43 protein-coding genes and 6 pseudogenes (1 of these 49 only partly in view) are annotated in these 57671 nt (G+C 67.8%); 25 read left to right on the forward strand and 24 right to left on the reverse strand.

Annotated elements, in window-relative coordinates; translation table 11 throughout:
- The 4 genes and pseudogenes from OHV05_RS35560 to OHV05_RS35575 form a co-directional block, all read right to left on the reverse strand.
- A protein-coding gene (locus OHV05_RS35560; protein ID WP_405021623.1) for a hypothetical protein crosses the window boundary here: on the reverse strand, positions 1-453 show its 5' end (the start). 1455 nt of this gene lie to the left of the window's left edge; the window shows 453 of its 1908 coding nt (coding positions 1-453); the start codon lies at positions 451-453; the stop codon falls past the left edge of the window.
- Positions 454-560: 107 nt separating this feature from the next.
- Entirely contained in the window at positions 561-1520 is a 960-nt protein-coding gene (locus tag OHV05_RS35565; protein ID WP_331730068.1) for a hypothetical protein, read from the reverse strand.
- A 568-nt stretch (positions 1521-2088) separates the two neighbouring features.
- Positions 2089-2277 (reverse strand): annotated as a pseudogene (locus OHV05_RS35570) (group II intron reverse transcriptase/maturase); the annotation flags it as partial.
- A 116-nt stretch (positions 2278-2393) separates the two neighbouring features.
- Complete coding sequence (locus OHV05_RS35575; protein ID WP_331730070.1) at positions 2394-3221, reverse strand: transposase family protein; 828 nt, start codon at positions 3219-3221, stop codon at positions 2394-2396.
- 1163 nt (positions 3222-4384) lie between these two features.
- Here OHV05_RS35575 and OHV05_RS35580 point away from each other — a divergent pair.
- Both OHV05_RS35580 and OHV05_RS35585 read left to right on the forward strand, forming a co-directional pair.
- Complete coding sequence (locus OHV05_RS35580; protein WP_331730073.1) at positions 4385-6241, forward strand: hypothetical protein; 1857 nt, start codon at positions 4385-4387, stop codon at positions 6239-6241.
- 113 nt (positions 6242-6354) lie between these two features.
- Entirely contained in the window at positions 6355-7545 is a 1191-nt protein-coding gene (locus OHV05_RS35585) for an ISAs1 family transposase (protein ID WP_331730075.1), read from the forward strand.
- Positions 7546-7601: 56 nt separating this feature from the next.
- Here the strand turns inward: OHV05_RS35585 and OHV05_RS35590 are convergent, their stop codons facing one another.
- Positions 7602-9227 (reverse strand): ISAzo13 family transposase, encoded by a 1626-nt coding sequence (locus OHV05_RS35590; protein ID WP_405021744.1) that lies wholly within the window; start codon positions 9225-9227, stop codon positions 7602-7604.
- Positions 9228-9393: 166 nt separating this feature from the next.
- Between OHV05_RS35590 and OHV05_RS35595 the strand changes: the two genes are divergently transcribed.
- Positions 9394-10074: a hypothetical protein gene (locus tag OHV05_RS35595; protein WP_331730078.1), complete on the forward strand. Its 681-nt coding sequence runs from the start codon at positions 9394-9396 to the stop codon at positions 10072-10074.
- A gap of 716 nt (positions 10075-10790) precedes the next feature.
- Here OHV05_RS35595 and OHV05_RS35600 read toward each other — a convergent pair.
- Together OHV05_RS35600 and OHV05_RS35605 are read right to left on the reverse strand one after the other, a co-directional pair.
- Positions 10791-11708, reverse strand: coding sequence for an IS3 family transposase (locus tag OHV05_RS35600; RefSeq protein WP_331730083.1), 918 nt, complete (start codon positions 11706-11708; stop codon positions 10791-10793).
- On the reverse strand, positions 11705-12013 hold the full coding sequence (locus tag OHV05_RS35605) for a transposase (RefSeq protein WP_331730085.1): 309 nt from the start codon (positions 12011-12013) through the stop codon (positions 11705-11707). The genes OHV05_RS35600 and OHV05_RS35605 overlap by 4 nt, the downstream gene beginning before the upstream one ends.
- 386 nt (positions 12014-12399) lie before the next feature.
- Here OHV05_RS35605 and OHV05_RS35610 point away from each other — a divergent pair, with 386 nt between their 5' ends.
- The 3 genes from OHV05_RS35610 to OHV05_RS35620 all read left to right on the forward strand — a co-directional run bounded on the left by OHV05_RS35610 (position 12400) and on the right by OHV05_RS35620 (position 14415).
- The gene (locus tag OHV05_RS35610; RefSeq protein ID WP_331730088.1) at positions 12400-12993 is read left to right on the forward strand and encodes a hypothetical protein; all 594 of its coding nucleotides are present in this window, start codon (positions 12400-12402) and stop codon (positions 12991-12993) included.
- A gap of 204 nt (positions 12994-13197) precedes the next feature.
- Entirely contained in the window at positions 13198-13455 is a 258-nt protein-coding gene (locus OHV05_RS35615; RefSeq protein ID WP_405021624.1) for an integrase, read from the forward strand.
- A 273-nt stretch (positions 13456-13728) separates the two neighbouring features.
- Positions 13729-14415 carry a GAF domain-containing protein gene (locus tag OHV05_RS35620; protein WP_331730093.1) on the forward strand — a complete coding sequence of 229 codons (687 nt, stop codon included), beginning with the start codon at positions 13729-13731 and terminating at the stop codon, positions 14413-14415.
- 168 nt (positions 14416-14583) lie between these two features.
- On the opposite strand, the gene OHV05_RS35625 is transcribed toward OHV05_RS35620, so the two are convergent.
- Positions 14584-15846, reverse strand: a complete 1263-nt coding sequence (locus OHV05_RS35625; RefSeq protein WP_331730095.1) for an IS256 family transposase — start codon at positions 15844-15846, stop codon at positions 14584-14586.
- Positions 15847-16219: 373 nt separating this feature from the next.
- Between OHV05_RS35625 and OHV05_RS35630 the strand changes: the two genes are divergently transcribed.
- Entirely contained in the window at positions 16220-17029 is an 810-nt protein-coding gene (locus OHV05_RS35630) for a phosphotransferase (RefSeq protein ID WP_331730098.1), read from the forward strand.
- Between the two features lie 47 nt (positions 17030-17076).
- Here OHV05_RS35630 and OHV05_RS35635 read toward each other — a convergent pair.
- Both OHV05_RS35635 and OHV05_RS35640 read right to left on the reverse strand, forming a co-directional pair.
- Positions 17077-17343: pseudogene (locus OHV05_RS35635) on the reverse strand (antibiotic acetyltransferase); the annotation flags it as partial.
- Positions 17285-18085: a Mu transposase domain-containing protein gene (locus OHV05_RS35640; protein ID WP_405021745.1), complete on the reverse strand. Its 801-nt coding sequence runs from the start codon at positions 18083-18085 to the stop codon at positions 17285-17287. The gene OHV05_RS35640 and the pseudogene OHV05_RS35635, both read right to left, overlap by 59 nt.
- A 715-nt stretch (positions 18086-18800) precedes the next feature.
- Between OHV05_RS35640 and OHV05_RS35645 the strand changes: the two genes are divergently transcribed.
- Together OHV05_RS35645 and OHV05_RS35650 are read left to right on the forward strand one after the other, a co-directional pair.
- On the forward strand, positions 18801-19736 hold the full coding sequence (locus OHV05_RS35645) for a nitrilase-related carbon-nitrogen hydrolase (RefSeq protein WP_331730106.1): 936 nt from the start codon (positions 18801-18803) through the stop codon (positions 19734-19736).
- Between the two features lie 422 nt (positions 19737-20158).
- Entirely contained in the window at positions 20159-20482 is a 324-nt protein-coding gene (locus OHV05_RS35650) for a hypothetical protein (protein WP_331730108.1), read from the forward strand.
- Positions 20483-20560: 78 nt separating this feature from the next.
- On the opposite strand, the gene OHV05_RS35655 is transcribed toward OHV05_RS35650, so the two are convergent.
- The 4 genes from OHV05_RS35655 to OHV05_RS35670 form a co-directional block, all read right to left on the reverse strand.
- A complete protein-coding gene (locus tag OHV05_RS35655; protein ID WP_405021625.1) occupies positions 20561-21046 on the reverse strand; it encodes a hypothetical protein in 486 nt (161 codons plus the stop codon).
- Between the two features lie 579 nt (positions 21047-21625).
- Positions 21626-22357: a GAF and ANTAR domain-containing protein gene (locus OHV05_RS35660; RefSeq protein WP_331730114.1), complete on the reverse strand. Its 732-nt coding sequence runs from the start codon at positions 22355-22357 to the stop codon at positions 21626-21628.
- Positions 22358-22362: 5 nt separating this feature from the next.
- A complete protein-coding gene (locus OHV05_RS35665; RefSeq protein ID WP_405021626.1) occupies positions 22363-23067 on the reverse strand; it encodes an ANTAR domain-containing protein in 705 nt (234 codons plus the stop codon).
- A 187-nt stretch (positions 23068-23254) separates the two neighbouring features.
- Positions 23255-24067, reverse strand: a complete 813-nt coding sequence (locus tag OHV05_RS35670; RefSeq protein ID WP_331730118.1) for a hypothetical protein — start codon at positions 24065-24067, stop codon at positions 23255-23257.
- 359 nt (positions 24068-24426) lie between these two features.
- Between OHV05_RS35670 and OHV05_RS35675 the strand changes: the two genes are divergently transcribed.
- From OHV05_RS35675 to OHV05_RS35685, 3 genes are all read left to right on the forward strand, one after another.
- A complete protein-coding gene (locus tag OHV05_RS35675) occupies positions 24427-27120 on the forward strand; it encodes a Helicase associated domain protein (RefSeq protein WP_331730120.1) in 2694 nt (897 codons plus the stop codon).
- Positions 27121-27953: 833 nt separating this feature from the next.
- Entirely contained in the window at positions 27954-28793 is an 840-nt protein-coding gene (locus tag OHV05_RS35680) for a hypothetical protein (RefSeq protein WP_331730125.1), read from the forward strand.
- A gap of 344 nt (positions 28794-29137) precedes the next feature.
- Positions 29138-29632, forward strand: coding sequence for a hypothetical protein (locus tag OHV05_RS35685; protein ID WP_331730127.1), 495 nt, complete (start codon positions 29138-29140; stop codon positions 29630-29632).
- Between the two features lie 538 nt (positions 29633-30170).
- On the opposite strand, the gene OHV05_RS35690 is transcribed toward OHV05_RS35685, so the two are convergent.
- Positions 30171-30356: a hypothetical protein gene (locus tag OHV05_RS35690; protein ID WP_331730129.1), complete on the reverse strand. Its 186-nt coding sequence runs from the start codon at positions 30354-30356 to the stop codon at positions 30171-30173.
- A gap of 125 nt (positions 30357-30481) precedes the next feature.
- Here OHV05_RS35690 and OHV05_RS35695 point away from each other — a divergent pair, with 125 nt between their 5' ends.
- On the forward strand, positions 30482-31858 hold the full coding sequence (locus OHV05_RS35695) for an IS1380 family transposase (RefSeq protein ID WP_331730131.1): 1377 nt from the start codon (positions 30482-30484) through the stop codon (positions 31856-31858).
- A 443-nt stretch (positions 31859-32301) separates the two neighbouring features.
- Positions 32302-33084 carry an IS5 family transposase gene (locus tag OHV05_RS35700; RefSeq protein ID WP_331730133.1) on the forward strand — a complete coding sequence of 261 codons (783 nt, stop codon included), beginning with the start codon at positions 32302-32304 and terminating at the stop codon, positions 33082-33084.
- Here the strand turns inward: OHV05_RS35700 and OHV05_RS35705 are convergent.
- The 3 genes from OHV05_RS35705 to OHV05_RS35715 form a co-directional block, all read right to left on the reverse strand.
- The gene (locus OHV05_RS35705; protein ID WP_331730135.1) at positions 33050-33535 is read right to left on the reverse strand and encodes a hypothetical protein; all 486 of its coding nucleotides are present in this window, start codon (positions 33533-33535) and stop codon (positions 33050-33052) included. The genes OHV05_RS35700 and OHV05_RS35705 overlap by 35 nt on opposite strands.
- 59 nt (positions 33536-33594) lie before the next feature.
- A complete protein-coding gene (locus tag OHV05_RS35710; RefSeq protein WP_331730138.1) occupies positions 33595-34017 on the reverse strand; it encodes a hypothetical protein in 423 nt (140 codons plus the stop codon).
- A 178-nt stretch (positions 34018-34195) separates the two neighbouring features.
- A complete protein-coding gene (locus tag OHV05_RS35715; RefSeq protein ID WP_331730141.1) occupies positions 34196-34669 on the reverse strand; it encodes a hypothetical protein in 474 nt (157 codons plus the stop codon).
- 1306 nt (positions 34670-35975) lie between these two features.
- On the opposite strand from OHV05_RS35715, the gene OHV05_RS35720 reads away from it, so the two are divergent.
- From OHV05_RS35720 to OHV05_RS35730, 3 genes are all read left to right on the forward strand, one after another.
- Positions 35976-37019 carry a hypothetical protein gene (locus tag OHV05_RS35720; RefSeq protein ID WP_331730143.1) on the forward strand — a complete coding sequence of 348 codons (1044 nt, stop codon included), beginning with the start codon at positions 35976-35978 and terminating at the stop codon, positions 37017-37019.
- Between the two features lie 425 nt (positions 37020-37444).
- Positions 37445-38194 carry a hypothetical protein gene (locus tag OHV05_RS35725; protein WP_331730146.1) on the forward strand — a complete coding sequence of 250 codons (750 nt, stop codon included), beginning with the start codon at positions 37445-37447 and terminating at the stop codon, positions 38192-38194.
- Between the two features lie 195 nt (positions 38195-38389).
- The gene (locus OHV05_RS35730; RefSeq protein ID WP_331730148.1) at positions 38390-38605 is read left to right on the forward strand and encodes a hypothetical protein; all 216 of its coding nucleotides are present in this window, start codon (positions 38390-38392) and stop codon (positions 38603-38605) included.
- Between the two features lie 87 nt (positions 38606-38692).
- Here OHV05_RS35730 and OHV05_RS35735 read toward each other — a convergent pair whose 3' ends face one another.
- On the reverse strand, positions 38693-39142 hold the full coding sequence (locus OHV05_RS35735) for a hypothetical protein (RefSeq protein WP_331730150.1): 450 nt from the start codon (positions 39140-39142) through the stop codon (positions 38693-38695).
- A gap of 618 nt (positions 39143-39760) precedes the next feature.
- Between OHV05_RS35735 and OHV05_RS35740 the strand changes: the two genes are divergently transcribed.
- The 4 genes from OHV05_RS35740 (at position 39761) to OHV05_RS35755 (ending at position 47874) form a co-directional block, all read left to right on the forward strand.
- Entirely contained in the window at positions 39761-41311 is a 1551-nt protein-coding gene (locus OHV05_RS35740; protein WP_331730152.1) for a hypothetical protein, read from the forward strand.
- A gap of 897 nt (positions 41312-42208) precedes the next feature.
- Entirely contained in the window at positions 42209-43603 is a 1395-nt protein-coding gene (locus tag OHV05_RS35745) for an IS1380 family transposase (RefSeq protein ID WP_331730154.1), read from the forward strand.
- Between the two features lie 599 nt (positions 43604-44202).
- Positions 44203-45579: an IS1380 family transposase gene (locus OHV05_RS35750; protein ID WP_331730156.1), complete on the forward strand. Its 1377-nt coding sequence runs from the start codon at positions 44203-44205 to the stop codon at positions 45577-45579.
- Positions 45580-45807: 228 nt separating this feature from the next.
- Entirely contained in the window at positions 45808-47874 is a 2067-nt protein-coding gene (locus OHV05_RS35755; protein WP_331730158.1) for a hypothetical protein, read from the forward strand.
- A 254-nt stretch (positions 47875-48128) separates the two neighbouring features.
- Here the strand turns inward: OHV05_RS35755 and OHV05_RS35760 are convergent, their stop codons facing one another.
- The 4 genes and pseudogenes from OHV05_RS35760 to OHV05_RS35775 form a co-directional block, all read right to left on the reverse strand.
- Positions 48129-49523 carry an IS1380 family transposase gene (locus tag OHV05_RS35760; RefSeq protein ID WP_331730161.1) on the reverse strand — a complete coding sequence of 465 codons (1395 nt, stop codon included), beginning with the start codon at positions 49521-49523 and terminating at the stop codon, positions 48129-48131.
- 207 nt (positions 49524-49730) lie between these two features.
- Positions 49731-50771 (reverse strand): hypothetical protein, encoded by a 1041-nt coding sequence (locus tag OHV05_RS35765; RefSeq protein WP_331730162.1) that lies wholly within the window; start codon positions 50769-50771, stop codon positions 49731-49733.
- A 2044-nt stretch (positions 50772-52815) separates the two neighbouring features.
- Positions 52816-53015: pseudogene (locus OHV05_RS35770) on the reverse strand (integrase core domain-containing protein); the annotation flags it as partial.
- 190 nt (positions 53016-53205) lie between these two features.
- Positions 53206-53478: pseudogene (locus tag OHV05_RS35775) on the reverse strand (hypothetical protein); the annotation flags it as partial.
- A gap of 1082 nt (positions 53479-54560) precedes the next feature.
- Between OHV05_RS35775 and OHV05_RS35780 the strand changes: the two are divergent.
- From OHV05_RS35780 to OHV05_RS35790, 3 genes are all read left to right on the forward strand, one after another.
- Positions 54561-55145 carry a DedA family protein gene (locus OHV05_RS35780; RefSeq protein WP_405021627.1) on the forward strand — a complete coding sequence of 195 codons (585 nt, stop codon included), beginning with the start codon at positions 54561-54563 and terminating at the stop codon, positions 55143-55145.
- A 300-nt stretch (positions 55146-55445) separates the two neighbouring features.
- A complete protein-coding gene (locus OHV05_RS35785) occupies positions 55446-55916 on the forward strand; it encodes a hypothetical protein (protein ID WP_405021628.1) in 471 nt (156 codons plus the stop codon).
- A gap of 157 nt (positions 55917-56073) precedes the next feature.
- Positions 56074-56823, forward strand: a complete 750-nt coding sequence (locus OHV05_RS35790; RefSeq protein WP_405021629.1) for a transposase family protein — start codon at positions 56074-56076, stop codon at positions 56821-56823.
- A gap of 144 nt (positions 56824-56967) precedes the next feature.
- On the opposite strand, the pseudogene OHV05_RS35795 reads toward OHV05_RS35790, so the two are convergent.
- Positions 56968-57189: pseudogene (locus tag OHV05_RS35795) on the reverse strand (IS110 family transposase); the annotation flags it as partial.
- A 347-nt stretch (positions 57190-57536) separates the two neighbouring features.
- On the opposite strand from OHV05_RS35795, the pseudogene OHV05_RS35800 reads away from it, so the two are divergent.
- A pseudogene (locus OHV05_RS35800) lies at positions 57537-57655 on the forward strand (IS5/IS1182 family transposase); the annotation flags it as partial.
- Between the last annotated feature and the right edge of the window lie 16 nt (positions 57656-57671).

A 57671-nucleotide genomic window follows, 5' to 3' on the forward strand; every position in this document is an offset into this window, starting at 1 on the left:
GATGACACCGGTGGCCTCGTCGATGTGGACGTCTTCTTCCTGGAGCGGATTGTGGTGTCCTTTGAGGTTGAACTGCTGGCCGCCGCGGGTCACGTGGAGTGCACCGTCCGTGCCGCGAGTGACCTCCTCGTCGATTTCCGGCGCGGTCTTGAAACGGAAGCGGGTCGGCCGCAGGGCTGACGCGGCCTCGCGTAGCGGCCCCATCTGGCTCTCACGGTAGGTGGCGGCACGGCCGGCTACGGCCATATAGGCCTTGACCAAAGCCTGGAGACCGGCCTCCAGACTGCGTGGTCCGGCGGAGTCACCGCAGGACGGGCACGGCCGGCCCGCGGGCGCGCAGGCGCCGTGGAAGCTGGTGTCGCAGGCGTAGCAGCGGGTGTAGGTGAGGTCGCTGGCCACCGTCGAGAAGGGCTTCTGGCAGCCGGGGGCGGGACAGGGCACGGTCGCCTCCAAGGTGTGACGGTAGAAGCGGGCCCGGGGTGGGGCCGTTCAGGTGGCGGCCGTGCGGCCGCCGGAGCGCCCAGCTTCGGAGCGACGGGCTGGTGTGGCCGGTTGGGTGGTTATCGCTGGAGTCGGCGGATTTCCCTCTCCAGTTCTTTCGTGATGTTCTCCGGGGTGAGCTCGGCCGCGGTGATGCCGGGGTTTCCCTCAGCCATCTGGGTGATGGCCCTGATGCCCTTGTTGAGGACTTCCTGGTGGGCCTTGGCCCGCCGCTCGGCTGCTTCCTGGCTGGTCCAGGCAGGGGAGTTGGGCTCGGGCCGGTCCAGGGCGAAGGCGTAGTGGGTGCGCTCCTGCGAGCCGGTGGAGGTCCGGATCCAGAGAGTGCGGGTTCCGGAGTCCCGTCGGATCACGGGCGCGCCCGGAACAGCGGATCCGCCACCACCCGCCGGACCAACCGCGACCCTGGGGAGCGGGGCCGCTGGCGGTGTTCCCCCTCTGGGGCCGGCCGTGAGCAGCGCCTCGAGACGGGGTCCGGCCTGGGAAGCGGCAATCCATCCCTCGCCCCACCGGGCGGTGGCTCCCTTCCCGTCATCCTGGTGGACGAGTGCGGGCAGGTGGAGGTGGTAGCACCATTCACCGGCCGCGGCGTCCCAGCCCTGGTACACCCCATGACTCTTGTAGGGTTCCTCGTCGAGAAGGCTGACGCTGGTGACCAGGCGAGCGAGGTCCCGTTCCGTTTCAGGCCGGCCCGCCCGGCGCAGCCAGTCGATGACATTGAACCGCTGCGCCACCGTGCCGGCGGCGGCGGTGGTGACGAGGTCGGTGAGCGTGGTCGGGGACAGGCCGAGGCTCTGCGCCGCGGCCTCCCACTCCTGAGCAAGGTCGAATACCCGCTCGAGTACGCTGCCGTCCCCGCGCAGCTCACTGCCGTCCTCGGCCGCGTCGGTCCAGTCCGCGTCACTGACCGCCGCTCCCATCACGACCCGCGCCTCGTCACGCAGCGTCCGCACCGCGTCCTCCGTCGCGTCATGGCTGGGTGCCAGGACCCGCGCCAACAACCGCACCGTGTCCTCGTCCACTGGTCGTCCTCCACACCTCAACCGCCAACCAGGGCACCCGACAACGGATAGCCCCAGCGCCCTTCGCCTGACCTCCATGGCACCAGACACCCCACCCCAAAATCTAGAAAATCCCCCCGCACTACCCACACAAACTCCCGAAAAGGCACCCCGGCCAGCACCCGAACCCACTGCCACACAGGCGCTCCAGGTGAGTGGCAATGATCGGGACACGGTCGCTGCAGTGGTCGTCCCGTGGCCTCGCATCCAGGGCGGCTCCCACCAAAGGCGGCTGAATTCCTCGACTGCGGCCGTCCGGTTGTCTGCGGTGGCAGGGCCCGGAGTTCGCCGAGGACCAGGGCGACGGGCGGTTGAGGCCCGTGCTCGTCGCTCATGCCCAGTACCACGCCGCGGCCGTGGCCCCGACCGCGTGCAAGCCGGTCCCAGCGGCTGCCGCCCGCAACGATGCCCTGGCGGCGCTGACGGTTGAGTCGGCCTGGAGCGCGGTTCCAGTGTTGCCACCGGTCCGTTTCTCCAGGCCGCTCTCCGAACCCGGCGTGCCCATTACTGAGCACCGGGCTCTCCACGGTTACTGCCGTTGGAGTGTTGCTCGGGCGGTTGGCCAGGGGCTGGGGATCGTGTTGCCCCGATAGCGATAGCGGGTGATCGCCGGTGTCCGCGCGGGGTTGACCAACTCGATGCCGTCCGCAGTAATCGGCAGCCAGATCCCGTGAGGGCCCAGTAGCCATCTGCGGACGTCCTTCCACGTCCAGTGATGCAGTGTCATGAACCACCTGATCACGCGGTGCCACAGGAAGATCCCGAGCGTGCGGAACGTGTGCTTCGCCACTGAGGTCTTCTCAGTAACGTCTCGTGACGGTTCGTGATCTTCGTTCAGGTGGTGCGTCCGTGTTCGAGCTGGAGCAGGACGAGGGCGGCGCGAGTGATCCGGGTAATGGCACCAGGGTCGAGGCTGACCCTTCGTAGTGCCTTGAAGGTGACCTTAAGCAGGGCGTTGGCGCGTTCGGCGACGCCGTGGACGCCGCGGATGACGGAGTTGAACGCCCTGGCAGCGTCGGTGAGTTCGGCTCCCTTGGGCTTCTTGACGGGGTGGCGGAAGCCGGATCCGGCGTTCTCGTAGCCGAGGTCGGTCAGGGTGGGGATGCCCAGCGTGGCCGCGAGCCGGTTCAGGGACTCGGTGAGGCCGTGGGCACGGGCGCAGGTGGTGTCGTGTTCGCGGCCCGGCCGTACGGGCGAGACCCAGATCGGCCAGCCGTCCGGGGCTGCGATGACCTGCACGTTCCCGCCATGGTGCTTGTGTTTCCCGGACCACCAGAGATCGGCCTTGTTCGGGCCGGCGGCGGCGATGCGGTCGGTGCGGATGACGGTGCCGTCCAGGTTGAGGTGGGTGTACCCGGCCGCCGCTGCACGTCCCAGCGCGGTGGACAGGTCCGGTGCGTGGTCGGCCAGGACCGTCAGGCTCTCGTGCAGGTAGCGGTACGCGGTCGGCACCGAAATGCCGTTGTCGCGGGCGAGCTGGGCCAGTCGCGTGCCGTCGACGAACCAGCGCAGTACCAGTACGGCCTGCTTGAAGGGACCCAGTGCCCGGGTGGCCTTGCGGGTGCCGAGCCGTTCGCGGTGTCCGGCGAGCAGTCGCGCGAGGGTCTCGGCGGTAGCCCTGCGAACGTCGAGGACGGCGGTGTAGGTGATACTGGAGGACACGTGGAGCCCCTGGTTGTACGGAACTGATCTTCGCAGACCTGTTCCTACCAGGGGCTTCACTTCTATCTGACGCCGGATCACCCCGCAAGGGCTCAGCTGCCCGGTGCGGCACCGTCACGCACCGCATCCGTCACGTTGCCGGGAAGACCTCAATTGATGGCCCCTGAACCACCAATCAGCCGCCAACAGTCCTGACAACCTCTAGCCCAACCCGCAAAACACACCCAGAAATCAAGATCAAAAATCAGAACCAGCGGCAGCCCATAACCGGCCCGCGGGGCCCCATGCCGAATTCCCGTCAGGCTCACCATGCGAATGTCCCGGAAACCCGCCCAGTAAACTGTCTCACTTTCCATCGTCAGAAAACACGCGGAGCCCCAGAAATTCTCACTCCCTCGACCTGGAGAGCCGATCTGTATTTCCTCCAGGCCATCGTCGGAACTAACCGGGGGTGACATAGATACTCACCGAGAACAGCTTCATCCAATGGGGAGGCCCTCCGGATGCCCTGCCGGATGCCCCCATGAATGAATTCTCGGTATTTCCATCTGAGTGCCCGATCGTCATACCCAAGATGCCCGGCAGGGCAGTCATCGATGCACTTACATGCACCGTCAAGCACCCTTGCTCACTAAATTCTGAACCCCTTGGGCATACTAATAGATACAGTCAAAGACTATTCGCCATATGCGGGCATTCGTCAATCTTTGCGCCATCTGTGCTTTCCCCAGAGGGGAAAGCAGGAGTGGCTATGCCTCGGCGGCCGAGGAACATCTACGGCAAGGCAACTCAGGAGGCCAGCACGGAGCATGAAGAGATTGGCGATCAGAGTGGGCAAGACGTCCAGAGGAGGCGATTTCCGAAACGTCTGCTGGCGGGGATCGCCGTCGGAGGAGTCATCGCAGCAGGAGCCAGTATCGCAGCTCCTCTGGCGGCACACGCAACAACTCTGCCTCCCCCCAAAGGAACCAAGAGCCATTCCGTCTACGTCGCCACCGTCCCAAGACTGGACGGGAGCTATTCTCCTACGATCCAGGCTCTCTATGAGGACGGGACCCCGATAGGGAGCCCGATCGCCAGTGGCATGAATCCACAAGCCACTACCACCAACGGGCCCGGGGGGAGACAAATTTGCGGTTGATCCAGCCGGGAATATATACGGCGTGACGACCGGTGACCTCGGAACTGCGGACCACAATGGAACCCTGTTCAAGGTTGCCCCCGACGGAACCAAGACGGTAATTCGTAGCGGTATCCAGTCCCCGATTGATGTGACATACGGCTGGGATGGGAACATCTACGTCTACACCTACTACGACGATGTTCTCAAGCTGATGCCCAACGGCACCCTGAACACGGTGACAAAGGGGCACAACGGGAACGAAGGCTATACAAGCATGGATGCCGCCCTGCTCATACCGAGCGACATAGATGTAGATGAAGCTGGCAACATCTACCTCTACAGACCGACGATAGCTTCCTACTCCGGGGTGGACCGGCCGGCACTTATCGTCAAGCGGGCCAAAACCGGGAACGGATACGCGGACGCTCAGCGCGCAGTGGCACACAATCGAAATATCGATACCGGAATGACCGTCAGCCGCACCGGAGATGTCTATTTCAGTTCCGGCGAAAAAATTATGAAGGTGACCAGCTGGGGCCAGCCGTATGATCCGCCGGGGGACACCGAGAGCGTCAGGTGGTCATATTCGAATGACGGAGTAGTTGCCGAATACAGCAACCTCCCCGCCGTCCGCGACTTGACCACAGATTACGATGGAAACGTCTACACCGCCCACACGTTCCTTGAAGGAACATCTGTCGATGTAATCCCAGTGGGAGACCCTCAACACCCGAAAAATGTATACCACCGCGCGACCGACACCACCATCGATATGCCATGGGTACTGGGCCTCGCAGTCCCCCGGGCCAAGCTCTTGGAGAAGCCAACTCTGCAGGTTTTTGACAAATGGGGAAGCGGAAACACTTCAAAAGTAGTTATCGGGGCAGCCTCGGCCGGGGATGCTCCAACCGCCTATCATGTACAAGTAATTAACTCCAACGGAGCGGTCACGGCAGAGCAGGAATCTGAATCCGGGGCCATCATCCTTAATAATGTCCCCAACGGCCAATACACGGTCAGGGCAACAGTTCTTAACGCCGTCGGCAGCAGCGAAGCAACCGTGATCACCCGGACCTTCGACCATTCTATCGGGACGCTCTGGCCCGACGGATATACGATGCCCAGCGGCCAGGCCTTTGCCAGTGGCACCTCGATCAGCGTCGGCACGGTGAACAGCCATCACACCATGGTCATGCAGACTGACGGCAACCTCGCCATCTACGACAACGACACTGACCCCGTCTGGAGCTCCAACACCTGGGGCAACCCCGGAGCCACCGCCACCTTCGGCGCCGACGGCAACCTGGTCGTCAAGAAGGCCGACGGCACTCCGATCAAGCGCACCTACGGTGGCCAAGCCGGCAGCGCCCTGACCTTCACCGCCAACGGTGAGCTGAAGATCACCAACACCAAGTGGTCCACGAACACCAGTGCTCCGATGTACCTCGACCCCGCCTCCCTCCCGAACTACCAGGCAGGCGGCATCGCCCCCGGGACCACCCTCGCCACCAACACCCTCTACTACATGGGCAGCAACGGACCTGGCAACAACATGGCCGCCCTGAAGATGCAGGGCGACGGCAACCTCCTCGCCTACGCCGTCAACACCGACGGCACTCTCGGAAACCTTTTCTGGAGCTCCAATACCTGGGGCAACAACGGCGCCACCACGACTTTCGACAACAGCGGCAACCTCGTCATCAAGAAGGCCGACAACACCGTCCTCAAGCGCACCTACCTCGGCAACAACAGCGGCGCCAGTATGACGCTCACCACCGCCGGCCTTCAGATCACCAAGGACGGCGTCACCAGATGGTCCACCGGCACCGGCTCCGCCCTCGCCGACAACATCCCCAACTACCAGGCGACCGGCACCCCCGCCAAGGCTTCGGCGTAGTCGCATGACGTCCGGCTTGTGACGATCTGTCGGGTGGGCAGTCCCGGGAAAAAGACAGGCACGGCTTCCAAGATCATGGAGTTCTCGACGCCCCGTGATCCAAGTGGAAGACCGTGCCTGCCGACGCATCATTGCCGATCCCACCTGCCCTTGACCAGCTCCGCGAGCGCCCCGAGGTCGTACCCGAGGAGATCCCGGGGCTGCTGGAACGGCTGGCCGAGGTGCCGGACCCCCGTGACCCACGCGGAGTGCGCCACGCCCTGGCCGTCGTACTGACGCTGACCGCATGCGCCGTGCTGACCGGGGCCACTTCGCTCTTGGCCGTCGGCGAGTGGATCGCCGACGCCCCTGCTCAGGTTCTGGAGTGCCTCGGCATCCGTATCGATCCGCTGCTGCCCACGCGGCTGGTGCCCGTCGAGTCGACGGTCCGCCGGCTCCTGGCCCGCATCGACGGCGACGCGCTGGACCAGGCGGTCGGCCGCTGGCTCGCCGACCGCCGCCCCCAACCGAGCGGTGCCGCCGACCTGCGCGGAGTGTCGGTGGACGGCAAGAGCCTGCGCGGAGCCGCCAAGGCGAAGGGCCGCAGGGTCCACCTCCTGGCAGCCATGGAGCACACCACCGGCCTGGTGCTGGCCCAGCTGGACGTCGGCGAGAAGACCAACGAGATCACCTGCTTCCAACCCCTGCTCGACACCGTCGCAGGCCTCGCCGGGACGGTCGTCACCAGCGACGCGATGCACACCCAGCGCGAGCACGCCGGCTACCTCCTCGGCCGGAAGGCGCACTACATCGTGATCGTCAAGGGCAACCAGAAGAACCTCCGCGAGCAGCTCAAGTCCCTTCCCTGGAAGGACATCCCACTACAGGTCCGCACCAAGGACACCGGTCACGGACGCTTCGAGATCCGCCGCATCAAGGTCGCCACCGTGAACAACCTGCTCTTCCCCGGCGCCCGCCAGGCCATCCAGATCAAGCGCCGCCGCACCGACCGCAAGACCAGCAAGACCACCATCAAGACCGTCTACGCCGTCACCAGCCTGACCGCCGACCAGGCCACCCCGGCCCAGCTCGCGAAGCTGATCCGCGACCACTGGCACATCGAGGCCCTGCACCACGTCAGGGACACCACATTCGCCGAGGACGCCTCCCAGCTCCGCACCGGCAACGCACCGCGCGCGATGGCGACCTGGCGAAACCTCGCCATCGGCGCCCTGAAGCTTGCCGGAGTCACCAACATCGCCGCCGCCCTCCGCCGCAACGCCCGAGACGTCACCCGGCCGCTCGCCCTCCTCGGCCTCACGTGATCACAAACCGGACATCACGCGACTACGCCGAAGCCTTGAAGGGAGCCGCCGATTAATTACTTGGCGTTCTTCGTGTGGGTTCGCCCGACGAGGTTGGCGAGGTCTGCCGTGGTGGGTGCGGTGATCGGTGCCGGGCGGACGCGGCGGTCGATGGCCTCCAGGACGGGGGTCATCTCGTGCAGGGCGTCGCCAACGGCGGCCGCGGGCGAGCCGAGCAGAGAGGTGAGGACCCGGATCTGGGTCTTCCAGCGGTGGCGGATGACGGTGACCAGCAGCCGGTCGGACAGCGACAGGGGACCGCGCCGCAGGGTGCGGTGCCGGGCACGCTTGTGGTGCAGGCTGATCGGCGGGTGGTCGAGGAGGTACTGCTCGACCTCGGCCAGCAGGTCGGCGAACGCGGCGGTGTCCATGCCGGTGAGGGTGGGATGGTGCAGCCAGTCGGGGGCCCGGTCGTCGGGCTGAGTGCGATCTTCGCTGGTCGGGACCGGTGTCGGAGTGGGTGGTTCGGGCCGCAGGGTGTAGTTCCATGTCCCGTGCCAGTCGTGCGCGGTCAGCGGCAGTGCCGCCATGACCTCGTCCGGAACCGTGACGCCGGTCGGGTAGGCGCCGGGGTCGAGTTCGGCGTGCACCGTGAGCCCGGTGCGGGTGGTGGTCGCGCCGATGGTGTTGACGACGACCTCGTGGCTGGTCAGTGGGCGTCCGCGCCAGTTGCTGCTGATCCTGGAGAAGAGGCGGTGTTCTATTTTGTTCCATTTCGAAGTTCCAGGCGGAAAATGACAGACCGCCACCTCCAGGCCGGCCGCGTGGGCGAAGTCGGCCAGTCCCTTCTTCCAGGCCCGCACGCGGTAGCCGTTGGAACCGCCGGCATCGGCGGTGATCAGCAGCCGGGTCGCGCCGGGGTAGCGGTGCCGTCCCTCGCCGTCCCACCACCTTCGCAAGGTGGCGACCGCGAACGCGGCGGTGTCCCCGTCGCAGCCCACCGACACCCAGCCGGCATCGGCGGCAAGGTCGTAGATCCCGTACGGGACCGCCTTCTGGGCGTCCTTCTCGGGAAAGTCGTGCGCACGCACCTGCACCGGCTGCCCGCTGCGGTGCCACTCCTGCCCGGCGACCGCGTAGCTGCCGAGGACCTCCTTCTTCTTGGTGTCCACGCTGATGACCGGCTGCCCGGCCGCGGTGAACTCCTTGACCCGGTCGTTGATGTAGTGGAACTGCGCGTCCCGGTCCGGGTGCCGGGCGCCTTCGGTGGTCCGCGAGGTGCCCTGCAAGGAGAACCCCTCGGCCTTCAGCAGCGCGGCGACTGTGTCCGGGCCGACCTGGTGACCCTGGCGAGTCAGCTCGGCCGCCAGGTTCCGGGTGGACTTCACCGTCCAGCGCAATGGCGACTCCGGATCCCCACGCTGATCCGGCTCGACCAGCGCCAGCAGCGCCATCACCAGGCCCGGGTCGCTCTCACGCAGCGGCTTGCGCCCGCCGCCCGCCGTTCGGACCCGGTCGGCGGGCTCCTGGTCCGCGTCCAGCTCCCGAGCGCCGCGCGCCACGGTGGACTCCGCCACCCCTGCCAGGCGTGCGACCCGGCGCACACCCCCGTAGCCGAGCACCCGAGCCGCCGCCCCCAATGTCAGGCGCCGCTGCCGCTCGTCCAACTGCGGCAGCAGCCGGGCGAGCACCTCCCCAAGCACCGCCGCACTCTCATCCGTCACACCGCGATCCTAGGCCCCAACCATCCCATCAGAACAAGGAGTTATTAATCGTCAGCTCCTTGGCACCCCCGCCGGCACCAGCCTCACCCCCGGCACCCTCTACTACACCGGCAGCATCGACAACGGCGGGAACACCCTGACCGCCGTGAAGCTGCAAGGTGACGGCAACCTCCTCACCTACGCCGCCAACACCGACGGAACCCTCGGCACCCTCCTCTGGGCCTCCAACACCTGGGGTAACTACGGTGCCACCGCCGTCTTCGGCACCGACGGCATCCTCAAGATCAACAAGAGCGCAGGCAACGGCGGAGCCGAACTGTGGCGCAGCGACAACAAGGCCGTCACCGGTGCCAGCCTCTATGCCGACCGCACCGGGCTGAGCATCGTACGTGCCAACGGCGTCCCTGCCTGGACCACCTCCGGTGTGGTCAACACCGGGGACACCGCCGCCCTTCAGCCCGGCGAGCAGATCTCCACCGGTGTCAAACTGGCCGGTTCCACCGCCCCCTCCACGAGCACCCGGCTGACGATGCAGGCCGATGGCAATCTCCTCCTGGAGAAGGGCACCAGCACCCTGTGGTCCAGCCGCGAGCCCGGCGTCAACGGCTGGTACTCCGGCGGCTACGGCGAAGGCACCTACGTGGCCGGCAGCACCCTCAGCCTCGCCAACGGCAAGCTCAACATGAAACTCCCCACCGGCTTCACCTTCTGGCAGAGCAGCAACAACGCCAGCCCCGGCGCCACCCTCAAGATCCAGGGCGACGGCAACATGGTCATCTACAACACCAACAACCAGGCCATCTGGGCCACCAACACCTTCGGATAACCCCCCACTCCCCCACCCCGGCACCACACCCCACCCACACGGCCCAGCGTTCCCGCCACCGTGACAACCCCCGGCCAGCAGCCCGGCCCTGGGACTGCCCCGTCAGGGAGCCCCGCCCCCGCCCGCCGCGCCTACCCTTGACAGGGCAGAACCGTTCTCCATGGGACCGCCTCTGCCACACCCCCGCGGTGTGCTCCTACCCGGCCCCGCCCCGTCTCCCCGGCGGCGGGACCGGCACCGCACAGCCAGCTGACGTGCCACCCAGCCGACCGCTACGTCCCCGGCGTGGGTGCTTGCCCCCGCCCCCGGCAGCCGTGAAGATCACCATCCGGTGACAAGGAGCTGGACAGCACCCCCACCGCAGTGTCCGGGCGGTGGCCTCACACACACCACGCCACCACCCGGACACCGGGGCCCCCGCACCACAACCACCCGCACCAGGAACCCGCACAGGACAACAGCCAGACACCCACCACAGCACCACAGCACCACTCCAGGCGCTCCCACCACAGGTCCCGCACGGCCTTCCCCGAGCAGCCCAGTCCGCCGGCCACCGGACCCGGGGTGCCCGTGCCGGGAGGTGTACGGCTGCCAGGAGCAGCCGTACCGTCAGGTACCGCTGAACCGTTGGCCAGAAAATGACAATGCCCCAACTGACCACGGTTTCCCTCCCGGTACCGCGAACTGAGGTTCCCCCGTTGTGCGGGTGTCGCTGATCAGCTGGTCAGGATGGGGTGACGGGTGTTCAGGTTCGCTTGTTCGGCCGTCGCCTGGTCGGCGTAGTGCTTCTCTTCGAACTCGATGGGGCTGAGGTAGCCGAGTCGTTTCTGGATGCGCCGGCTGTTGTAGAAGCCGTCGAGGTACTCGAAGAGCGCGAGGTTCGCCTCGGCACGTGTGGCGAAGACGCGCCCGCGCACGCACTCGGTCTTGATCAGCATCCACAGATTTTCCGCGAGGGCGTTATCGTAGGAGTCCCCGATGGAGCCCATGGAAGCATCAACTCCTGCCCGTAGTAGACGGGTTGTCAGCTTGATGGATGTGTATTGGCAGCCGTGATCGGCATGATGAATGAGCTTGCCCGGCTCGATCTCGCGACTGGCGAGTGCGTACTCCAGCGTCGTCAGGACCAGGTCGGCATCCGCGCGGGCTGAGGTCTCCCAGGCGACGACGCGGCGGGAGAAGGCGTCGCGGATCGCTGAGAGCCACAGCGGGCCCTCGCTGGTCGAGATCATCGTCAGGTCGGTGACCCACAACCGGTTCGGCGCCTGGGCTGTGAAGTCCCGGTTCACCAGGTCCGGGGCCAGGGTGGCCTTCGGATCGCGGCGCGTGAAGCCCTTGCGGCGTGGGCTCATGCCGGCGATGTCGGCTTCGCGCATCAGGCGCTCGACCCGCTTGCGGCCCACCTGGGTGCCCTCGCGTCTGAGGGTGGCGTGCACGCGTGGCGAGCCGTAGTTGCCGCCGGACTCCGCGTGAATCTCCTTGATCCTCCCGGTCAGCTCGACATCGCGGCGCCGCCGTTCGCACGGCTCCTTCTCGGCGCGGCGCCACCGGTAGTAGGTGGTGGAGGGGATGTGCAGTTCCCGAAGTACGCACTCGACTCCCAGGCGGGGGTGCTCGTCAACGAGCGCCGTCACCTGGGCCGGGTCGGGTCGAGTTGCGCCGCGAAAAACGCCGAGGCCGTCCGCAGGACGTCGTTGGCCCGCTTGAGCTGCACGTTCTCCTTGCGCAGGGCGGCGAGTTCGGCACGCTCGTCGGTGGTCAGCCGGTCGTCGCGTTCGCCGGCGTCCGCTTCAGCCTGACGGATCCAGCCGCGCAGAGCCTCGGGATGCACGCCGAGGTCGACAGCCAGCTTCTTGATCTGGGGCTTCGGCTCGGCGGTGCGATACATCCGCACCGCACGCTCACGCAACTCCAACGAGTATTTCCGGGGTGCAGCCATGGTCAGCGGTCCTCTCATGAGTCCCATCTGACCCGCTGTCAGCGCCTTCCGCATCTCGGGGGAACCTCAAACCGAAACAGTTCCGCGCCCCCGCCCCCACCCCGGCTTCGCCGGACACCCCGATCTACACCCACCTCGCCCGGACACGGAACGCCCCCGGTGGCGGCGGTGGCGCAGCCAGCACTGTTGATGGAGCAGGCGGCGCCGCAGACACCACCAGTGGGGACACCGGCCTGGGCGGCAACGCGGACTGGGCGAGCAGTGCCGGCGGCGGCTGGACCGGCGGCACCGCCGGCACCCCGAAGACATACAACTGGTCGACCCCGCCGGGAGTCGGCGCCGGCGGCACCAACCACGCCGGGATCGTCTCGGGCTCGGGCATCGGCGTGACCCAGACCAACAGCACCCGGGGCGGCGCCTCCGAGGTCACCACCGCGACCGGCGGCAACGGGCGGGTCGTCATCAAGTACACGATCGCGAACGCCACGTCCTTCGGCTGGAGCAACAGCCAGCGGATCAACAGCGGCGACAGCTACACCGTCGTAGACGGCAGCGGCAACGCCAAGTTCCGCCTGGGCATGCAGGGCGACGGCCACCTGGTCCTCCACAACGGCGCCTGGCAGCTCCTGTGGGCGTCCAACACCGGCGGCAGCACGGGTGCCTACGCCACCATCGACAACGGCGTCATCAAGATCATGAACGCCGCCGGCACCCAGACCCTGTGGAACTCTCTCTCCCAGAGCAGCGCCAGCACCGACACCCTCAACCTGACCAGCACCGACGCCCTCACCGTCAACAGCTCCGGCGGCTCCATCGACTGGCTCACCGCCAACAACGGCGTCTACACCGACTACACCCTCCCCGCCGGCACCGTCCTCTCCTACGGCGCGGGCGGCTACAGCGTCAACCGCCAGCTCGTCATGCAGTACGACGGCAGCGCGAATATTGGGTCTGCTGCCTGGAAACCCGGCGTGTCATGAGCGTGATGGCGGCCCAGCTCAGATGCGCATCCCGTTGACTGAACTAACTTTGCCGTTTTCCCAGTTCAGGACCTATTTAGTGCCGTCTGCTGCTGGCTTCCGGACATGCCTGACGATGTAGGAATCGAGCGCGACTTATCCGCTCTGGAGCTCCCGCAGTGGGGGTCTCTGCGGGAGACCGGCGATCGCTGGGACCCGTGCCAGTTGATCAACAGGGACAATCAGGTCTGTGCCGAGGCTGCGGCGTTCTTCAAGAACCTCCAGGCGGCCGACCGCGAAGAGGCGACCCTGCGCCCGTACGCGATGGACCTGCTGCGCTGGCTGCGATGCCTGTGGGTGCTCGGCATCAGGTGGGACCAGGCCACGTCGGTTGAGGCACGAGACTTCATGCGCTGGATGCTGCTGGCAGACAAGCCCGTGCGGCTCCACTGGCGCCGTCAACGGCAGCAGCTGGCTTCGTAGGTGCCACCCGGACTCCATCTGTAGGGCTGTTCTGACTCCAATTGGCGGGGTTGGAACGTCAGTTTGGTGGGTGAGAACTGACTCCACCCGGCCGGTTCTGCCGGAGCATGGCCTAGGGTGCCGAGTGACGTCCCAGACCCTGACGTGGCCATCGCTGATGCGGCGCGAATCCACGGGGGTGCGGACGATGTATCCAAGGCCAAAACCAGCCGGACCGAGGAGAACCACCCACCTGGTCCCCGCGCCGATGGCGCAGCCACAAGGGCGTGCCCGATGACAGGCGACCGCCTCGGCGAAGCTCTGCGACTGCTCCAACTCCACGACCTCTTCCAGGAGGTCCCCGAAGTCACCGTAGCCTGCACCGACGCCCTGGAGATGGACGGCCTGGCCCTCTCCCTGGTCACCGGCGGCACCGACACCGAACTCCTGTGGTGCTCCGAGGCGGCCCGTGACTTCGAGGACCTGCAGTTCACCATCGGGCACGGACCGGAACCCGATACCGTGCGCACCAAGACGGTGCAGTGGGTGCCCGACTGGGATCGGGTCCGTCCCGGCCGCTGGCCCGCGCTGACCTCCCAGGCCGTCGAGCTGCAGGCCCGAGCGGTCTTCTGCTTCCCGCTCGCGGCCGGCACCCACCTCATCGGCGTCCTGACCACCGTGCGCCGCACCCCGGGCCCCCTGACCGCGCGTCAGGCCGACAACGCTTGGATGCTCGCCGCCGCGTTGACCGCCCGGTACCTGAACATCGGTGAAGCGCCGCTGGAACGCCCGGGCCGGGTGCTGTTGCACCGTCGCCTCGTCCACCAGGCAAGCGGTATGGCCGCCGCCCAACTCGACATCCCACCACGCAGAGCCCTGCTGCAATTGCGCGTCCTCGCCTTCAGCAGCGGACGCCCCCTCATCGACATCTGCCAAGAAGTGCTGGACCGGCGCCTGCGCCTGGACCACAGCGACAACTGACCGGCCAGGCGCTGTGTCCGCTGTTCGACACGGGCCCAGGTCTGCCGCATCCGCCCGCCGCAAGACCCTCAGCGGAGCCAAATCTCACCGAGGGACTATCACGATCTAGGTGTACGACACCCGGTTGGACTAGGTGTTGATCTTGCTGTCGGGCGTGGGCCAGGTGGCCTACGCCCGTCCGGCTGACAGGCGTCCGTCGAAGGTGATGTCGAAGGCGTTGAGGGCGGCCATCCAGCGGTTGCTCCAACGTTGGCGGCCGCGGCCAGTGGGGTCGAGCGCGAGGGTGGCCAGGTAGAGCCGTTTGAGGGCGGCCTGCTCGTTGGGGAAGTGGCCGCAGGCGCCGGCGGCCCTGCGGTAGCGGGAGTTGAGGCTCTCGATGGCGTTGGTCGTGCAGATGATCTTTCGGATCTCGGCGTCGAACGCCAGGAAGGGCACCATCTCGGACCAGGCCCGCTCCCACAGTCGCACGACGGCCGGGTAGGACGCTTCCCAGGCGGCGGCGAACTCGGCGAACCGCTCCAGGGCCGCGGCCTCGTTCGGCGCGGTGTAGACGGGCTTGAGGTCGCGGGCGACCGCCGCCCAGTCCCGCTTGGAGGTGTAGCGGAAAGAGTTCCGCAGCAGGTGGACGATGCACGTCTGCACCACGGTCTGCGGCCAGACCTGGGCGACCGCATCGGGCAGCCCGGCCAGGCCGTCGCAGATGAGGATCAGGCAGTCCTTGACGCCCCTGTTCTTGATCTCGGTGAGCACGGACTGCCAGTACTTGGCGCCCTCGCCGCCGCTGGAGGTCCACAGGCCCAGGATGTCCCGGTAGCCGTCCGCCGTGACGCCGAGGACGACGTAGACGGGCCGGTTGGCGACCTGACCGTCGCGGACCTTGATGTTCACGGCGTCGATGAACAGGACCGGGTAGACCGGGTCGAGGGGGCGCGTGCGCCAGTCGGCCATGCTCTCCAGAACCCGGTCGGTGATCGTGGAGACGGTCTCCTTGCTGGTGGTCATGCCGTAGACCTCGGCCAGGTGCGCGACGATCTCCCCGGAGGTCAGGCCCTTCGCGGTCAGCGAGATGACCAGGTTGTCCAGGCCTTCGGTTCGGCGGGCGTACCGGGGCACGACCTTCGGCTCGAACGTGCCGGCCCGGTCCCGCGGGACCTCGAGCGTGACCGGCCCGGCCTCGGTCATCACGGTCTTCATCCGGTAGCCGTTGCGCGCGTTGCCCCCTTTGCGCGCCGAGCGGCCCTGCCCCGCCGACGAGGCCAGGTGCTCGTCCATCTCGGCCTCCAGGGCTTCCTGGAGCAGGTGCCGGGTGAGCTGCTGCAGCAGTCCGCCCTCGCCGAGCAGCTGCATCCCGCCGGCCCGGGCCTGCTCGGCCGCCAGCTCGGCGACCGACGCCACCACATCCGACGCACCCGTGTTCCTCCTCGGACCCATGCCCAAGGCATCGGCAGTTTCCGACTCCGACGAAACCGACCCGTCAGGAACCGACCCGATCTGGTGATCCGTCAGCGAGCTCATCAGCGTCTCCCTTGATCAGGGTGTCCACCTGATTCATGACACTCCCCTCACCGACAGTAGAATCTGTCTGTTGTTGCTTCGGACTGTCCGGGGAGGTGTCGATAGGTTGGTTGTCCCGGGTCCCCTCGCTCCGTGTCCCTGACAGGCTCGGTCTGAGAAGGCCCGGTTCGGCGTGGAGGTGGTGGGGCTGAGCATGCCGGTCGTGGCGGACGGTAAATCGGGTGCGTGTTCGTGTGGTTTCCGGCAGCATTCGGGGCGACTTTCTTCCCCTTTGTCCTGTGGAGGATTCGTGACGGACCCGGTGCCTGCCCCTGACACGGATGAGGTCGTGCTGACCGGTGGCGGCGGGGCTGTGGTCAGCCGGCGCGGCGATGTGGTCCTGCGTGAGGCGTCCGCGTGGTCGAGCACGATGCAGGCACTGCTGCGGCATCTGGAGGCGGTCGGCTTCGCCGGTGCGCCGATGGTGGTGGGCTCGGGGTTCGACGATGCGGGCCGCGAGATGATCACGTTCGTGGAGGGCGGGTTCGTCCACCCCGGTCCGTGGGAGGACGACGCCGTGGGCGGCCTGGGGGTGCTTCTGCGTGGTCTGCATGACGCCACGGCGTCGTTCCGTCCGCCCGAGGGTGCCGTGTGGCGGCCCTGGTATGGACGCTCACTCGGCGGGCCAGAGCGTGTCATCGGTCACTGCGACACCGGTCCGTGGAACATCGTGGCGCGCCAGGGCCGCCCGGCGGCGTTGATCGACTGGGAGTTCTGCGGTCCGGTGGATCCCTTGGTGGAGCTCGCGCAGATGTGCTGGCTGAACGCGCAACTGCACGATGACGACGTGGCGGAGCGCGCTGGTCTGCCTCCGGCCGGCGCGCGTGCCCGCCAGCTGCGGGCGATCGTCGACGGCTATGGCCTGTCCGCGGGCCGGCGCCGTGGCTTCCTCGACACGGTCATCGAGGTGGCCGTGCAGGACGCCGCCGACCAGGCCAGCGAGGCCGGCGTCACCCCCGAGAGCACGGACGCCGAACCGCTGTGGGGGATCACCTGGCGGCTGCGGTCGGCTGCCTGGATGATGCGCAACCGCGCCCTGCTGGAGCGGGCCCTGCACTGAGAGGGAGGGCTCCGGTGCTCGGCACCACCACCACCGCCGCCGCAGTGTCAGGCGCCGGGGGCGGCGGCTTCGAGGGCCTCGATCGTGCCGGACATGATGGTGCGGATGTGCCGGGTGATGTGGTCGGCGGGCCAGTCCCACCAGGCGATGGCCAGCAGGCGGGCGACGTCGGTGTCGATGTAGCGGGGGCGGATGACCTTGGCGGGGTTGCCGCCGGCGATGGCGTAGTCGGGGATGTCGCCGGTGACGACCGATTCAGCGGCGATGATCGCGCCGTGTCCGATCCGCACCCGCACCCCGGGCATGACCAGGGTGCGGTAACCGAGCGGGCGCCACGACTCCCAGCCGCACCAGCGCCTGGGCCCGGGCCGGATCCTCCTCCTCGACCGGCACCACACCAGGAAGGGCCGGTGCCGCCTGCGGCGCTTCCTGGGCCTTGCGGGCCTCGATCGTGACCAGCTCCGGACTGCAGGAACGGGCCCCGAGGACCGCCTCGATGCCGGCGACGACCGCGTCGGCGGGCAGCTGGCGGTGCAGCAGCCGGACCTCGATCAGCGCGCGGGTGCCCTCCCGGTCGCCGTGGGCTTCGCGGGCTGCGGCCCAGAGGGCCTCGTGGGCGGAGGTGAACGTTCCCTCGGAGCGGGCCTGCGCGAGGGCAGCCGCCCCGGCGAACGCGCCGGGCTTGACCAGCAGGACCTCCAGGTAGTGGTCCAGGATGTCGTGGTAGGTGTAACGCCTGGTCAGCCTCGGGTGCCGGGCGACGACCTTGCGCCCGTCGAAGACCAGCAGCTCGTTGGCCCGCAGCGAGACTCGGACCGTGCCGCCGATGAACCGAGCGGGCACCGAGTAGTAGCACTGGCGGACCGTGACGCGCCCGTTGCGGTGGACGGTTGGCGTCAGGTCCAGCCCGCAGTCGTATCCGTCCACCGGCAGCGGTGCCAGCAGCGGGCGCTCGGTCTCGAAGTCGAAGCCGATGCTGGTGGGCCGGCCCTGGATGTGCCGGGTGTCCTCCGCCTCGTCGATCCGCGCCAACCGCTCGTTGAGCTCGGCCAGCATCTCGACCTGCGGCGGCGGGACCAGGTGCGTGCGCCGGAACCTGCCGCCCTCGTGCTCCACCCCGCCCTTCTCGTGCGCCCCTTCCTCGCCGGGGGTGCAGTAGAACGGCGTCACCCCAGGACCGGAAACTCACCCAACGCATCGACTCGTGCCGGTCCCGCCCGAAGCAGACCTGACGGACCGCCGCCTTCAGGTTGTCGTACCGGATATGCCGGGCCGGGACACCGCCCAGCGCCTCGAACGCGGCCCGATGGCCTTCCAGGAACCCCTGCTGGGAGCCGGTGGCGTAGAGGCGGTGGACGGCCTTGCCGCTGTAGGACATCCGCAGCGTGAACAGCACGCACTTCACCCGCTCGCCCGCCAGGTCCAGCCACACGTCCGCGAAGTCGACGTCCGGCGCCTGTTATGACGGTGTGTCGGTCTGGTTGGGCGGTGGTCTTTTCGTGCGTCGGCCCGCTGGACCTCAGGCAGGCGGCGGCGATATCCACGAGCAGGGTCTGGAACCGGGTGGGGCGCACGTGTCTCCTCTGTACTGCCGCACGGCACCGCGCCGTCCGGCGCCGCTCAACGTACCGTCGCGTTCGCGCGCTCCAGTGGCCAGCGCGGCCGGTCACTGCCCCGGGCGGCCCTGCTGTGGTGTCCGGTGGCGTGGCGAATCGTTCTTGCTGCAGTGGCGGTCGTCCGGACCGCCGGTCAGGTGAGGAATGCGTTTCCGATGTCGCAGCCTGTTCGTGTCGTGTTCCGCTCCGCCCGGCGCACTGCGCCGGTCTTCGGCGAGGGGCTGCGCGTAGCCCTGTACCAGGGCCAGGGCCAGGTCGGCAGCCCTCAGGCGGTAGAGCGGAACCTAAAACGCCTGGTCGAGGTGACGGCGCTGGCGGCGGACTACGGGTGCCAGGTGGTGGTGTTCCCGGAGAAGTACACGACCGGCTACGCCATCGGCCCCCAGGAGTGCCGCGAGCTGGCCGAGCACCGCGAGGGCCCCTCGGTCGAGCGCGCCCGGCTGGCGGCCAAGGAGAACGCCCTGGCCGTGGTCCTGCCCTATCCCGAACGCGACGGGACCGATTTCTACGACTCGATCAGCGTGATCACGGCGGATGGCCTGGTAGCGGCGAACTACCGCAAGACCCACCTGTACGGGGCCGCCGAGCGGCGCAACTACTCCTTCGGCCAGGACCTACCGCCTGTGGTCACCATGAACGGCATCGAGGTGGGCGTACTCAACTGCTACGAGTGCGAGTTCCCACCGCTCTACCAATACCTCGCCGGACAGGGCGCGCAGGTCGTCCTCGGACCCACCGCGGCCGACGGGCACTTCCGCCTGGCCGACGGCACCATGAGCCAGGTCCCCTACCAGGACGCCACCCGCCACATCATCCCGGCCATGGCCAGCATCTGGCGCCTGTTCATCGCCTACGCCAACCGCCGCGGCTGGGAACAAGTCCCCGCCGGCGCCTGGCAGTACCAAGGAAACTCCGGCATCTGGGCCCCCGACGGCGAACCACTGATCGCCGCCACCGCCGAAGACCGCCAGTACGACTGCCTGCTGATCGCCGACTGCCTCCCCGCAGCGGTGCCCCCCTTCAGCCCCGAAGGCCACCACCCCACCGACAACCGCCTCGCACTCAACCCCACCCTGCGACCCGCCCACTGAGACCACCCACCAGCACCGCAGAGCTGGCAACATCCAGACCCACAGCCACCCGCGCCACACAGCGCGACCACAGGCGGCCAAACATCTCCCCACCCGCTGACCTCCAGCGGGGAAATCCAACCCGCCTGGCCACTATCTACCCTGCGGAGTGAAGTGCGCCTGGAGGCGATTGCCGCTGCGGCCATCGCCTCGTTGACCACGCTGTGACAGTGCCTCAGCAAGCGGCGGGCGTCCCGACCGGTCGGCGTCGCAGAACTGCCCCCGGAGGCAGCGAATCGGCTCTGCCAGCCGACGACACCCGATCTTCACCGCGCTGGCGAACCAGTGGCGGCACGAGGGCCACATGCTCCCGGGGCAACACGACCGGGTGTGGTCCCTCCTCGTCGCGTCTCCCGCTGGTCGGGGTGTGGTGCCGTGGGGGTGTGCCCGAAGTACGGCCCACCCTGCGCGCCGAGCGGACCTGGTGCATGGGCCCCTCCTGCCTGGAGGCCTGGGCCTACGACCGGATGGGCACCCCCTGCCTGGAGCCGGCCACCCACACCGTCCAGGCCGACGGCAGCGGCGGCCGCGGCCGGTACATCGTCTGCGACGGCCGCGCCCGCGCCGCCCGGATCCACATCGTCGGCAGCCGGATCGTCTCCCAGCATCGCGTAACGCGGCCGCGCCTGAGTCCTCTACGGCAGTCCGCCGGCTCGCGCACAGCCTCGCGGGGCTGCTGCTGCCGCGGGACCGCAACAAGACGCTGACCGCCGTGGCCCGGCGACAAGTGAACGTGCTGTGGGCCCTCATCCGTGACAGGCGGTGCTACCAAGACCAACTATCCGTCACAGTTGTTGCTTGACAACACTAATAGGAGGTGACCCCTCGTTCAGTTGCCGAGCAGTGCTTCCTTCCGCGGTACCGTCGACGATCTCGCTGGCTAGCCGGCATCTTTCGGCGTGGGTGCCGTCGCCGAAGGCGGCGGACGCCTCGTTGACCGTTACGTGCCAGCGTTCCGCGAGGATGCCTGTGGCCTGTTCCAGAGCGATGTGCTCGTTGAGCTGCTTCCGGAGTCGGTCCTGCTCGGCTCGGCCGGCCTTCAGGGCGCGCTGCAGGCTGGCGATGGTCGCCTCGGCGGCCAACGCCTGCCCACCGGGCAGGTCGGGGCCTGTTGGAAATGTGAAAGCCGCGGGTCGGCCCCATTTGTGGCTCGCTTCGGCATCGGTGATCCCCCATGCCTGGCCCAGTTCTACATCACTTGCGCCCTCGTGGCGGGCGTCGCTGGCCGTGTTGTCGGCCGCGCATTCCACCGCGGCGGCAAGCTCGCTCAACGCCTCAAGATAGGCCATCGGACTTGAGCGGTACGGCAGCACGGGGTTCCTCTGTGTGCCGCTGCCACGGTCTTCAGTAAGTTGGCCCCCCAGCCCCTGGGCAAGATTACAGACGTCGGCGAACAGCTTGTCCCGCTCTGCTGCGGTGGGTGCACGGAGCGGTCGCGAATGAGCTACATCCGCCCGGAGGAATGGGTTCACGGTTGCTCCCCGAGTGCGGGTGCCGACCGGGGGTCGACATGGGCGCGGCGTCGGGGGCTGGGACACCAGGACCTTCAGGCTACTGCGTTTCGTCCGGCGAGGGGCCGCTGTGCATCCGGTGGCCGCTGCCCAGGCCGGCTGATGGTGCTTCAGGTGGTCCCAGCCCGGGGCTCGCTTGGCCGACAGCTTCAGCAAGCCGCCGCCGGTCAGCTGCGGCCCCCGCGAGCGGGCCCCAGCCGATGACGCCATGCACCAGCTGCTCCAACAGATCCGCTGACACCTCAGCCACCGAGCCTCGGCCGCCTCAAGGGAGACGATCGCGTCGCTCATCAGATGCCTTCCTGCCCCGGGGATGAGGCGAGCAAGACACAGCCCGCTTCACCGTGGAATCTGGTCGGTGGCGATCTGTCCGGCGATGATCTGGCGGCCGAGGTCGGCCAGGAGCAGATGCTGCGAGCGGGCGTAGCTGCGCAGCGCGGTGAAGGCCTCGTCTACCGGGCACTGCCAGCGCTCCGCGAGCAGGCCCTTGACCTGCTCCACTACGATCCTGCTGTTCAGCGCTTGCTGAAGTTGTACGCGTTCGAGCTGGCTCTGGTCCAGGGTGCGCTGCCGCACGATGGTGATGGTGGCGATATCGGCGATCGCCTGAGCGAGGATGACGTCTTCTTCGCTGATGGAACCTGTCCGTGTCTGGAACAGGTTCAGGGCGCCGATGACCCGGCGGTGCAGCCTCAGCGGGATGGCGTGGGTGACCTTGAAACCGGTATCGCGGGCGCTGGCAGCGAACAGCGGCCAGGCTTCGGTGACCGTAGGGCTGGTGAGGTCGATGTCGGTGCGCTGCTGCCCGGTGGTGTAGCACTCCACGCAGGGGCCCTGGGAGTGCTGCAGGGCGAACAGTTCCAGCAGGCGGGTGTTCTCGTCGGAGGCGGCGATCAGCTGCAGCTCGTCGTGCTGGTCGGCCAGCAGGACACCGGCCGCCGAGACGTTCAGAAGCCCAACGCAGTGCACCGACAGCCGGTGCAGGAGCTCGATCACGTCGAACTCGCCTGTCAGGGAGTCCGCGACCTCCACGAATGCCTCGGTTACGTGCTGCTCACGGGGCATGGCCATGGCAATCAGTCCTTGTCTGCGTGGGGAACGGGCCGGTCCCCGTCGTCGTCCAGGCGCAGCCGCCGGGCGACGATGTCTTGGGCGACCTCGGTCAGGGGGCGGCCGGTGGCGTAGGCGTGGGCGCGCAGCCTCATCATGGTCTGCGGTAGGGGCAGGCTGAGCTGGACGCTGAGCATGCCGGTGGCTTGATGGACCACCGCGCGGTGCAGGCTGTCCGTGGGCTGCAGGATCGCGGCGCCCCTCGTGTGCTGCGCGTCGCCGTGCAGGAACCGCGCGGTCAAGGTGGCGGCCAGGATCACGGCGTCATCGGCTTGTTGCTCGCTCAGCGGACCTGGGGTGCGGCGCACGGCGGTGAGCACACCCAGCGTCACAGCGCCGATTCCCAGTGGGAAGGCGAACACCGCCCGCACCGGTGACAGCGCCGACATCTCGGAGACCAGGGCGGACCATCGCTCGGGCGGGGTGACTCCCAGATCAGTGACCAGGATGATCCCACCGGTGCGGGCCGCATCGGGGCCCGGCCCTTGCCCGACGGTGAACTGCAGGTCCTCAAAGGTGCTGCTGAGATCGCCTGAGCACCACAGGACCTCGCTGACCTGGTTCCGGTCCAGGACGGACACTGCCAGACCGTCGACTCCCAAGATCACGACGCTCCCGGCCACAGCATCCATCCAGGGGTCTTTGTACAGGTCTTGCAGCAGCCCGGTCATCTGTTCACTCACCATCACCGACCACCGCGCAAACATACTGTTGAGACCGGACTGGCTCCCATGCTGCCCTCTCGCCTGATCGGCCCATGATCGCTGACCTGTAGCCTGCCCCCACCCTAGCGCCGAGGAAGCGTCGTGAGCGGCACGAAAGCTTCGCACAAGGTGGGCCCAGGCTTGTACGGAATCGTCACCGAAGCCCGGCACTCCGCAGAGTAGACCCGCGGCGGGCTTTGGTCTGCTCCCAGAGCATTGTGCGGCAGCACCGGCCGCTGGTGTCAGGACCGGCGGCGGGGCCCGCGCAGGGTAGACATGGGGGCGCGAGCGATGACGATGGTGTTGTGCTGCCGGGCTGTGTGATCTGTGCGGGCAGGAGATCCCGGGCGGGTCGGAGCTGTACGCCTTGGTGCCGGACTCCTCGGTCGTCCATGCCCACGACGCGCGGATGGACGGCCGGCGACTGGCGACGGCGTGTTCGCAGGACCATCGCAGTGAACTGGTGGAGCAGTACCGGCAGCGTCTGTTCGTTGCGGCCGAGCTGTGGGCGGGCAAGACCGCCCGGGTGATGGGCCGGCATCGCGGCGGGATCGGCGCGAAGGAGCTCGTCGCGTCCCACGGCTGGGCGGGACTGGCGCGGCTGAGGCGGGCGCAGTGTGCAGGCCTCGGCGAAGCGGGTGACCGCAGGCAGGCCACTGGCTGGGAAGGGCGGGGTGAACAGCGGCTCGCCAGGTACGGCGGCGATGCTGCGCAGGTACGCGGCGGCCAACAGGAAGGGGCGGGCCCAGGAGGGCACCGGGTGGGTCAGGCAGCCTTGCCGCAGCCGGCCCGGGTCGTGGAGGGTGATCGCGGTGGCTGCGGGGGTCAGGTCGCTCAGGTGGGCGGTGGCCAGTTGAGTGGTGGAGGCGGCGGTGAAGACCGCGGTGGCCAACTCGGCGGCCAGGTACGGGTGGGCGGTGGCCGCGTGGAGTCGGTGGGCGATCTCCTCGGCCACCGAAGCGCGCATCTGCGGCGGGTGGACGCCGCAGGCCCGGGGCGGTGGGCGCGGTGCAGCGGCAGCGCCGCTCACGGCCGTCGAGCGCGACCAGGGTCGTCAGCGCCGACAGAGGAAGCCAGCGCCCTGCGAGCGGCCGGTAGGGCGGCAGCTGGGACACGGAAGGCTCCTGCCCGCCGGGCAGCACGGCGCTGGCCTGCGCAAGGCGATAGCCGGCGGGGGCGAGCATCCGCTCCACCAGGGCCGGGACCATGCCGCAGTGGCACACCAGGGCCAGGCGCACGCCGGTGCGGGAGCGAAGATCGAGCAGGTCCTGAAGGCGGCGCCGGTCCAGCAGGCGGGCGCGCAGCACCGTCAGGTGGGTGGTGGCCATGGCGAGGATCCAGGCGGCGGCCAGTGCGGGAGAATCACTCCTCGTGGATTCCCTCCTCTCAAACCTGATGCCCCGTCACCACGCCGTCCCTTCCCGTCCCGTAAGGCTGCGTGCCCACCAGGAAGAGGCCCTGGCCGCGATCGTGCGGGGTCTGACGCCGCGGCCGGGGCAGTTGGCCCCGGGTGGTCTGCGGGTGACGGTGCAGATGGCCACGGGCACCGGGAAGAGTTACGTGGGCGCGTTCGCGGCGCAGCGGCTGGCGCCCCGCGGTGTGGTCTTGGTGGTGGTGCCGACCTTGAACCTGCTGACTCAGATGATCGGGTCGTGGCGGGTGGCGGGCCGGAGCGGGGAGATGCGGGCGGTGTGCTCGCTGGTCCAGGACGAGCTCCCTTCCGGGGTGCTGGCCTCCACCAACGGTCTGGTCGTCGGGAGCTGGATCTCCGAGGCGCGCAAGGGCCGGCGGCCCCTGACCCTGTTCGCCACCTACGCCTCGGTGAACGCCGTGGCGGAGGCCTGCTACTACTGGCCGAAAACCCAGGGTGAGGTGTTGGCGCCGCTGGACCTGATGGTCTGCGACGAGGCGCACCGCTCCTCTGGGAGCGTGGAGAAGCGCTGGACGGTGGTGCACGACCAGGCGGAGATCCCGGCCGCGCGCAGGTGCTACATGACCGCCACGCCGCGGATCTGGGCGCCGCCCGGCAAGGCCCTCAAGGCCTCCGCGGGCCGCGAGGGGGCGTACCAGCCGCTGCCGGAGGAGCTGGCGGTGTCGATGGACGACGTGCGGGTTTTCGGGCCGCAGGTGTTCTCGATGGGGCTGGCCGAGGCGGTGGAGAAGTCGCTGCTCGCCCCGTTCGAGGTGGTGGTGCTGGAGCTTCGAGATCCGCGCTCGGACCCGGGCAAGGCCGAGGTGCAGCCGGTGCCGTGGGGTGCGGGTGTGGGTGAGGCGGTGGACGGGAGTGAGGACGAGGTGCCGGCCGGGCAGCTCGCGGCGATGCAGGCGGGGCTGCTCAAGGTGGCTGCCGAGCGGGGGTTGGAGCGCACCATCACCTTCCACAACCGCACGTTGGAGGCCAGGTATTTCAGCGAGACGCTGAACCAGACGGCCGAGCGGCTTCACGGCCAGGATCCGGAGAAATACCCGGAGGAGGTCTGGGCGCAGTGGCTCTCCGGAGAGCACGGGATGGAATTCCGCGAGGAGGTCATCGGGGAGTTCGGGCTGGCCGAGGAGGACGACGGTCTGGCCTACCGGGTGATCTCCCAGTGCAAGATCCTCGGCGAAGGTGTCGATATCCCGAATGCAGATTCGGTTCTGATTCTCGGCCGTGGCAGCATGGTCGATATCGTCCAGGCCGTCGGCCGGGCCCTTCGGATCAAACCCGGCGAGAAGAAAACGGCGAGCCTTATCGTGCCCGTCTTCCTCAGGTCCGGGGAGAAGCCCGGGAACATTCTGGAGTCCGACTCGTACGGGCCGCTGGTGAAGGTGCTGACCGCGCTGCGCTCGCACGACGAACGCATGGTCGAAGCGCTGGCGGTGCCGCAGAAGAGCGGCCAGCGGACCACCGGACGCAGCGCTGAGGCGGCTTATGCTCCTGGTGAGGGGCATGGTGGCAGCGGCGTGGGTGCCGGTGGTGCGGGTGCCGGTGGTGCGGGGGCGTTCACGCTGCCGGTGCGGTTCGAGTCCGATCCCGGGGACGACGTCCTGGCGTTGTTCATCGCGTCGCGGGTTTTGAAGAGCGAGACGCAGCTGTGGCGTGAGGCGATCGGCCACGTACGGAACTGGTACAAGGAGCATGGGCACCTGGATGTGCCGTATGCGGTGCTTGTCGGGGAGATGGGGAATTACCCGTTGGGGCGGTGGTTGTCTGACCGCCGGGTGGAGAACGCGGCAGGTGAACTTGCGACGTGGAGGATGGCGCAGCTCGACGGGTTCGGCATGATCTGGTCCGTCTCCGACGCCCGGTTCGAGGCCGGCCTGTCCTGGGCGCTGGTGTGGGCGAAGGACCACGGCGGGAGCTTGGCGGCACCGGCCAGGGCCTCTGTCGGCGGGTACTCCATCGGCACCTGGCTGGCCGAGCTCCGGGCTGCGGCGCAGGTCCCGGACGGGGAGGCGGGGGCGCTGGCGGCGGGGCGGCGACGCCTGCTGGAGGAGATCGACCCGTGGTGGTGCCCGGTGTGGCCGGTCACCTGGCAGCGCGCCTACGCGGCCGCCAGGTCGTGGTGGCTGGAGTCCGACGGCCACGTCGACTGGGCGCAGCTGCCCGAGGCGACGGTGTTCGAGGGCGAACAGCTCGGCCGGTGGGTCCAAGCGCAGCGGGCCGGCCACCCCGGCCTGGAGGCCGAGCAGCAGGAACTGCTGGCGGCGATCGGCATCGACGCCGACCCCGAACTGGTCGCCGCGAAGGCCGCGGCCGAGGCGAAGCCGAAGGTGTCACAGACCGACCGGTTCCAGCAGGGCATCACGGCGCTGCGCCTGTTCGTGGAACGGGAGCAGCACGCGGGCGTGCGCCGGCCTCACAAGGAACCGCTGGAGACCATCACGACCGGGCCCGGCGGAGAGGCGTCCGTCGAGCTGGTCGAGTTCCCCCTCGGGGTCTGGCTCAACAACTCCAAAGCCCGCCGCGCCAAGCTGACGCCCGATCAACTCGCACAACTCGCCGCACACGGCATCGAGTGGGCGGTGGCAGCCGGGTAGGAATCGAACAAGAGCGCGTGGATTGAAGCGCCCTTGTTTGATTTTCAGCCGGTTGGGGCGAGGCGGCTGAAGGCCCATCGGAGGACTCTTGGTCGACGCGGGCGCGGCCGGTGCGTTGGAGGGCTGTGTGGGCGGTCAGGCGGGCCCAGTTGCGGGCATCGTGGGAGTGGAAGAACCAGCCACCGTGCTCCCCCTGCGTCGGTGGGATCCGCCCCGACGCCGAGGTCCTCCTGGACCCTGCTGGCCAGGAGCTGATGGTCGCGGTGTGCCGCACTGACCGGCGCAGCCTGGAGCGGGCCCTGCCCGCTCGGCCGGCCGGCCGGGCCAGAGGCACTCGCTGGAGTGTCGTCGGGCGGGCGGTCTCAGGGTCGGTGGCAGGTGGGTGGGGCGGTGCACGGTCCGGTCGCGTACGCGTGCCGGCTGTGCACGGCTGGGCGCAGTGGTCGGGATGTGGCTGCCACGCGGTACCGCAAGAGGCGGCAGCGGGTCTGCGCGCGGCACAGGCGGTGACTGTCGGGCGCGGGGGATGGCCACGGCCTGGAGCACCTCGGCATCGCCGGCTGCCCGGAGATCGCGGTGGCGCGGTGGCGGTGGCCGGTGATGGCCGCGCGGGCGGTGACGGTGGCGGTGGAGCCGTCGGCGGTGTTCTCGGTGGCGTGAGCGGCCCACGGGAACATGCGGGCTTTCGGTGGGGTCTGAGATGTGGTCCGGTTCTGTGCCCTTCAGGTTATTCACTGGATCCGGCCGGCTGGGGAGCCTTGAAGGAGCCCCGGGCGCGATGTGCCATGGCTGCGGTCAGGGGTTTCGATGACAGCGTGAGGGGTGATTGGCCGATGAAAGAGCAGCTCGAGGTCTACCTGGAGGTGTTCCGTCATCTCCTGGAACGTATCAAGGACGAGAGTGATCCGCGGGCGCTCTCCGCGGACGCGCGAAACGAGCTGAACACAAGATTCGCGGCGCTGGTGTTCGACGACTTCGAGGACTGGCCCGACCTCAGCCCCGAGGTCGCCAAGCGGGCGCTGGCCGAGTGGGTCCCCCAGGAAGGCGGCGAAGAGGGCCAGAGACAGCTCGCGTTGTGGGACGCGCTGCTGCGCTGGTACCAGGGGTCCGGGCCGGACCACGCCGAAGGACTGGACGCCGCCTACAGAGACCTGGGGCTGTTGGTGGACCTGTGGCAGCAAGGCGAGGCCGCCCATCCCGAGGGCATCCTGAACCCCGGCTTCGCGCTGGGCCACCCCGAGGGGACCCGGTTCTACCGGTGGGACGCGCGGCGCAAGCAGTACCTGTACGCCGCGACAGCGAACGCCCACGAGTGGCTGACCTGGGAAGACCACTTCGCCGCCGACCAACTCAAAGCCACAACTGCGGGAAGCGCCCTGCGCGGCCTGCCCAACGAGGGGACCACCGTCCCCGGCACCGAGTTCTACGCTCACCACAATGGCGGATACGTCTACAACAGTCAGCCCGACGGCACCGGCGAAGGCGGCTGGCAGCCCTACATGTACTGGCAGACCCGCTCCCGAGCCTTCATCGAGAAGGTCACCATGCGGTACCTCAAATCCCCCGAGATCCCGGACTACCTGAGGAAGGACCCGCAGCAGCTCGCCCGGCTGATCCGCGATTCCTTCGTCACGATGACCGCCGGAGAAGCAGCGCCTGGAGCACACTCATGAGCCAGCAGGACACCGGCGGCACGGACCCTATCGTCCCCGGCGCGGCCCGAATCAACGCACTCATCACCCGCGACTACACCATTACCACAGGACGAATCGTCCCGGCGGCCGCCAGTGGCAGACGTCGGCAGCGCGAGGACACGGAGGAGAAGCAGGGCACCGACCCAAGCGCGACCACCCAGGCGACGCAACGCCGGCGACGCGAGGGAACCGGCACTGCAACAACCACCGACCCGCCGACTGCCCCTGCCCCTGCCCCTGCCCCTGCCCCTGCCCCTGCCCCTGCCCCTGCCCCTGCCCCTGCCCCTGCCAGCGTTCCGGCTGCGGCCACCCAGAAACCTCACATGGAAGAAAAGAAAATCACAAAGGCCCCCACGGCGAAGTACAGAATCGTGACGGAGTCCGAGTTTGCTCTGCATTTCAGCGAGGGCGAAAAAGGAATCTTTGTCTACGCAACCGGCAGGATTGCAGGGTGGGACGATGAATCCGGAAGGTGGATTTATGTCGACCGCGATCAGGAGCCGGCGGTTATTGGGGATCCTTTTGAGTACAGGGAGCAGGACTACTATAACTTTGAGAGCGGGCTGGACGTGAGACTGGTTCCAATCGATAAAATTTCCACAATAGACGCCCATGGCAATAGCATCGGAGAAGTCGAGAGTGCAAAAATGGGGAGACTTGAGTTTGGAATGACATATGGTGAAACTATTCCACCGATCCGCGTCGAGGGATCTCGGCTGGGCGGGTACGAGTACATGCTCGTTGATGGCAGGAATCGGATCCAGGCTTCAATTAATCGAAAATTCAAGAGAATTCCAGTAACTCGGACTGACCTGTAACTTGCGCTCGCAGTCGCGCCGAACCCGCCCCAGGGCTCCTGCAAGGTCTGATTTCTATTGACCCGAAACGATAGGGTCCCGGATTCGTTGATCCGGGCGGGGGGGAAGTCCTGGTACACGCGGACACGATCTTCTGGACCTTCCAGGAGTTCTTGCGCCGCTGCAGTGGCAGCGGCTGCCTCACTCGGTCCGGCCGTTCGCCCGCACCGAGGCCGGGGAGCTGGTCAAGGCACCCTGAGCTCTTTCAAGTACCGCCCGGCAGAGTGAGGCAGTGACCGTCGTTGGTGGTCGTCCTGACCAGCGTGACCGTTTGTTCGCGGGCGCTGGTTGCCACCACGCCCCCGTCACCCGATCCGTGAGCCCATTGAAAAAGCTCCCTGGCAGCCGACCGACGCCTTGGGCCGCTACCTCATCGCCTGGCGCGGAATCCCGCTGGCCGAGTAGCCACCCGTGTCCCGTCTCCGCCGGACGTTGAGGAGGCCGCCACCCTGCGGCACTTGTACGTCGGCCCTCTCCGGGTGACAGTCGTGCCGCTCTCCTAGGTGAGGAAGAGTATCCGCAGGAGGCTCTCGGCGCTCATCGGCAGGGGCCGTACGCCCGTGATGTCGCCCTGGCCGGTGTGCTTGACGCCCTGCGCCCTGCCTCGAAGGACCCCGTACGCACCCACCAGGCTGTCGGCCAGGCCAGCCACCAGCTTGGCCTCGTCCTTGTGGACTGTCCTCACTAGCCTCGGGCTTTCATGAGGCCAGCTGTCCGACGGGTGGTCAGGAAAGCAGAAAGGGCCTCTGACCAGCGAGAATGAGGATTGTCTAGGTCCCTGTTCCCGCCCCGGTCGGAGGCACTTTCCAGGTGAGTAAGCGTACCGGGTCGTATCCGCGTGTTCGCGTCGAGGGCGGTGGCCGCGGGGTGGTCTCGCAGTCCGGCGCCGTGCTGCTGGTCGAGACCGCCCGCAAGGCAGGGTTGGACGCGGCGATATCGACGGCGCTGGTGCCGTGGCGCAAGGCTCGGGCCGTCCATGACCCGGGCAAGGTCCTGCTGGATGTCGCGCTCGCTGTGGCCCTTGGCGGGGACTGCCTGGCTGATGTCGCGATGCTGCGGGCCGAGCCCGCCGTGTTCGGCCCGGTGGCCTCCGACCCGACCGTCTCGCGCCTGGTCGACACCCTCGCCGCGGCCGGGCCCCGTGCACTGGGGGCGATCCGGCGGGCGCGGGCCGAAGTCCGCGAGCGGGCCTGGCGGTTGGCCGGCGAGGCGGCCCCGCACGTGGGCGGCGAGGTGGTCGTGGACATCGACGGTGTGCTGGTCCTCGCGCACTCCGAGAAGCAGGACGCGGCCAAGACCTGGAAGAAGACGTTCGGGCACCACCCGCTGTTCGCGTTCGTCGACCACGGCCGCGAGGGGTCCGGGGAACCGGTGGCGGGCCTGCTGAGGCCGGGGAACGCCGGCAGCAACACGGCCGCCGACCACATCGAAGCGGCCCGGACGGCACTGGCCCAGCTACCGAAGAAGTACCGGCGCGGACGCCGAACCCTGATCCGCACCGACTCCGCCGGCGGCACCCACGACTTCCTGAACTGGCTCACCACACGCGGCCGGTGGCTGTCCTACTCGGTGGGGATGACCATCACCGGCGGCATCCACCAGGCCGTGCTGAAGATCCCGGCCTCTGCCTGGACCCCCGCAGTCGAACCCGGCGGAGAGATCCGCGACGGCGCCTGGGTCGCCGAACTCGCCGGCGACGTCCTCAAAGGCTGGCCGAAGGGGATGCGGCTCATCGTCCGCAAGGAACGGCCCCACCCCGGAGCCCAGTTGCGCTTCACCGACGCCGACGGCATGCGCCTGACCTGCTTCGCCACCAACTCCACCGGCACCCCGATCGCCCGGCTGGAGCTGCGGCACCGCCAGCGGGCCCGCGCTGAGGACCGCATCCGCGCCGCCCGCGACACCGGACTGCGCAACCTGCCCCTCCACCAGGCCACCCAGAACCAGATCTGGCTGGAGATCGTCCAGCTCGCACTCGACCTGCTCGCCTGGATGCCCATGCTCGCCCTGACCGGCACCGCCCGCCGATGGGAACCCAAACGCATGCGGCTGCGGCTGTTCTCCGCCGCCGCCCAGCTCGTCACCACCGGCCGCCGCCGCTACCTCCGCCTGGCCCGCCACTGGCCCTGGACCGACACGATCACCAGTGCCTTCGAGCGCCTGCACGCCCTGCCGGACCCCGGCTGACCAGCGACATCACCCCATCCCGACGAACACCAGACAACATCCGGAACCGTGGAACCCGGCGCCCAACCGACGCGCCAGTCGGGCCCTCGGTATTTCTATAGGCAGAAGACCCAGCCCGGACAAGCAGAAACGGCCCGCCAGCCGAGCTGACGAGCCGTCATGCAAGATCGAGGCTAGCCGTTGCTATATCGAGCTTGGTGATCGTGAGTTCGATCCTGCTGACTCGGTCGGGTGATCTTCTGGTCGGCAGGCATGGAAGGGGGGCCTCCCGTACAGCTCGTGGGTATCGAGTCCAGCCGAGCAACAGGAGGCCCCTGGTGCCGCAGTTTTCCGTGTCCGTGCCGTTGCCGTCCAACTCCGCACCCCTGTCGTGTGATTGTCTCGCTCATTGGTTCGGGAATGCCGGGGATCGACCGCACAGGCGTCCGAGGTACCCCTCGGACATGAGCGACGCGGAGTGGGCGGTCGTGCGCGACGCGATGCCGGTGCCCGCCTGGCTGGAGGGCCGCGGCGGGCAGCCGGAGGGCTACTGCCACCGACAACTGGTCGACGCCGTGCGCTACCTGGTCGCGGGCGGCATCGCCTGGCGGGCGGTGCCCGCGGACTTCCCCGCGTGGGACCGCGTCTACGCCTTCTTCCGGCGCTGGCGCGACAAGGGCCTGGTCGCCGAGTTCCACGACCGGCTGCGCGACCGGGTCCGCCGGGCCGCGGGCCGCGATCCGGAGCCGACCGCCGGGATCATCGACTCCCAATCGGTGAAAGGGGCCGCGTCGGTGCCGGCTGCCAGCCGGGGGTTCGACGGCGGGAAGAAGGTGAACGGCCGCAAGAGGCACATCGTGGTGGACACCCTCGGGCTGCTGCTGGTCGTGATGGTCACCGCTGCCTGCGTCACCGACCGCGAGGCTGGCGGCACGCTGCTGGAGCGGCTGCGCGAGCGGCACTGGCGCATCACGCTGGTCTGGGCCGACGGCGGCTACACCGGACGCCTGGTCGAGCTCGCCCGCGATGTCCTGCGGATCGCGCTGACGGTGGTCAGACGTACCGACGACGCCACGGGCTTCGTGGTGCTGCCGAAAAGGTGGCTGGTGGAACGGACGTTCGCGTGGCTGATGCACTCACGCCGCCTGGCCCGCGACTACGAGACCCGCACCGACACCTCCGAGGCGATGATCCGGTGGTCGATGAGCATGGTCATGAGCCGCCGACTCGCCCGGCGGGCAGACTGAACATCCCCGGGCGTTCCTCGACCAGCCAGCCCCGCACGGCCAGGCGCTTCACCTTCGACCGCACTCCCTCCACCTTCGCCGCGACCACCTCCAGACCCAGGGCCGCCGCGAGCTGCCGACAGTCCATCGCCTCCCCGCCCCGATCGGCCAGGACCGCCACGAGCCGCTGGTAGTCCGGCGCCAACGAGTCGGGAGCGAGCCCTTCCCTCCAGACGGGAACCACCGATCCGGGCACCGCCCCGGCGACCCGCGCAGGCCGTTCACCGGCCACCCCGGCCGGCGGCACCTCCTCGCCCGCGGGAGGGTCCGCCAGGACTTCGGCCACCGTCTGACGCGCGATCACGAACCGCTCCCACGTGGCCTCCGCCTCCCGCAGCTCGGCCTGCAGAACCTCCACCCGCTGCCGAGCAGCACGCTCGCGCTCCTCCAACAGCCCCATCACCGACGGCACCCGGCACCTCCACCGAAGAGACGACACGACACCCCGTCCCTGCCACCAAGACGCCGGCACTATGCCTGACCAGCGGAAACACACCCGTCACTCTCGGAAAGACAACGCCTTCTCAGGACAAAGCGAATCCGCAGGGTGTGCGACGGCTGCTTCTGGTGGTCGGGCCAGAGCCCGCGGTCAAGCCCCGCCCCGGAGAACCAGGCGCTGACTTCCTCGTTCGGTGCCGCCTTGCGCAGGGTTCGGTCCAGAGCTTCGATGATGCACTGGACTGCCTTGTCGACAGCCGCCGGGCCGCGCCGCTGAACGTCGTCCCAGGCCCCGTCCAGAAGTTCGGGAACTGTGGGGTCGAAAACGCGCAGCCGGGCGTAGAGCTCGTCCACGACCTCCAGTCTGCCACGCTGCCAGGGCGCGAGGATCTGCTCCTCCACGACGACCAGGTCGCTCTCTTCGTCCCGGGTGGTGACCACTTCGGCGGCCACCATGCCGAGCGACGTCCGACCGGATACCAGCGCAGTGTCCGCCTGGCTGGTGGTGACGCCGGTGGGAAGGTCCAGGACGTAGTTCCGCCAGTGGCCTACGGGCTCGGCGCTGAGGTCGGGCAGCTCGGGAACCGCCTGGTGGGTGAAGTGTTCGGTGAGCTCGATGTGCAGTCGGCCGAGATCAGAGAGTTCCGCGAGCGCCGCCCGGAAGGCGGACGTGGTGGGGATGTCGATCGATCTGGCGGATGAAGGACTCCACCTGGATCGACGTCCAGTAGCTGCTCTGTGGACCTGACACTACGCGTGCGATGTCGGCGAAGACCTTCTCCAGGCCAGTGGATTGGGGCACCGCAAGGCTGCTGATCTCCGGGAGCAACGCCCTGCGGGCCAGCTCTTCCAGCGGAACGGCCCATGACATCTGCTTCTTGGTGATCTCGTCCGTGATCCGGCGGATCGGCTCAAGTGCCTGAGACGTGAGGATGTCCAGCTGCCGACCAGCCCATTCCTCCTGCACCTTGGCGACGTCCGCCAGAACGCGGTCGAGCCCGGGCGACGGACCGGAACCGAAACGACCACCACGGCCACCAGCCCACCGCGCGCACAGGGCCTGGAGGCTGGAGCGGGCGGCTGCCCACGCCCGCACACAGCGCAGCACAGCCAGGCACCACGGCACACCACGGCCAGGCACGCTACTCCAGGACACCCCCGGCCGGCAGCCCGGCACGGGACCGCTCCCGCGGGAAGCCCCAGGGGCCGGCCGCCGGTCGGCCGCCGGTCCTGCCCTTGACAGGGCAGGACCGGGTCATCCACGGACCCGACCGCCCTGCCACACCCCCGCGGTACGCCCCCGACGGCGGGACCGGGCACCACCGCGACCAGGCTGGTGGCACAACAGCGCGGCGCGGCGACACCGGCGCGGCGATAACGGCGGGCTCAGCAGCATTCCAACGACACGTGTTCCAGCGACACCGGCACCGGGATGAGGCACAGCTGGCGACCTGACGTACCACCCAGCCGTCGACCCGTTTCCGGCGTGGGTGCTTGCCCCGGCCCCCGGACAGCCGTGAAGATCACTGTCCGGTGACAAGGAGCTGGACAGCACCCCCACCGGAGTGTCCGGGTGATGGCACACACACCACGCCACCACCCGGACACCACGGCCCCCGGGCCCCCGTCCGGGGGCCGCCCCACACACCAACCGTCCACGCGTGGCACGCCGCCCCACCACAGCCGCACCCCACACCGACACCGCCCGAGAGGGCACCCACGCCAGCCAGCCACACCACTACCCTCGGACATCACGGGGAAAGCCCCCTCCCCTGGGGGTCGGGAGGCGTGGCGGTGTCCACACCTCCCGACCCCCAGAACACAGAGCGCCTCCCCCACACTGTCCACCCACCCGGAGTAACACCCCCGCCACAGAACCCCGGAACAGCCCACCCCCAGGGAACACGGCTCAGCCTCACATTCGGTCCGGGTCTGTAAAAAGAACGGCTCTGCCGCACATCCGGTGGTGACGGAGTGTCAGGTAGGCCGGGCGGGTGTCGGTGAGCGGATCGTGGCAGGTCGCCGTGCTTCGGGCCTCCGCGTGACGTCACACCCCTCACGGGGCTCTCCACCTCGGAGGACCGCACGGCTTCCGGGGCCACCAGCCCCGGCCGTACGGCCCTCGACCTGGGACCATCACCTTCAGCAACGGCAGTTACGTCTCGTTACCACCGGATGCGCGACAGAGCCGTTGATTTTGACACTCCCAGGCAGGAATCCGTGCCCCTATGTCTGCCACCAAAGGATCGGATCCGAACAGCACGAGGTGTGACGCTCATACGATAAGCCCTTGGTCTGATAAAGAACTCCATGGAGACAGACATGGCAAACAGGCCACGTAGACCGGTTGGCAGCACTGACCTGCGGCGGGGGCACAACCCAATGGGGGCGCGCCGCGTACTCCTGCAGAGTCCATGGCAGGCGCCGTCACGTACTTGGAGGTTGCAATGCCGCTGGACAGGGTGAGGCTCGAACGGCTCGAAGCAGCACTTGCCCCGAGCGGGGTTGACGAACTCGACAGGCAACTCTTGCGGGCACTGATCGCGCAACGATACGGGCTCGGTTCTGACTGGCTCAATCAGGATGAGCTCCAGAGACAGAACGCCATCTGGGAAACGTCTTGGACCGAGGAGGAATATCGACAGTTCGGTGCGCTCCTGGACGCTGTACAGGGGTCTGCTGAGGACCGTGCGGCCAACGAACAGCAGCTACGCGAGTGGCTCGGTCGCATGCTCAGTAAGGTAGTGGTGTGCCGACCACACGAGCTCGGTATCGAGGGATGGAACGAACTGACGGTCGGTTTCGCAGCCACAACGCACTGGGCACGGTGGGATCCTAGTGAAAACATCCTGATGTTTCTCGAGAGCGGGCTGGAGAGGCCTTCCCTTGACGACCCCCGATGGGGCGACATCCCGCCGGCTCCTCCGATCGACCTGCCCGGGTATCCCGGCTGGTACTACCGCTGTAATGACCCCGAAGGTGTACGGAGCTTCGAATATCGGCAGGGTCTGGACGGGGCCTGGATCACTACCCCGCCGGGCACGCCCGCTATCACGGCCACTGTCCCTACCGGTATCCGGGTATCTCCCAGCGTAGAGCGGATACGGCACTTCGAAGAAGCGGTTCAGCCAGGGAAGAGAACCGCCAAGGAGAACACCTGGTGGTGGGGCTGGAAAATGGGCAAACCAACCTTCTACGACGCGGGTAGCAGCAGTGTGGAGCCCAGCGGGCAAGAGGACGGATGGCTGGATCGGCAAAGATTCTTGAGGGCCTGGGAAAGAAAGATGCCTGCTGTAGTACAGCCTGAGGCCCCCTTGTCATACGAGGCCTTGACAGAAGGACGTCTGCCAGAGGAAAGCGCTGCACTCGAAGAACTGTTCAAGGTGGTGCCCCAAGCAAGGAATATGACGGATGGCGAGCTTCGGGATCTATTGATGCAGAGTTTGAGAACAGACTGAAGACTGGAGGGCCTACAGATATGCCGCCCAAAAAAAAATCAAGCGGCGGAGACCCAGCCGCCGTCACGCCAGAAACAGTAGTAGAAGCCACAAAGAGGTTTCTCCGAGAAAATCCCAAAGCACGTGCAATCCTGACCAACTTTATAAAACCAGATCCCTCGGGCATGTCAGGGGGGCCGCCACGGATAGTCAGAGGTAAATCAGATTCTCAGGGCAGGGCGGGTAAGCCTGCGATGATCAGGCAGACGTCAGACTCGCCGGGCACGGTGCCGCCATCGATCGCCAGGCAGGCTTCCGGACCCCTAAGTGAACGCGGGAGGCCGAGACAAGAGACACGGAGTGGATCGGGTAAGCCATCGGCGGGCAGGCGGAATTCAACCCGCACAGACGCGAGCGGAAGTTCAACGCCGGCGACCGAAGCAAAGATGCCCGAGAAATTGGCCAGGCAAGTATCGGCCTCACCGACCCATCACGACCTAGGCTTCCTTGACTTTCTCTCCGACAGCACCGAGAGCAATGCGGATCTTCAAGCGAGACTGCAACGGGAGCGCAAAAAAGCAGAGAAAATGGAAGCGACAAGAGAGGAAGAAGAGGAAAAAGCCGCCGCAGTCAAAGAGGTCGAGGAAATAACTGAGGCCGATCTTTCTCCTGCCGAGAAGGCGATGATTGAAGCCGCTCTTTCATCCGCAAAGAAGGAGGCGATAAAAGCCCTGGCCACCTATCGAATGGCAGACGATAACAATCGTCATGGAGATCTGTGCAAGGAGTGGTTCGGAGAGAACTATGCGGCCCTCAGAAGGATTGCACAAACTTTTGAAAAGATGGGCAGCGTTCCGGATTCGTGCATAAAGAAATATGACAGCGGGGGAAATGAAAAGCTCACCAGTGGCGCTGCCGCCGGGAAAATATTCGCATACACCCAGAAGGATGGAAAATATCAAGGAATCTTTCTTGTCGATAAATTCTTCAAGCTCTCTCCGGAGGATCAGAAGTGGTGCATCCTGCACGAGATGGCGCACTGGGTCGACCGGTCAATACTAGACTGGCCTGCATCGAGTACTCCTGCCGACGTGCGGGATTGGGTGGCTGACCCCGCCCGAAAGAGTATCTCCGACCAGAATGCCTACTGCTATCAATACTTCGCTTCCAATGGAGTCTTTGTCAAAGGGGTTTGATCTTGCCATTTCGGGATGTTGTCACGTTGTTGGTGGCGGAGTGAATGATCTTCTGGCCATCGGGGTCCGGGCCTCGATTCGTCAGCGGTTGGTGCTCGGTGACTGTCTCGGCGGTTCGCCTGGAATGTCCTCGGTGCCGGTGAGGCGGGGCCGTCGCATGACGCTGCGGGTGCGCCGGATTCCACGGGGCCACAGTTGCTGGCCGAGCAGCCGGGCGCTCTGACGATCCTGGTCGACCGGATGAGCGGGTTGGAGTCCGAGCGGGTTCTGCTGCAGGACCTGGAGCCGGGGGCCGTGCCGGCCGACGTACTGGAGAAACTGCTCGCGGAGATTGGCGGCTGGCCGCTGCTGCTTCGGTTGGTCAACCGCCTGATCGTGCGAGCGGCCAGGATCGGAGTGGGCCGCCGCTGACGCTGCCCGTGCGGCGGCAGGTCGCCTGCAGGCCGTGGGCGGCAGGCTTTGGCACGTCCGGCTACCCTGTCCGGCCCCAGGCGGTGGTCAGCGGCGGGTGTGCCAGAGCCGCATGTCCGCTTCGAGGGCTCGGGCGTCGGGCCAGCGGTCGGGTGGCGGCTCTTGGGGGGCGCCGCCGTCCATGACGTTGACGAGGGCTTCGGCGACGGCAATGGGGTCGCCGATGACGGGTCCCGCGAGTGCGGTCGTGGCGGTGATCGCGCCGGGCCCTGTGCCGAGCGTCCATTCGTAGGACCAGCCGCGGATCGAGTGCCATCGCACGGTGAGGGAGCGGCGGTCGCTCGTCGGGCACCGGGCGCTGTGACTGCCTGGTGCCCATTCGAGGACGGCGGCCAGGACCGGATCGGCGCCGGGGCTTTCCTGTCCCTCCAGCCACCATACTCGGGGCGCGGCGCCGAGATCCTCCAGGCCGTTCACGAGCTCGGTGAGGTATCCACCGTGGGGCAGGCGCCCGCTCCCTGCCGGTAGCTCCGCCATCTTCACACCCTCCTTCGGATCGACGCCCGAACCGGGCGTGTCCTGCTGTACCGGAGCGGCCGTCCGGGCGGCCCGGTGAGGGCTCCGATCGGCCGGGCCGCATACCTGTGGACGGAACATACTGCCGTGCCGCTGCAGTTGGAGGGCCGATGCCCTGTCGAAGGGTCACTACGTGTCGCGGAAACGTTTTACCCACAGCCATTTAGGGTAATTTCGTCTGCTTTCCACAGGGCGGACCCGGCGGGGAGAATCCTCCGGGAGGCCGTGCCCCGGGCAACGCTTCGGGCCGACTCCGGTTCCTGATCGTATGACCCGCAGCATCGTGGAACGCGTGCGCGAGGTTGGAGAATTCTGGAGTACCGAGGGACCCACGTGCCGCCCATGTCGCTCACCGGCAGCGGCACGCGGCTCCGGGTTGTGCCGCAGTGCGGCACAACCGGTCGGCCCAGCATGTTTGAGGAGTGACCACACATGCCTTGCACCGCTACGAACTGCACCCGCACGGACCCTGTGACTGCGGCATGCAGCAGTTGCGGCGCGGGGATACACGGTGCCTGCCTCCTCAGGCGCGGCGCATCCTGCACCTCGTGCGGCGCGTCGTTCGGCCAGGTGACCGCTGTGGCCAAGCTGGCCGCCAGATTCGCCGAAAAGCATCCGCATCCCCTGCCGGTGACGGCAGTGGTCCCGAAGCCGTCGTCGGCTGAGCAGGAGGCGGCTGAGGAGGTTGAGTGGCGGACGATCGCCGGTGCGCTCGCCAGGACGGGCCCGGAGATGACGCGGATGGTGACGCGGGTGGATCCGAAGCCGGCGCCGGTCAGTGGGCGGGAGCCGGGCGTAGCCGCTGAGGAGGTTGAGTGGCGGACGCTCGCGGGCCCGGAGATGACGCGGGTGGATCCGAAGCCGGGGCCCGTCAGTAAGCGGGAGCCGGGCGTAGCCGCTGAGGAGGTTGAGTGGCGGACGCTCGCGGGCCCGGAGATGACGCGGGTGGCTCCGAAGCCGGGGCCCGTCAGTAAGCGGGATGTGGGTAGGCAGCCGAGTACAGTCCCGGCCCCGGGCGGAAGCGCGACCAGTCCGTCGGATGCGGACTATATGTTCGCCGATCCGGAGGACAGCCGGGTCGAGACCGAATCGTCCCTGCATGACGGCAGCTTCCGCAGCGGGACCCCTGGGGGGACGCCTGTGGGAACCCCCGGAGGCACGCCGCGCCACTCAGTGTGCGAGCCCCCTCCCCTGGAGGTCGACACCGACGCGCCGGAGGCCCATGACGTCCCCGGCCTTGCCCCCACCAACACACCGGTATCGGTCCACCGGAAGGGGAGCCTCCCGGAACTCAGCCACGACAAGATCCGGAGTACCGTCTCGGGCCTGTTGGGGCAGGTAACGAGCAAGGTCAATTACGATGCCATTGGCTTCTACAGCGCCGCGCACAACAAGCGGGTCCTGGCCGATGTCCTGGAGGGCCGGACCCCAGAAGATGGTGGAAAGACCGTGCAGTTCTGGCAGGTGCCCACGTTCGGATTCCTGTGGCTGATGGCCGAGTCGGCTGACGCCGTCGTCAAGCCGAAGTTCAGGGGAGAATTGGCGCACTCGGTGGGCCAGATCGAATTCTCGATCGTGCCGGTCAGCCTGGCCACACGAGCGGACATCACCTACAGCAGTGGTTACGCCCCCTCCGCACAGCTGGCGTTGGAGCAGGCCCTCTCCGCGTTGGCTCCAGACCGCTTCTCACCGCCCCGCCCCGTCTCTGCGGCCCGCCCCGTCTCTCCGGCCGGTAAGGAGCAGAAGATCTCGGCCAAGAGCGACCTCTCAGATTTCGCGAGCCGCTGTGTGGCGCAACGCGACCTGACCTCCGCCGCGAACCGCGTTGCGGTGCAGGCCGCCATCCAGGAACTGAAGAAGACCAAGGCCCCCGTGGAAGGGCTCGTCTACTGGATCTTCGGGAACCACGTGTGGTTCGGACGGGAGGACGACCTCCCGCCTCTCGTCCAGTTGGCCAAGACCGCCCGCATCACCTTGACGCGCGGGACCCTGACCGTGACCGTGACGACCGTCTTGTTCGCCAAGCGCGACACCCTGCTGTACTCCATGGAAGCGCTGAGCCCTGGGGAGCGCACAACCCTGAAATCCTGGGAGAAGCCACTGGGAGTCCAGATCCACAGCAGGAAATGACCGAAGACGGCACTGCCACATTCCCGCCGAGCGAGCCGGAGCACGGATGGGCCGCGCCGACCGCACCGGCGGAGGACTTCGCGTCGCCGGGCTCGTCCGCGATCAGCACCGCGTCGCCGTCGTCCAGCGCGGCAACCGCCCAGGCGGCGGCCGCGTCCAGCACCGCTTCGTCATCCCAGCTGGCGCGGGAGGCGCGGGCCGCTGTGGCCCATCACCTCGGCGGTCCAGCAGTTGACGTCCTCCAGCTCCATCAGCCGCCATCGGCGAGCCGGCGGCACGTCGATCGCGTCCCCAGCGGGGAAACCCGCTGGCCACAGTACCCACGGGGTCCTCGAAGAGCTCACGATGCCGGGCATGCGCTATCGTCGGCGCGGCACCCGCCGCGTACTGATGCTGAGTCACAACTCACCATGATCCTGGCGGCTGTCCTCATACCCGGAACCAGCCTCGACCTCGCTGACCAGCGGCGACACCCGTGAATGGGAGCCTGCCGTTGCTCACGGTACGTAATGACCGCTGTGGCGAGTCCCGGCCTGTGCCGCTGGCGGCCGCCTCGGAAAGCCCGGCCGAGCTTCAGGCGCCAGCGCCGCACGCTCTCGCACGACACGGTCACACTGCGCTCGGGCATCAGCTCCCCGATGCCGCAGAAGCTCAGCGGGAACCGGGAGTACAGCCACACAGGGCGAGATGACCTCCGCCGGGTACCGGTGATTGCCGTATCCGGGTCCAGGAGCAGACGCCGCGCTTGGTCAGCGACCAGTCAGCCCGGGTGAGCTACTTGACCACCTTCGACTAGCCTCGGCCTTTCACGGCGAGCACTGTCCGACGGGTGATCAGAAAAGAGAAAAGTGCTCCTGACCTGCAACGATGGGACTTGTCTAGGGTCCAGTCAGCTGCATGGAAAGAAGCACTTCTCAGGTGAACAGTATCGGGTCGTATCCGCGTGTTCGCGTCGAGGGCAACGGTCGCGGGGTGGTCTCGCAGTCCGGCGCCGTGCTGCTGGTCGAGACCGCCCGCAAGGCAGGGCTGGATGCGGCGATATCGACGGCGCTGGTGCCGTGGCGCAAGGCGCGTGCGGTCCATGATCCCGGCAAGATCCTGCTGGATGTCGCGCTCGCGGTGGCCCTTGGCGGGGACTGCCTGGCTGATGTCGCGATGCTGCGGGCCGAGCCCGCCGTGTTCGGCCCGGTGGCCTCCGACCCGACCGTCTCCCGTCTGGTCGACACCCTCGCCGCGGCCGGGCCCCGTGCACTGGGGGCGATCCGGCGGGCGCGGGCCGAAGTCCGCGAGCGGGCCTGGCGGTTGGCCGGCGAGGCGGCCCCGGACGCGGGCGGCGAGGTGACCGTGGACATCGACGGAGTGCTGGTCCTCGCGCACTCCGAAAAGCAGGACGCGGCCAAGACCTGGAAGAAGACGTTCGGCCACCATCCGCTGTTCGCGTTCGTCGACCACGGCCCGGACGGGTCCGGGGAGCCGGTCGCCGGGCTGCTGCGGCCGGGGAACGCCGGCAGCAACACGGCCGCAGACCACATCGAAGCGGCCCGGACGGCACTGGCCCAGCTACCGAAGAAGTACCGGCGCGGACGCCGCACCCTGATCCGCACCGACTCCGCCGGCGGCACCCACGACTTCCTCAACTGGCTCACCACACGCGGCCGATGGCTGTCCTACTCGGTCGGGATGACCATCACCGACGCCATCCACCAGGCGGTACTGAAGATCCCGGCCCCGGCCTGGACCCCGGCCCTCGAACCGGACGGGCAGGTCCGCGACGGCGCCTGGGTCGCCGAACTCGCCGGCGACGTCCTCAAGGGCTGGCCGAAGGGGATGCGGCTGATCGTCCGCAAGGAACGGCCGCACCCCGGAGCGCAGTTGCGCTTCACCGACGCCGACGGAATGCGGCTGACCTGCTTCGCCACCAACACCACCCACGCCCCGATCGCCCGCCTGGAGCTGCGGCACCGTCAGCGGGCCCGCGCCGAGGACCGCATCCGCGCCGCCCGCGACACCGGCCTGCGCAACCTGCCCCTCCACCGGTTCGCGCAGAACCAGATCTGGCTGGAGATCGTCCAGCTCGCACTCGACCTGCTCGCCTGGATGCCCATGCTCGCCCTGACCGGCACCGCCCGCCGCTGGGAACCCAAACGCCTACGGCTGCGGCTGTTCTCCGCCGCCGCCCAGCTCGTCACCACCGGCCGCCGCCGCTACCTCCGCCTCGCCCGCCACTGGCCCTGGACCGACGTGATCACAGGCGCGTTCGCCCGCCTGCACGCCCTGCCAGACCCCGACTGACCAGCAACAACGCCCCACCCCAACGAACACCAGACAACATCCGGAACCGTGGAACCCGGCGCCCACCCGACGCGACAGCCGGGTCACAAGCCTGCCCACCGGCGGAAACACCCCGCCCGGACAAGCAGAAACGGCCCGCCAGCCAAGCTGACGAACCGTCATGCAAGATCGAGGCTAGGGCATCTCACCCCCCTCGGTGTCGGTGCCGTCGAAGACGTGCTCGGCTCGGTGGCGGCCGCAGTCTCGGCCAACTCAGTGGTACTGCCGAACAAGGTCGGCCCGCCTTCGGGTACGTCGGCGGACGGCTGCGCAGCCGGGGTCGTGGACGGGCCGTCAGGACCACGCTCTGCCCGGGCCGACGCGATCGGGCCGCCCCGGCCTTGCTCCCGAGCGGAACCCTGCCGATGGTCCACGATCCGCTTCACACAAGGGCACAGACGTCGCCGGCCCATGGCTCGCGAGCGCCGCCCTGCTTAGCCTCGGGCTTTCATGAGGCCAGCTGTCCGACGAGTGGTCAGGAAAGCAGAAAGGGCCTCTGACCAGCGAGAATGAGGATTGTCTAGGTCCCTGTTCCCGCCCCGGTCGGAGGCACTTTCCAGGTGAGTAAGCGTAGCGGGTCGTATCCGCGTGTCCGCGTCGAGGGCGGTGGTCGCGGGGTGGTCTCGCAGTCCGGTGCCGTTCTGCTGGTCGAGACGGCCCGCAAGGTGGGGCTGGACGCGGCGATATCGGCGGCACTGGCGCCGTGGCGCAAAGCGCGCGCGGTCCATGACCCGGGCAAGATCCTGCTGGACGTCGCGCTCGCGGTGGCCCTGGGCGGGGACTGCCTGGCCGATGTCGCGATGCTGCGGGCCGAGCCCGCGGTGTTCGGACCGGTCGCTTCCGATCCGACCGTCTCGCGCCTGGTCGACACCCTCGCCGCGGCCGGACCCCGTGCCCTTGCGGCGATCCGCCGGGCACGGGCCGAAGTCCGCGGGCGGGTCTGGCGGTTGGCCGGCGAGGCGGCCCCGGACGCGGGCGGCGAGGTGGTCGTGGACATCGACGGAGTGCTGGTCCTGTCGCACTCCGAGAAGCAGGACGCGGCCAAGACCTGGAAGAAGACGTTCGGCCACCATCCGCTGTTCGCGTTCGTCGACCACGGCCCGGACGGGTCCGGGGAGCCGGTCGCCGGGCTGCTGCGGCCGGGGAACGCCGGCAGCAACACGGCCGCAGACCACATCGAAGCGGCCCGGACGGCACTGGCCCAGCTACCGAAGAAGTACCGGCGCGGACGCCGCACCCTGATCCGAACCGACTCCGCCGGCGGCACCCACGACTTCCTCAACTGGCTCACCGCACGCGGCCGATGGCTGTCCTACTCGGTCGGGATGACCATCACCGACGCCATCCACCAGGCGGTACTGAAGATCCCGGCCCCGGCCTGGACCCCGGCCCTCGAACCGGACGGGCAGGTCCGCGACGGCGCCTGGGTCGCCGAACTCGCCGGCGACGTCCTCAAGGGCTGGCCGAAGGGGATGCGGCTGATCGTCCGCAAGGAACGGCCGCACCCCGGAGCGCAGTTGCGCTTCACCGACGCCGACGGAATGCGGCTGACCTGCTTCGCCACCAACACCACCCACGCCCCGATCGCCCGCCTGGAGCTGCGGCACCGTCAGCGGGCCCGCGCCGAGGACCGCATCCGCGCCGCCCGCGACACCGGCCTGCGCAACCTGCCCCTCCACCGGTTCGCGCAGAACCAGGTCTGGCTGGAGATCGTCCAGCTCGCACTCGACCTGCTCGCCTGGATGCCCATGCTCGCCCTGACCGGCACCGCCCGCCGCTGGGAACCCAAACGCCTACGGCTGCGGCTGTTCTCCGCCGCCGCCCAGCTCGTCACCACCGGCCGCCGCCGCTACCTCCGCCTCGCCCGCCACTGGCCCTGGACCGACGTGATCACAGGCGCGTTCGCCCGCCTGCACGCCCTGCCAGACCCCGACTGACCAGCAACAACGCCCCACCCCAACGAACACCAGACAACATCCGGAACCGTGGAACCCGGCGCCCACCCGACGCGACAGCCGGGTCACAAGCCTGCCCACCGGCGGAAACACCCCGCCCGGACAAGCAGAAACGGCCCGCCAGCCAAGCTGACGAACCGTCATGCAAGATCGAGGTTAGCGTTGGTCTCACCCCGCGCGCAGGGAACGAGCCGGACCGCCGGAGGAGCCATGTACATCGACGATGCCCAGATCGAAAGCTTCGCCCGTGGAATCTGCTTGAGCGTCGACAACAACCTGGACCATCTGGAACCGCTCGGCGGAGACGGCCTGGGAACGTTCAACGATGCTGTCAGAGCGTACCGAGAATGCCGCCTGGGAAGCCCGGAATACTTCTTCAAGGCCTATTCCGAGGCCGTGCACAGATCCGGTATAATCGGCGACCGGAAAGCAACCGCCGACGAGATTCTGAAGCACGAGCTCGAGCATTTCTGGCGAAATTTCTCCGTCTACCTCCCTGACCTCCGGAGCATGGGAGAGCCCGGCTTCTACGAAACCTTCAAAGTGATGACAGCCATCGGTTCCCAGGGGGAATTCTACTTCCTTCAGCAACGCCGGGACCACGTGGAATCCCCTGCGGTGGTCGTCGGGGCACCGAATGCCCGGGGTTTCACCCTGCTGACCTCGATGGGCGAGGATATCCTCCCACTGATCGGATCCGCCTGGGGCCGGATGACCTTCACCCGCCGACGTGGCGCGCTGGTGCCCAATTCCCTGACCGTCGAGTACCTCGCCGGAGATACCTCGGCATGCGACCCGAGCGTCTTCCGGAACGCCCTGCGGGACGGCGGCAGCAGTACGACCCTGGTCGGTTTCGGAGGAGAGCCGGCATCCCCCGCCCGTGCGCGGGCGGGGGATGCCACGCCGCCCGAGGCCACGCCGTCGGCTCCGGCCAGGCGGGAGTCGAAGTCTGGCGCCGTACACCGCGAACCGCCCCGGACCGAGCGGGCAGCACCCGACATCCCACCCCTCGGCAAGAAGCAGGCTGCCCAGCAGGTCCCCCCACCATCAGATCTGGCGGGCCTCAAGGTCCTCGCCGCGCGGCACCGTGCGATCAAAGAATGGCAGCTGCCGAAGGACAAGAAACAGGCCGCGTCCGTCGAGGAGTGGATCGCCCTGCGAGAGAGCGCCTCGTCGCTCGACGGTGCTCTCGAACTGTACAGACGGGTCAAGACGGCCGGTGCCGCCCTGGCAGGCTCGGATTTGGAAGACACGGTCTCGGGCTACAAGTCGGACTTGATCGAAAGAATCCATTCCATGCTCGGCGAGAAAAGTACTGCCCAGTTTCCCGGGAAGGCCAGCCCCCTGGAACCAGGCGCCTTCCGCTACGCCTATCTCAGGCAACGGATCTTCCTCTTCAAGGACGCAGCCGCCCTCAGCCGGGAACGGGCAGACGCCTTGACCACCGCCGGAGGCTCCACTGGCGGTGCTTACGCGATCCCTGGGGAAGCCGCAGGGAAGACCGCCGTGCACCTCGTCGACGGAACCAGCGAGCGTCACATCGATCTGGCCGTCCGCAAGCTCGGAAACAGCAGCATCTCGTTCTTGAAGGGACGTCCGAGCAGGGCGAGCCTCGGGACCACGGCAGGGACGGCCAGCGTCGAGGTCGAGAGGGTGGCGGAGCACGAGTCCGTCAGCCACCCGGTCCTGGCAGAACCGACCCTTGTCGTGGGCTCGGATGAAAGATCTTTCGAAGTTGCCCGCCCCGGGCACTACATCCCACTGCGAGAACTGACCCCCGGCGAAGGAATATCAGAAGATCTGATCGCCCGCATAGCTATCGTGATGAACAGTGGACCGGCCACGATCGGCAACGCGGCGCGAGGGCTGCTCGATATACTCCCGAAGGACACCTGGGCAGCGGAATGGAAGCGCGAAGTCTTCGACGACCTCATCGGATACGGCCTGATCGAGAGCGGAGTATATCAGAAAACCCCGGACTGGAGCCGGCCGACGTACTACGTCTTCATGCCCTCAAAGCACTTCCGAGGGCATGAAGACGGCTCAGCCAGAAGCGTGTACCTCCTGAACCGTGTGAACCTCTCGAATGAGTTCCTGGAGGACTTGGGGAGACTCCGCTCCGAAACCATGGGGATCGGGAATCAGATCGGCGAACTGGTAGTCATGAAGAAACGCTTCGGAAGGAGGGAATTCCTCCTGAAGATGCCTTCCGCGGTGGGCCCCGTCGACCTCATCCGGACAGCTCTGGAGAAGACGTTCGGCATCACCGTCCGCTGAGCGGCACCCGGATCGGGTACAGGACAGCCGCCCCGGATGGTACCGGCCACGCGGGCTCCGTACCCCTCGACGACGCTTAGCCTCGATCTTGCATGACGGTTCGTCAGCTTGGCTGGCGGGCCGTTTCTGCTTGTCCGGGCGGGGTGTTTCCGCCGGTGGGCAGGCTTGTGACCCGGCTGTCGCGTCGGGTGGGCGCCGGGTTCCACAGCTCCGGAAGTGGTCGAGTGCTCGTCGGGGTGGGGCGTTATCGCTGGTCAGCCGGGGTCTGGCAGGGCGTGTAGGCGTGCGAACGCGCTGGTGATCGTGTCGGTCCAGGGCCAGTGGCGGGCCAGGCGGAGGTAGCGGCAGCGGCCGGTGGTGACGAGCTGGGCGGCGGCGGAGAACAGCCGCAGCCGTAGGCGTTTGGGTTCCCAGCGGCGGGCGGTGCCGGTCAGGGCGAGCATGGGCATCCAGGCGAGCAGGTCGAGTGCGAGCTGGACGATCTCCAGCCAGACCTGGTTCTGCGCGAACCGGTGGAGGGGCAGGTTGCGCAGTCCGGTGTCGCGGGCGGCGCGGATGCGGTCCTCAGCGCGGGCCCGCTGGCGGTGCCGCAGCTCCAGCCGGGCTATCGGGGCGTGGGTGGTGTTGGTGGCGAAGCAGGTCAGCCGCATGCCGTCGGCGTCGGTGAAGCGCAACTGCGCGCCGGGGTGCGGCCGTTCCTTGCGGACGATCAGCCGCATCCCCTTCGGCCAGCCTTTGAGGACATCGCCGGCGAGCTCGGCAACCCAGGCGCCGTCGCGGATCTCTCCGCCGGGTTCGACTGCGGGGGTCCAGGCAGAGGCCGGGATCTTCAGCACGGCCTGGTGGATGCCGCCGGTGATGGTCATCCCCACCGAGTAGGACAGCCACCGGCCGCGTGTGGTGAGCCAGTTCAGGAAGTCGTGGGTGCCGCCGGCGGAGTCGGTGCGGATCAGGGTTCGGCGTCCGCGCCGGTACTTCTTCGGTAGCTGGGCCAGTGCCGTCCGGGCCGCTTCGATGTGGTCTGCGGCCGTGTTGCTGCCGGCGTTCCCCGGCCGCAGCAGCCCGGCGACCGGCTCTCCAGACCCGCCTGGGCCGTGGTCGACGAACGCGAACAGTGGGTGGTGCCCGAACGTCTTCTTCCAGGTCTTGGCCGCGTCCTGCTTTTCGGAGTGCGCGAGGACCAGCACTCCGTCGATGTCCACGACCACCTCGCCGCCCGCGTCCGGGGCCGCCTCGCCGGCCAACCGCCAGGCCCGCTCGCGGACTTCGGCCCGCGCCCGCCGGATCGCCGCGAGTGCGCGGGGCCCGGCCGCGGCGAGGGTGTCGACCAGGCGCGAGACGGTCGGGTCGGAGGCCACCGGGCCGAACACGGCGGGCTCGGCCCGCAGCATCGCGACATCAGCCAGGCAGTCCCCGCCAAGGGCCACCGCGAGCGCGACGTCCAGCAGGACCTTGCCGGGATCATGGACGGCCCGAGCCTTGCGCCACGGCGCCAGTGCCGTCGATATCGCCGCATCTAGCCCTGTCTTGCGGGCGGTCTCGACCAGCAGCACGGCGCCGGACTGCGAGACCACCCCGCGGCCACCGCCCTCGACGCGGACACGCGGATACGACCCGATACTGTTCACCTGAGAAGTGCTTCTTTCCATGCAGCTGACTGGACCCTAGACAAGTCCCATCGTTGCAGGTCAGGAGCACTTTTCTCTTTTCTGATCACCCGTCGGACAGTGCTCGCCGTGAAAGGCCGAGGTTAGGCCGCCTCTACCTCAGCGGCCTACGGAACCCCCTGAGGTTCTCCGGAGGCCACCCACCACGAGGACTATGACCAGGCCGGACAGCGAACCGCTGCTGGAGTACTAGGCGATGATGGTCACTGCCTGCTCGTCGGAGGAGAAGACCCTGACGGCTACGTCAGTGCAGCTTTTATCCGGGTCTGCGTAGATCAGGAGCTGCCTCCCTCTGCTGCTCTCCCGGTATCCGGTCACGACGATCCAGTGTTCGCCCGCCTTGAGTCCCACCATGATGAGCCGGCCGTTCCCTATGTGCCCCTTGATCGCCTCGAAGGAAAGGGTTCCACCCACGGTGGCTTCGATTCCCGCAGCGAGCATCGGCGTGGTGAACACCGGATAACCCATTCTGTTCTCAGCGTCGTCCAGTCCCGCAGAGCCTTTCCCGCCGATTTGGCGCAGTCGCAGGTGAACGTCTTGGACGGTGACGCCGGTCGCACTCTTCTCGGCCTCTCGATAGTGGTGGATGTACCGGGCAGCCCACTCTATGGGGGAACCCGCACCTCCGGTTTCGATTTCCAGCACGCTGAGTATGTAGGCGTGCATCATGTCCGCTGCCTCGGTCTCCCGGAAGCCGTAGGATCGCGCGACCATGGCCGCCGCTGCCGCATAGCACAGCTGCCCGACCCGGCGAATATGGCAATCGGCGGACCATCGACCGGACCTGACCTCCGTCCATATCTCCCCCGGAACGGGGTGCTGCATGGTGGAATCGAAAACGACGTTCTCGTCGCCGACACGGGTTTGGCAGACTCCGCACTTTTCGCCAGGAGACAGGCAGCCCTTGTGATAAAAGGGGCCCAGCACGTGCTTGGGGTCGTAGCCGACGGGACATCGGACGACGGCTGCCGTACCTGTCCCGGCGAAGTCGAGGTCGGCCCCGCAGCCCAGGGCACACTGCGGGGGGTCACTAATGACGGTGCCCTGCCACAGGGCCGCGATCGCGGTGATGTCCGTTACATCTGGTGTGCGCATCGTCCGTCTGGTGGGGGCTGGGGACTGTGCGGTGGAGACCGACGTCTTCTTCTCCTTGGCGGCAGCCGAGACACTGATCCGTGTATGCCCGTCTCCGGCCCCTGCGGTGCTGCTGCCGGGTATGTCGAGCAGCACCGCCCCGACGACGGGGGAAGAGGCGCGGGCAGCAGCAGGCCGACGGGGCCGAGGGCCGGCTGAGGCCTGCACGGAATCAGCTGCCGGAGTCGGCGGCTCCGCACGGGGCCGACGAATTCCTCGGTGCTCCGATGTGGCAGCCGGGCCGGGAGAAGGTGCGCCTGGGAGCGGAGGAGGAGGCGTAGTGCTGACGTAAGCCCGGGCCAGGGTACGGACGTCCCCCGCCCGTCCTGCGGCAGGTACGAGGCGCCGACGGCCGGTGCCGGCCAAGGACAGGCCGCCCCTGCACAACGGGCAGGGAACGAACGGCGCTGTCGCACAGGCGCGGTGAAAATCGAGTTTGCAAGTCTCGCAGCGGCTGTAGACCGGGTCGGAGGCCGGTTCTCCGCCCTGGGTGCAGCCCCGGCCGTCAAGTCCACACGGCATGACCACCTCCATTGGTCCTCGTGGTTACCCCAAAGGCCTCGCACCGGCCCGTCGCACCGACTCGGGAACGACGCGGCCCGGACCGCTATCTTCACCCCCCGCCCTCCACCCGCCGGTCTACTGCTGAGCCGTCCGTCAGGCAGACAACCCGGGCCGGACAGGCAGCGGTCCCCCCGGGCCGACTCAGTCGGCAGGGAAGAGGGGACGGTTCGCCCGGTGCCCGGTGGTGACGCTGCCGGTGTCGTGCTCCCTGATCATCCCTACCACGAGGGCAGCGCCCATGAAGGTCACCAGAGCGCACGCCAGTAGTGCGGTGTCGAGACCGGCGAGGAACCCCTGCCCGGCGGCTGCCATCCCGGCACCGCTGTTCGAAGCCGGGTTAACCCTTCGACCCACCATGCGCCGCACGCAGAGCTCTGCAAGGTCTGATTTTCCGACGTTCGCCCTGGTCGGCGGGGGATGTCGAGGAGGCCAAGGGGCTTGGCGAAGGCGCTTCTGGCCACTTCCTGAGCCGACTGCGGGACGCCGGTGACCCCAGCGATCCGGCTCGCGGTACTGGTGCCGCCGGCTGGATGGCTGCAAGTCTTGGTGGAGCGGTGGACGATGTTCACCACGACCGGACCCGAGAACTTCCGTCAGCGCGGCCGGGAAACTCACAGCCGCCACCATCCGCTCCTGGGAAGACCTGGGCGCGCTCACCAAAGCCGTCACCGCGTCCTTCCCGCGGGTTGGCATTCGCGCCATCGACCGCTGCCTCTCGCCTCTGGGCGGACGGCATGGCCGAACCACCCCGGACCGGCACCTGGGCGACGATGCCCTGGAACGCGCCTGCAAGAGCGCAGGCTGCGCCGTTCCCCGGCCCGCCCGTGGCACGGTGCCACGACGAACTGGTCACGACCAAAAGCCACGACGGAAGCCGGCGCAGGCCTGCGCCTCCTGATCAGGCCCGCTACGGAATCGGGTGAGAGCAAACCGGTAAAAACAGCGCCCACCCCAAGGCTCCGGTCCGCTCTGGCGAGACGGCTGTATCGGCTACCGCCTCGCCCTCGCCATCCCGCGCACCGCCCAAGCACTGGATCCGCCGGTGCGAGTACCGAATGCCGCTGTCTCCTGAACCGGAGCCAGCTCGCTGGGTGAGGGCGTGTCAGGTGGCCGGCAGGATCTTGCAGCTACTGGGAATGATCCCCAGCCATTGGAAGAACGGTGAGTTCGCGACGGTGGTGGGGCTGGCGGTCGTGCTCAGGGTCACGGACTGCTTTCCGAACTTGGTGCTGTCGCACTTGTACGTCGTGGCCTTCTGGGGTGGGGTTGGGGCCGCGTTCGCCGCTGTCGGGATAGCAACGAGGCCCGCAGTTGTGAGCATGCCAGTGCACAGGAGCGTCGCAAGAGCTCTTTTCATGATCGGTCCAGGAGGTGAGGGAGGACAGGTAGCCACAGTCTCCGCCAGTCGCGAGTCAGGAGCGAGCGAACTGCAGGTGCTCCGACCTTCTCTGCCCGAACGTCGGGAACCTCCGCCCGGGCGGCCCTCTTCCCGGAACCCACTGGACTCTCTGAACCGTTCCGACTTTCCTGCCGGTGGTTTGGCGGCCGATGACCAGTCGGCCACAGCTCGTGGGTCAGCGTAGTGTGCTGCCTCGTACTCGGTGGGGCTGATCATGCCCAGAGTGGAGTGCAGACGGGGCGGTTGTTGTACCAGTCCACCCACGCGGCGGTGGCGTACTCGACGTCGGAGACGGTTCTCCAGGGGCCGTCGTGGAAGACCTTGGTGCGGATGCACTCGGCCTTGTAGAGACCGTTGATCGTCTCCATCAGGGCGTTGACGCTCCTATAGTTGTCAACTCGCTGCGGAGGCCGTTCGCGGGGTGGGTCGGAGCAGGTGGTAGACCTCGCGGATGACGTGGCGTTTGAGGCATCGGATGATCTCGCGTTTGGTCTTGCCTTCGGCGCTGAGCTGGCGGTGGCCACCGTGGTTGATCCGGTGCCTGCCGCTGGTCATGCCGGAGCTGGTGGGCACGGGGGCGATGCCCGCGAGCTTGGCGAGAGTAGCCTCGGACTTGATCCGCTCGGGGTTGTCGCCGGTCACGACGAGGATCTCCGCGCCGCGGTCCACACCTGGCCCTCCACCCAGCCGTGCGTGGCCGGACCCTCGGCCAGATACGCGGCGAGTTTCTCCAGACACCGCAGTGACAGGCGGCACCGCGACCCGCCCGGGCCGCAGGAGGCCAGAGCCTGCACGCCGCCGTCCCGCCAACGCCCTCACCGTCCCCAACGACGAGACCACCGGCCAGATCAGCTACCAACCACCACAACCAGAATGACGGCCAGTCACACCCGCTGTCGAGTACGGTCCTGGTGCTCCTCAAAGCAGTACGTGGCGCTCTCAGGTGCACCGCCCCGGCTGAGACGCAGTTGCCAGCGATGGTCCTACCGCCAGCGCCAGTCCTCCGACCCGGAGCCCGTCACACCAGCGGTGGGACCCACGCTGGGTCCTCGCTTCCAAAATGGCCTTCCCCCGCCCGCAAACGGCCGCGCCCGACCCGACAACGGAAGACACCTCTGTGCCTTCCGCAGGGGCCAGCTCCAGGCAAGGCCCAGCAGGCCGCCCTCCCCGTTCGGCCAAGCGCAAATCCATCCCCACCACCTCCGTGCCGAAGTCAAGCGCCACTGGAGCAGCCTCCGCGGTCAGCGAGCGCAGAGAGAAGAAACAGCACCGGCCCCGGAACTGTTTGTGCTTCTACACGAGCACCGCACCAGGTAGTCGTTGATGCGGTTTGGGCAGGAGACCAGCGAGGACGGGCACAACCATGACCACCGCCACACCCACGGCAGCCCGCCATTTCTGCGGGGAATTGCGCGTCCGCTTCGACGGAATTGACCGGTGGGCTTGCGGGACCGCTGGGTAGGGCCTGGAGGCCCCTCTGGCGCCCCTCTCGGGGGGCAGGCCGCCCCAGTGGGGCCACGGGGAACACTGTCCGTGAGCTGAGGCTGGTTCCATTTCTCCGGGGAGCTCTGCGTGAGGTTCGACGAGATCGACCGGCGATCCTGCGAGACCGTGGGCTGACCACCACGGCTGGCATCGGCCAACCCAAAGGGGGATCGTCAAGCACGAACTCAAACAGATCCAGTACCGCCCGTACCTTGTCGACGGCTGCCTCGCCGGCACCAGGCTCACCTTGGACGGCTGACCGACATCACGAGTACAAGTTCAGTGCAGCGGCCCGCTCGAAGCCTTCCCGGTGTGGCACGAGACACAATGATGTGCCTCAGGCTATGAAACGTTCACCCGCCAGCGTTGACCATGCAGTCGCCCGGAGGCCTCCGGGCGACTGGACAGGGAGCTTCGCCTTGGATGCCGTAACGGCAGTGGGACCAGTATGGATCTGCGCACTCGCGCTCCTCGCCGTACTAGGTGACGCTTTCCTCCCCTTCATCCCGAGCGGCACGCTGGTGATCCTGGCGGTGCTCAACACCTCGGAGATGGAAGGTGCCCTGCTGCTGGCAGCCGGCGTGGCCGTGGCCTCCTTCCTCGGCGACCTGGTCCTGCTCAACCTGGTCCGGCGCGGCTCACCCTCCGTTCAACGCCGCCTCGACCACCGGCCCGAGCTGGCGGCCAGCGTCGCGCGGCTCCAGCAGTACCTGACGAGTCAGACCGGATGGGCCGCGGCCCTCCTGGTGATCGTCGCCCGCTTCGTCCCGGCGGGCCGGACCATCCTCGACCTCGCGGTTGGTAACTCCACCGACTCCAGCCGTCGATTCCTGCGGCTATCGGCGTTGGCGGCGCTGGTCTGGGCCAGCTATATCGTCAGCCTCGGCTGGCTGAACAGCCGCTGGTTCAACACCGACTGGCTGAGCCTCGTGGTCTCCTGCTTCGCTGCCACCGCGATAAGCACCACCGTCGTTCGCCTGGTCCGCCGTCGGCGACGTGAGCTCGCGCTCGCCGGACGATGAGGATCACTCACGGAACCGCCTGACGGGTGGTGCGGGTTGGGCTTTTCGGGGTGGTTGGAAGGTGTCTCCCACGAGCCGTGAACACCTTGAGCCTTTTCAGAGCGGCCACTGATTCCCAATGAGCTCGTTTCATCTTGAAGTTGCAGGTCACGGTGCTGGTGTGGTGCAGAGCTGGGGCGCTCAGGCTGGTCGGGAACCTGATCGTTAGCAGGAGATCGTCTGCCGTGTGGCCGGTTCGCCCGAACTCCGGAGTCGACTGCCGAGGCCTCCTACCCTCCGAGGAGGGTTCGGGCGGGAGGCATGCCGGTGGTGGACGTGTTGACGTGGGTGATGCAGCGTCGGCTGGTGCTGGCCGACCGCGCCGAGCGGCTGCGCAAGGAACTCGCCGAACTCGACGTCGAAGTCGCACGGTTGGAGGCAGCCGAGGTGGTGTTCGGGCAGTTTGCCGACGCCCAGCGAACCGGTCAGGCGGACGACCCCGCCATGGCCGAGGAGTTGGAGCGGGTCACGACCACTCCCGGGGCGGGCGGGATGCTGCTGGTCCCACACCGTGAAGCAGGCATGGACGCCGGCGTGCTGCCCGATGACTACCAGGCAATCCTCAAGGTCGTCGCGGGCGCGGAAGAGGCGGTCAAGGCGGGGGACGTGGCGCTGGCGCTCGGCAAGGGAATGCAGCCGGCGCAGGTCGAACCACTGCGTGGCCAGCTGCGGCGACTGGCGGATCGGGGCTGGCTGCGGCGGACCCCGGCGGGTCGCTACACCCTGCGCTGATGTCGGACGCCGCCGCGCGAGGCGGCCGAATCCATCCGTAACTCATGGGCCCCCGGCGGGAGTTGGGGATTCCATGCGAAAGAAAACCAGCCCCGCCGAGGGTCCTGAAGGACTTGTCTACCAGTGCCGCCTGTCGCTGTCGAGCGACACCGTGAGCATGGTCGCCGACCTGATACGCGGTCATCTGAAGAAGATCGGCTCGCGCTGGCGCAAGCTTGCGCCCGGCAGGATCGCCGTCATCGTGCTCGCCGTGTTGCGGCACGACCAGCGGCTTTGCGATATGGCCGGCGGCAACGACGTGTCCGCCTCCACCGTGCGCCGCTGGCTGCTGGAGGTGATCGAACTCCTCGCCGCCCGCGCCCCGCGACTGGACCGCGCCCTGAAGAAGATCACCCGACAGGGCGGCGTCGTGGTGCTGCTGGACGGCACGCTGGTACGCACCCGCAGACGCACCGGGGACGAGAACCGGCCCAACTACAGCGGGAAGCACAAGGTCCACGGCCTGCTGTTCCTCGCACTGACCGACGAGAAGGGCAACCTCGTCTGGATCTCGGCGGCGAAGCCGGGGCGCTCCAGCGAGATCACTTCCGCACGCCACAACAAGATCTGCGCCAAGCTCCGCGAAGCCGGTCTCGGTGCCCTGGCCGACCTGGGCTTCGTCGGCCTGGACGACGACCCCGCCGACCCGGTGATCGTCACCGGCCGCAGGGCGACCCGGGGCCATCCGCTGACCGAGGCCCAGAAGGAGGCGAACCGGCTGGTCAGCCGCGAGCGAGCGGCCAACGAGCACGGCTTCGCCGACCTGAAGAACTGGCGGATCCTCACCAAGGTCCGCATGAACGCCCGGCACGCGACCGCTCTCTTGCGGGCTCTGCTCGTGCTGACGAACGCCGAGATCTCCCGCTGACGGATGATCACCTGCCAGCGATCACGCTCCCGACCGGCCAGAGCACCCCACCTCCGGCCCACACCAGCCCGGCGACCTGCAACTTCAGGTTGGAAAACGCTCAATGATGTTGTCAAGTAGCTGTTGTGACGTACCGTGACGCCGTCAAGCCGCTGTGGAACCAGAGCGGGTGGCGGTGGTATCGAAGGGCCGGTGGTCGCGTATGAGGGCCCACAGGACATTGAGGCGGCGCCTGGCGAGGGCCAGGACAGCCTGTTTGTGGGACTTCCCCTCGGTGCGTTTGCGCTGGTAGAACTGCTTCGATTCGGGGCAGTAAACGGTGGCGACCTGGGCTGAGAGATAGAACATCCGCAGGAGCCGCCGGTCGACCTCGCCGACGTGTCCATACGAGCGATCTGGTTCGCGCATCCCAATTAGCGGCCGAGTCGTCGCGGGGTGCCGGGCGGCCAATCAGTGGAAGCCACACCAACGGCACTCGGGTGATAGCCATACCCGGCACCCCTGGGTGTCCCGATCTTACGAATGACCCGGACAGCCCATGAAGGACGGTATGGATCGAGTGACGGCTGGGCGGCTGGGCGGCTGCGGACCGAGACGGGACGGGACGGACAGGGTTCCCCGGCAGTTGAGTGAGGCATCTGACGTCTCAACTCTTCTGCTGGGGGCCCTGATGGTTACTCGTCCTGCCACACGCGCCCGTGGAGTGGGTCACCATGCTCATCGTCACCCGGGCGGGTGACCGCCGCCGCAAGCTCCGCCCTCCCAGCGGGCGCTCGTCGTACTGGTGTACCCGCGCAAGGAGAACCGCCACACCCGCTTGACGTCGGCAGCCAAGGCGGTCCTCGCCC

This window comes from Kitasatospora sp. NBC_00070 (genome assembly GCF_045041205.1).
Lineage (GTDB): Bacteria > Actinomycetota > Actinomycetes > Streptomycetales > Streptomycetaceae > Kitasatospora.

Bases quoted from the DNA above. Each gene is read 5' to 3' on its own strand.
- OHV05_RS35605 (WP_331730085.1), bottom strand. From the start codon at position 12,013: ATGGCTGCACCCCGGAAATACTCGTTGGAGTTGCGTGAGCGTGCGGTG.
- OHV05_RS35620 (WP_331730093.1), top strand. From the start codon at position 13,729: ATGACAGGCGACCGCCTCGGCGAAGCTCTGCGACTGCTCCAACTCCAC.
- OHV05_RS35625 (WP_331730095.1), bottom strand. From the start codon at position 15,846: ATGGGTCCGAGGAGGAACACGGGTGCGTCGGATGTGGTGGCGTCGGTC.
- OHV05_RS35640 (WP_405021745.1), bottom strand. From the start codon at position 18,085: ATGCTGGCCGAGCTCAACGAGCGGTTGGCGCGGATCGACGAGGCGGAG.
- OHV05_RS35645 (WP_331730106.1), top strand. From the start codon at position 18,801: ATGTCGCAGCCTGTTCGTGTCGTGTTCCGCTCCGCCCGGCGCACTGCG.
- OHV05_RS35660 (WP_331730114.1), bottom strand. From the start codon at position 22,357: ATGGCCATGCCCCGTGAGCAGCACGTAACCGAGGCATTCGTGGAGGTC.
- OHV05_RS35665 (WP_405021626.1), bottom strand. From the start codon at position 23,067: ATGACCGGGCTGCTGCAAGACCTGTACAAAGACCCCTGGATGGATGCT.
- OHV05_RS35670 (WP_331730118.1), bottom strand. From the start codon at position 24,067: ATGCGCGCTTCGGTGGCCGAGGAGATCGCCCACCGACTCCACGCGGCC.
- OHV05_RS35675 (WP_331730120.1), top strand. From the start codon at position 24,427: ATGGCGAGGATCCAGGCGGCGGCCAGTGCGGGAGAATCACTCCTCGTG.
- OHV05_RS35680 (WP_331730125.1), top strand. From the start codon at position 27,954: ATGAAAGAGCAGCTCGAGGTCTACCTGGAGGTGTTCCGTCATCTCCTG.
- OHV05_RS35685 (WP_331730127.1), top strand. From the start codon at position 29,138: ATGGAAGAAAAGAAAATCACAAAGGCCCCCACGGCGAAGTACAGAATC.
- OHV05_RS35700 (WP_331730133.1), top strand. From the start codon at position 32,302: ATGAGCGACGCGGAGTGGGCGGTCGTGCGCGACGCGATGCCGGTGCCC.
- OHV05_RS35710 (WP_331730138.1), bottom strand. From the start codon at position 34,017: ATGGTGGCCGCCGAAGTGGTCACCACCCGGGACGAAGAGAGCGACCTG.
- OHV05_RS35720 (WP_331730143.1), top strand. From the start codon at position 35,976: ATGGCAGGCGCCGTCACGTACTTGGAGGTTGCAATGCCGCTGGACAGG.
- OHV05_RS35725 (WP_331730146.1), top strand. From the start codon at position 37,445: ATGCCCGAGAAATTGGCCAGGCAAGTATCGGCCTCACCGACCCATCAC.
- OHV05_RS35735 (WP_331730150.1), bottom strand. From the start codon at position 39,142: ATGGCGGAGCTACCGGCAGGGAGCGGGCGCCTGCCCCACGGTGGATAC.
- OHV05_RS35745 (WP_331730154.1), top strand. From the start codon at position 42,209: ATGGAAAGAAGCACTTCTCAGGTGAACAGTATCGGGTCGTATCCGCGT.
- OHV05_RS35755 (WP_331730158.1), top strand. From the start codon at position 45,808: ATGTACATCGACGATGCCCAGATCGAAAGCTTCGCCCGTGGAATCTGC.
- OHV05_RS35760 (WP_331730161.1), bottom strand. From the start codon at position 49,523: ATGGAAAGAAGCACTTCTCAGGTGAACAGTATCGGGTCGTATCCGCGT.
- OHV05_RS35785 (WP_405021628.1), top strand. From the start codon at position 55,446: ATGCCGGTGGTGGACGTGTTGACGTGGGTGATGCAGCGTCGGCTGGTG.
- OHV05_RS35790 (WP_405021629.1), top strand. From the start codon at position 56,074: ATGGTCGCCGACCTGATACGCGGTCATCTGAAGAAGATCGGCTCGCGC.